The sequence below is a fragment of the Pseudarthrobacter sp. 902506025 genome (assembly GCF_040702325.1).
Classification (GTDB): Bacteria; Actinomycetota; Actinomycetes; order Actinomycetales; family Micrococcaceae; genus Arthrobacter.
On record NZ_JBFBKW010000002.1, the window covers coordinates 1 to 57,671 of the forward strand.

Consider the following 57,671-nt stretch of genomic DNA (forward strand, 5'->3'; position numbering starts at 1 on the left):
CAAAACGCTCGGCTGGAAGACTCCAGCCGAGCGCTTACGTGATTTACTACTAACCACCTAACCAACAGGTGTTGCGACGACCCCTAGAAACCGCCACTCAAGTGAGTGCCGACGTCGGCCCTTTCCGTTGTGGTGTTGCTAGCCCTCGGTTGCCATCGCCGCGTTGGCGGGCACCGCGTCCTCCGCGGGATCGAACCTGGGGTCGTTGGACGACGGATGGGCGGCGACTGCCGCGGCGTGCTCGGCCAGCACCCCGGTCTGATGGCGGATCTTCAGGCGGTAGAGCATGGCCCCGCCAATCACTACAGCGGCCACGAAGAACACGCCGCCCCACTGCAGGTACCACTCGAACGGCGGCACCGAGTTGTAGATTTCCGGGCGGGGCCAGACCAGGTTCACCGTCATCGCGGCGCCCCACAGGACGGCGAGGATGTTCACGGGAAGGCCCCACTTGCCCATGGTGAACCCGGGCTCGGATCCGTCTGCGACGAGCGGCCACTTCTTCTGTAACCGCTTGCGGAGCAGGGGGACCGTGACCAGGAGGTAGGACAGGTAGATCAACACGATGCTGATGCTGGACAGGATGGTGAAGATGGCCGGCTGCATCACGTTGACCAGCAGCGGGATGACGGCGATGACGCCGATGACGATGGCCGCCACCGTCGGGGTCCGGCGGACCGGATCCACCTTGCTGAGCTGCCGGCTGAAGGGCAGGTTGTTGTCGCGGGCCATGGCGAACATCATGCGGATGGCGGCGGCGTGGACGGCCAGGGTGCAGACCACCACAGCCACCACGATGCAGGCCAGGAAGGCCTTGCCGAACGGGCCGCCCAGGACGGAGAGGACGATGTGCTGCAGGCCGCCGTCGGGGGAGCCGATCTGCGGGTCACTGAGGTCCGGTGCGGCCAGGATGCCGAACAGCAGGATTCCCCCGCCCAGCAGGAAGGACGCTGTGACGGCGCGCAGGATGGCCTTGGGAGCGGTCTTCTTGGGGTCCTTGGTTTCCTCGCCCAGCGAGCTGGCGGTGTCGAAGCCGTACATGACGTACCCGGAGGCCATGGCACCGATCAGGAAGACGCCGAAGAAGCCCAGGTCCTTGCCTTCCCCGAAACCGGCCGTATCAAAGAAGACCTCCGGGCCGCGGACCACATGCCAGGCCAGTGCCAGGATCAGCAGGACGGCGGCGATGAGCTCCACGAAGACGCCGATGCTGTTAATCCGGGTCATCAGCTTCACGCCGAACGCGTTGATGAGCGTGGAGATGGTGATCATGATGGTGGCCAGCACCACGCCGTTCATGGCGAAGTCATAGGGGCCTGTGCCGTCACCAACGAACTGGAAGCCGGACCACAGTTGGGGGAGGGTGATCTGCAGGGCCAGTGCCACCGAGCCCAGCGCCATGATGGAGGACAGCAGCAGCAGCCAGCCGGCCAGCCAGGACGAGGTCCCGGAGGACAGCCGCTTGGCCCAGTTGTAGACCGAGCCCGCAACGGGGTAGCGGCCGGCCAGCTCGGCGAAACAGAGGGCCACCATCAGCTGGCCGACGAACACGATGGGCCACGACCAGGCGTACGCCGGGCCGGCCATGGAAAAGCCGAAGTAGAACAGTTGGAAGACACCGGTGAGGATGGAGATGTAGCTGACACCGGCGGCGAAGCTCGCGAACTTGCCGATGCTCCGGTCGAGGGTCTGGGTGTAGCCAAATTCATCCATGCCACTTGAATCAATACTCTTGCTGGGTTCCAATATGGACTCCTAGATCAGAAAAGCACGATGGGACCGGCCGCCCTGGGGTGCGGCGAGATAACGTTCTGCGGGGGCCGCCATTGTTGGGAATGCGGCGCCCTTGATGACCCGCCGCTCAGGCGAGGGACGTGGTGAGCTCCTTCTCTTCCGAGGCGCCGGTGCCGGCACGGTCCGCCTTGATGAGATCGGCACAGCGCTCGCCGATCATCATGACGGTGATGTTGGGGTTGACGGTGACGTGCTCGGGCATGACGGACGCATCGGCGACCCGGAGGCCGGTGACGCCCTTGACCCGCAGCTCGGGATCCAGCGGCGACATGTCGTCGTCGGCCGGGCCCAGGCGGACCGTGCCCACGGGGTGGTAGACGGTGTTGTGGGTCTTGCGGATGTAGTCCTGCAGTTCCTCATCGGTCTGCGCCCCGATGCCTGGCGAGAGCTCCCGGCCGGTCCATTCCGCCATTGCGGGCTGGGCGGCGATCTCGCGGGCCTTGCGGATGCCGGCCACCATGACGCGCATGTCGTGGCCGTCCGGGTCCGTGAAGTAGCGGGGGTCCACCATCGGCTTGTCGCGGAAATCGCGGCTGCGCAACTTCACCGTGCCACGGGACCGGGCATGCGTGACGTTGGGGGTGAGGCTGAAGCCGTTCTCCGTGGTGGGGTAGCCGTGGCGGAGGGTGTTCATGTCGAACGGCACCGACCCGTAGTGCATCATCAGGTCGGGGCGGTCCAGGCCGTCCTCGGTGGGGGTGAAAATGCCGATTTCCCACCACTGGGTGGAGGTCTGCACCATGGGCTGCTTGGCCTCGAACTGCACCACGCCTTCCGGGTGGTCCTGCAGGTTCTCACCGACGCCGGGGGAGTCCACCAGCACCTCGATGCCGTGCTGGGCCAGGTGTTCCGCCGGGCCGATGCCGGAGAGCATGAGCAGCTTGGGGGAGTCGATCGCCCCGGTGGACACAATGACTTCCCGGTGCGCGGTGAGTCGGTGGGTGCGGCCGAAGGCCCCGTCCACCACGTCCACGCCGGTGCAGCGCTTGTCCGCGTCAATCACCAGCTGGCGGGCGCGCAGGCCGGTCAGCAGGGTGAAGTTGGGGCGGTCCACAATGGGGTGGATGTAGGACACGGAGCTCGAGGAGCGGGTACCGTCCGCGCGGCGGTTGATCTGGAAGAAGTTGGCGCCGTTGACCACGGTGGTGCCGGTGTTGAACTTCGCGCGGGGGATGCCCGCCTGTTCACAGGCGTCCAGAAGGGCGACGCCGGCAGGATCCGCCGGGGGCACGTTCATCAGGTGCACGGGGCCGGAGTCCCCGTGGTGCGGTGCGTCAGGCCCGGCGTCCTGGTTGGTTTCCAGCCGCTTATACAGCGGCCAGGCGGCATCGGAGTTCCAGCCGGTGGCGCCGTACTTGGACTCCCATTCGTCCAGGTCCTCGCGCGGGGCCCAGAAGGCGATGCAGGAGTTGTGGCTGGAGCAGCCGCCCATCACCTTGGCGCGGGCGTGGCGCATGAAGGAGTTGCCGTTCTCCTGCGGCTCGATGGGGTAGTCCCAGTCGTAGCCGGATTCCAGCAGCTCCATCCAGCGGTCCAGCTGCAGGATCTCGGGGATATTGCGGTCGTCCGGGCCTGCCTCGACGAGGGCCACGGTCACGTCCGGATCCTCGCTGAGCCGTGCTGCCACGGCGGCCCCGGCAGACCCGCCGCCGATGACGACGTAGTCGAACCCGCGGTCGCTCACGTCCTCGATGTTGTCGTAGTGCATCTAGTTCTCCTTGCTGTGGTCAGCGAACCAGCCGGTGACCTGCGGGCTGGTGTTCTGGTAGATGTGCTTGGCTTCCTGGTACTCGGCCAGGCCGGTGGGGCCCAGCTCGCGGCCGACGCCGGACTGGCCGAAGCCGCCCCACTCGGCCTGGGGGAGGTAGGGGTGGTAGTCGTTTATCCAGATGGTGCCGTGCCGCAGCCGGGACGCCACGCGCTGCGCCTTGCCGGCGTCCTGGGTCCACACAGCGCCGGCCAGGCCGTAGATGGTGTCGTTCGCGGTGGCCACGGCCTCGTCCTCGGTGCGGAAGGTTTCCACCGTCACCACCGGGCCGAACGCCTCGTCGGTGACCACGGACATGCCGCGGGAGACGCGGTCCAGAATGGTGGGCTGGTAGTAGAACCCGGCGTCGTACTTCTCCCCGGAAGGTGCCGCGCCGCCGGTCCGGAGCCGCGCGCCCTCCTGAATGCCGCGCTGCACGTAGGCGTCCACCTTGTCCCGGTGGGCGGCGGAGATCAGCGGGCCGGTCTCGGCGTCCTCGTCGAAGGGGCCGCCGATCCGGACGTCCTTCGCGCGGCGGACCAGTTCATCCACGAAGCGTTCGGCGATGGATTCCTCCACCACCAGCCGGGCGCCGGCGGAGCAGACCTGCCCGGAGTGGACGAACGCGCCGTTGAGGGCGTTGTCGACGGCGGCGTCGAAGTCCGCGTCGGCGAACACCACGTTGGGGTTCTTCCCGCCGAGTTCCAGGGCTACCTTTTTGACGGTGGCGGCAGCGGAAGCGGCGATGCGCTTTCCGGTTTCCAGGCCGCCGGTGAAGGAGACAAGGTCGACGTCGGGGTGTTCCGAGAGCGGGGCGCCTGCCTGGGCGCCGGCACCGGTGACGAGGTTGGCCACGCCGTCCGGAAGGCCGAGGTCCTGCAGCAGCTGCATGGCCAGGATGCTGGTGGACGGGGTCAGCTCGGAGGGCTTGAGGACGAAGGTGCAGCCGGCGGCCAGCGCGGGGGCGATCTTCCACGCCGCCTGGAGCAGGGGATAGTTCCACGGCGTAATGAGTCCGCAGACGCCCACGGGTTCGTAGACGATCCTGCTGACGACGGCGGCGTCCCCGGCGTCCACCACCCGGCCCGCCTGCTGCCCGGCGAGCCTGCCGAAGTACTCGAAGCAGGCGGCGATGTCGTCCATGTCGATGCGGCTTTCCACCATCCGCTTGCCGGTGTCCAGCGATTCCGCGCGGGCAAACTTTTCCCGGCGCTCCCGCAGTCCGGCGGCGACCTTCAGGAGGAAGGCGCCACGCTCCGGTGCCGGGACGCTGGACCAGGCGCCGGAGTCGAAGGCGGCGCGGGCCGCCGCGATGGCACGTTCGGCATCTTCCCGGCCTGCCTCGGACACGGTGGCCACCAGCTCCCCGTCTGCGGGGTTGCGGATTTCACGCATCGCGCCGGACGCCGCCGGCTCCCACCTGCCGTTGATGAACAGGGAGGAGGCGGGCTTGGTTTCAGTGCTGGGGGCGGCTTCCTGGGCCGGTGTGGCGTAAGTCATAGGAAGGACAGTAATGCACGTTGAACGAGTGTTCAATACTTTTCTTGAACACTTGTTCAATGCTCATCGCGCGGCTACTGTTGCCCCTGGAGCGGGTGTTTCAGGGCTGTGAGGCGCCCTGGGCGTCGCCGTTGTCGTCCGGGACCGGGGCTAGCGCGATCTGCTCCGTGCGCGCAATGCTCCGCTGGATGGAGGCCTTGTCCACCCCGAGCAGCGCCGTCAGCCACACGCCGTTCTGGATGACCACGATGTCCGACGCCCGCTCCCTGCACGCTTCCCAGGACAGTCCGGGCCTGGCGCTGGACACCAGCGCCGCGAGCCCGTCGATGTACCGATCGAAGGCGGCGGCGTTGATCTGTGCGTAGTCCTCGTCCGCCTGGGCCAGGGCCCACAGGTGCAGGCGCAGGGACAGGTAGCGGGTGGTCAGCAGGTCAGCGCCGGCAACGCGCCGGAGCGCCCGGCGCAGCTGTTCATCGGGGGCCACCGAGGGGTCCGGGGCGACGAGTAAAAGGTCATGCTCGTCTACGCGGCGCAGGGCAGCGCGGATCAGGGTGGTCTTGTCGTCGTAGTAGTAGTTGACCAGGCCCAGCGCCACGCCGGCTTCCCGCGCCACGGCGCGCATGCTCACGCCCGAAATCCCGTGGCGGGACAGCAGGTCCATTGCCGCCTCGAGAATGCGGGTCTGCCTGTCCACTTGTTCGCCGGAAGTCACGGCACTGGTCCCCATCTGGCCAGACTATTGCCTAACACTGCACGTGCATAACGCGGTACCGCCACGCCCTCCCCGCAGTCCGATGGGGCCGCTGATGATGTTTGAAGCCTTCTTCCGCAGGGCACGGTGGTTGTACACCGGGATTGACCAGTACAGCTTGGAGAACGATGGAAAGCGCAAGCCTCATTGCCCTCTTATTTGCCGGCGCCGTCCGAGCGGGCGAAAGCGCGCGGCCCCACGCGCCGCAACTCAGCGCCACGCCGGGGTGGAAGCGGGGCGCGTGGCTGGCGTTCCGGAGCAGGACGGCGACTTTCCTGCACCGGCTGGCCTGGGCGCTGGAACCGGACCCGCGCTGACGCGGAAGAAGCCCTGCCGGGCGCCGTAACATGGCCGGTCCGGCTCAGGGCTGGGCGTGGTCCGCGCGCTCCAGCAGGCGGGACACCCCGTAGCCGATCACCAGGCCCCAGAACGCTGCGTGGATGTTGAAGAGGTTCATGCCGGAGATGGTCACCACGAACGTCACCAGCGAACCCAGGGTGAAGCTGGTGGCGAAGGCCGTGACGAAGGCCTGCTGAAGGGCCCGCAGCATCGCGATGCCGCCCAGTGCCAGGACGAATTCCTTGGGCGCGGCCAGCATCAGCCGGGTCAGGGTGGGGGCAAACGCTGCGAACACCACGGCCAGGAGACCGTACGCCACGGCAGCCGTGTATTGGCGCTCCCTCTTCCCGGACGAGGTCAGCAGGGCGTTGGTGGGGCCTGTGACGCAGGCTGAAACAGCGCCGAAACCGGCATTCAGCACTGAAAAGGCGCCGGAGGCAATGGCGAAGGCGTTCACGGGTGGACGGTGCCCGGCGGCGCGGAGGACGGCGATGCCCTGGCCGTTTTGGACAAACAGCACGGTGAGGGCCAGGGGAACCACCAGTTCCAGCTGGGCAGCCCACGTGAATTCAGGGGCGGTGAACACCGGGGTGGCCAGGAGCTGCCCGCCGGGGGACAGCCTGAACGGCCCGCTGGCCGCCACGGCGATGCAGCCTGCCACCAGGGTGCCCAGGACCGGCGGCAGGAACCTGCCAAGCCTGGGAACCGCGGTGAGGACCAGGAACGCAGCCACCATCGGAGCAGCCACGGCCGGGTTGTCCTGGGTGGAGGCAACGATGTCTGTGCCGAACTTCAGGAACACCGCGGCCACCATGGCCATCACCAGCGGCATGGGCACCAGTGCCATGGCTTTACGCACCACCCCGGTGGCGCCCAGGGCGAGGATCAGCATGCCCGAGGTGAAGAAGGCCCCGACGACTTCGGGGAAGGCCAGGTGCTGAAGGGACGGTCCCAGGAGCACCGTGCCGGGGATGGACCAGGCGAAGCCCAGGGGCTGCCGGTAAATGAGCGACATCAGCAGCGTGGCCGCTCCGCCGGAAAAGAGAATGCCAAAAACCCAGGACGACAGCTGGCCCTGGGTCAGGCCGCCGGCCGTCCCCACGGCCAGGGTGACGGCGATGGGTCCGGACGCCGCGAAGATGAGCCCGATGGCCCCGTTGGAGACATAGGACAGTCCCAGGTCGCGAAGAATCCGCCGGGGGCCCGCGGGCCGGATTCCCGGGCGTTCCAGCAGGGGTTCCGGCGCCGGCGCCGGCGGGGCTGACCCGACGGATGTGGCGGCCGGGTCGGGGCGGGGATGGCTCATCGGAACTCCTGGCTGGCGCGAAAAACCGGAAGCGCTCCGAAGCATCAGCTCCGGAGCGCCTCCGTGCGGGGGTGTCTCCCAGTTTGCGTGCTACTTCTTCTGGCCCTGCTTTGCCAGGACGTAGTCATAAACTACTTCCTCGCCCTTGCCGTCGGTACGGGGGCGGGGGTCCAGCATCAGTTCAGGCTTCACCGCCGAGGCGATGTCGTCCGCGTTGTGGGGGTCGCCGGGGAAGTACAGCTGCTGCGTGACCGGCTCGTAGCCCGGCGCGGACACCTTGATGTGGATGTGCGCGGGACGCCAGGCGTGCCAGCCCGCGGCGTTGATCAGCTGTCCGCAGGCGCCGTCCGTAGGGATCTGGTAGGGCGCCGGACGCATGGTGTTGATCTCGAACCGGCCGTCGTCGGAGGCCTTGACGGTGGCCCGGAAGAGCCACTCGGGCATGCCCGGGGCGTACTGGGAGTAGAAGCCGGCGGCGTCCGCGTGCCAGATCTCCACCTGCGCACCCTGGATGGGGTTGCCGTCGGTGTCGGTGAACTGGCCGGTGAACCGCAGCGGGGTGCCCTCTTCGTCGTCGCGCATTTCCACGGTGGCGGGCGTCTGGAGTTCCGGGGAGCCGGGAACGTAGTAGGGACCCTCGATGGTGCCGACGGTGCCGGGACGGTCCTGGGAGTTCACGTCCTCAATGGTGTGTTCCAGCCAGACGTCGAGGAACAGCGGCCATTCACCGTCCGTGCCCACCTTGATCAGCCAGGCTTTGAGGGCGTTGTATTCCTCGTAGGTGACCTGGTGCTCGACGACGATGTCGTTGGCGGCCTTGATCAGTGCGCCGGCCAGCAGGCTCACCCGTTCCTTGGATACATCCACCCGGGAGAGCTTGCCTGACGCGGCGAACCGTTCGGTTGCCTTGGAGCCTGCTTCGACGGCGGTGCCTTCGTTTTCCGTGCGGCTGTCCGTTGGGGTTTGGGTCATGACGATGTCCACCTTCTTCATTGAATGGGACAGGAAGGGCTCCTGCTCCCCACGCGGCCTGCGGGGCGGGCAGTTCCACCTGCCCTGCTCGGCACCGCGTGATCTTGGTCTCAAGCGTAGGCCCGGAGATAAGGACGCTACAAATATCAACTAGGCGTCTTTTGAGTCATTATCGGTACATAAAGACACCCTTGGTGGAACCTAGGTATTTGCCTGATGTGAGGCCAATCACGAGCGGCAAGAATTGCTGGACAACGTCCGCCGCCGAAGCCTCTTCCCGAGTGGACCTCCGCCCATCCGTCCAGCAATCTCCAATGAAGGAGCACGCCATGACCGAGAACCTGATCCATGCCCGCGAGGTCCTTGCCGACGCCGTGATCGACGACCGCGAGAACGGCGTCATCCGGGCCAAGCGCGAGATCTTCACCGACCAGGAGATCTTCGAACTCGAGATGAAGCACATCTTCGAAGGCAACTGGGTGTACCTCGCCCACGAGTCGCAGTTCCCCAACGTGGGGGACTACTTCACCACCTACATCGGCCGCACCCCCGTGATGATCACCCGGGACAAGGACGGGCAGCTGAACTGCCTGGTCAACGCCTGTTCGCACCGCGGCGCCATGCTGTGCCGCCGCAAGACGGACAACCGCACCACCTTCACCTGCCCGTTCCACGGCTGGACCTTCAAGAACTCCGGCGAGCTGCTGAAGGTCAAGGACTCCCGGAACGCCGGCTACCCCGAGACCTTCAACAAGGAAGGCTCGCACGACCTCACCAAGGTGGCCCGCTTCGAGTCCTACCGCGGCTTCCTGTTCGGCTCGCTGAAGGCCGAGGTGCTCCCGCTCGAGGAGCACCTCGGGGACGCCACCAAGGTCATCGACTCCATCGTTGACCAGTCACCCGAAGGCCTGGAAGTGCTGCGCGGTTCCTCCACCTACACCTATGACGGCAACTGGAAGGTCCAGGCCGAGAACGGCGCCGACGGCTACCACGTCACCGCCGTGCACTGGAACTACGCGGCTACCACGGCCCGCCGGAGCGCCGGAGACTCCGCCAACAAGACCAAGGCCATGGACGCCGGCAAATGGGGCAAGGTCAAGGGCGGCTTCTACTCCTACGACCACGGCCACCTGCTGCTGTGGCAGGAATGGACCAACCCCCAGGACCGTCCGCTCTGGGACCGCCGCGACGAGCTCGTGGCCAAGTACGGCGAGGAGATGGCCAACTTCATGATCAACATCTCCCGCAACCTCTGCCTGTACCCGAACGTCTACATCATGGACCAGTTCTCCTCGCAGATCCGCCACTTCCGGCCGATCTCCGCGGACCAGACCGAGGTGACCATCTACTGCATCGCCCCCAAGGGCGAGTCCCAGGAGAACCGTTCAAAGCGCATCCGCCAGTACGAGGACTTCTTCAACGCCACGGGCATGGCCACCCCGGACGACCTGGAGGAATTCCGCTCCTGCAACAAGACCTACTGGGCCACCAGCGCACCGTGGAACGACATGACCCGCGGCTCCACCCACGAGATCGCCGGACCGGATGAGCAGGCGCAGGCCCTGGGCATGAACCGGGTGATCGCCTCCGGCGTGCGCACCGAAGATGAGGGGCTCTACCCCATCCAGCACGGGTACTGGAAGGAAGTCATGGACCGGGCGCTGGAGGAGGAAGAGGAGCGTTCCGCCCTGGAATCCGTTCCCGTCACCGCCTGAGAGAGCCCGCCGGAACCACAGAGAGCGCAGAACCCATGACCAACCTGACCCACACCGCCCCGGTCCTGAAGACCGCGGAGGAAATCGCAACCCTCGAAACCGTCCGGGCGTTCCTCTACCGGGAAGCCCGCCTGCTGGATGACCGCCAGTTCGATGAATGGCTGGAGTGCTACCACCCGGACTCCGAATTCTGGATGCCGGCCTGGGACGTGGACGACCAGCTGACGCAGGACCCCCAGAACGAGATCTCCCTGATCTACTACGACAACCGCGGCGGCATCGAGGACCGGGTATTCCGGATCAAGACCGACAGGTCATCGGCCACCTCCCTCCCGGAGCCGCGCACCGGCCACAACATCACGGACGTGGAGGTTTTGGCGAACGACGGCGGCAAGGTGGACGTGCGCTTCAACTGGTTCACTCTGTACTTCCGCTACAACACGACGGACACGTACTTCGGCACCAGCTACTACACGGTGGACCTTTCCGGCCCGCAGCCGGTGATCCTGAAGAAGAAAGTGGTCCTGAAGAACGACTACATCCACCACGTGGTGGACGTCTACATGATCTGACCTGACCCAGCCGGCGCCCGGTACGTACGGGCGCCGCACGGCAGGTCCCATTCCGTGCCCGCCGGGCACGCCCCAACTTTTCCCCGGACGCGACGACGCGCCCGCCCAGTCAGGAGGACCCCATGGGCCACAAAGTAGCCCTCAGCTTCGAAGACGGCGTCACCAAAGTCATCAAGGTCGGCGACTATGAGACCGTCATGGACGCGGCCTACAAGGCGCGGATCAACATTCCGTCGGACTGCCGCGACGGCGCGTGCGGCACCTGCAAGGCGTTCTGCGATTCAGGCTCCTTCGACCCGGGCGACTTCATCGACGACGCCATGACCGAAGAGGAACTCGAAAAGGGCTACATGCTGACGTGCCAGGCCGTCCCGGATTCCGACCTGGCCATCCAGATCCCGGCTACGTCCGAGTCGGCCAAGACGGCGGCCGCCACCTTCAGCTCCACCATCAAGGAGCTCAACCGGCACACGGACACCACGGTCTCCTTCACCCTTGAGGTGGACAATCGCGACGCGCTCGCCTTCCTCCCCGGGCAGTACGTCAACCTCAAGGTTCCCGGCACCGACGCCGAGCGCTCCTACTCCTTCAGCAGCGGCCCCGAGGTCCAGGACGCGTCCTTCATGGTCCGCGTGACCCCGCAGGGCGCCATGTCCGAGTACCTGCGCGACCGCGCCGCGGTAGGCGACGCCATCGAATTCACCGGCCCCTACGGATCCTTCTTCCTGCGCGAACCGAAGCGGCCCCTGCTGCTCCTGGCCGGCGGCACCGGCCTGGCCCCGCTGCTGTCCATCCTGGAGAAGCTTTCCGAAAACCCGCCGTCCACCCCGGTCCACCTCATCTACGGGCTCACCCGCGAGGCGGACATCGTGGGCCTGGACTGGCTCCGCGCCTACGAGGCGAAACTGCCCGGCTTCACCTGGGACTACATCGCCTCCGAGCCCGGCACCTCCGCCCCGCACACCGGCTACGTCACCCAGATCATCGAACCGAAGCACCTCAACGACGGCGATGTGGACATATACCTCTGCGGCCCGCCGCCCATGGTCAACGCCGTCTCCAAGTGGCTGGACACCGAAGGCATCAAGCCCGCCAACTTCTACTTCGAACGTTTCGCGCCGAAGGAGACCACCGGGGGCGACGCCGAAACCGGCGCCCCGGCACCGGCCGGGAAGATCCAGGCCGAAGGCGACACCATGAGCCGCGGCGAGGCCGTCTCCTCACTGGAGACCGGCCGGCTGGATTTCCGCAAGGAGGACAGCTTCGCCCAGCTGGACGCCCGCATGGGCCTGGAGCTTGCGGTCAGCGAACTGCTGCTGGGAAGGCTCAGCGAACAGCAGCTGCGCCAGTTCCGCCGGCTCGCGGAAGCCACCACCGGCTCGGTGCAGGGCGGGAACATCACCGACCCCGAGGAGTTCGCGCGCACCAACGAGGAATTCCACGAGTACCTCTTCATGGTCTGCGACAACCCGATGCTCCTGGAGTCCTACCGGCGCCTGGACGTCCACGCCCAGATGGCCGCGGCCTTCGAGGCCGGCACGCCGATCTTCGAACGCGTCACCCAGGACCACCTTGAGATCGTGAATGCCTTCGAACGCGGCGACAAGGACCACCTGCGCGCCGTCATCACCGCCCATGCCCAGGACGCGAAGGACACCATGGCCGGGGCCATCGACGCCAAGGCCGCCCGCTGATGGCTGCGCCGTACGCCGGGCAATACGTGACCCCTGGCCGGTTCGGCGGCAAGGTCGCCGTCGTCACCGGTGCAGCCCAGGGGATCGGCCAGAAGGTGGCCGAACGCATCGGCGCCGAAGGCGGCGCCGTGGTACTGGTGGACCGCGCGGACCTGGTCCACGACGTTGCCCGCGGCATCGGCGAGGCCGCCAGGGCGTCGGGTTCCGGGGGCTCGGCCACGGCCGTCACCGCAGACCTGGAGACCTTCGCCGGCGCCACCCAGGCCATCAAGGCCGCGCTCGCGGCCCACGGGCGGGTGGACGTCCTGGTCAACAACGTGGGCGGGACCATCTGGGCCCGCCCCTACGAGGAGTACGACGAGGACAAGATCGAGAAGGAAATCCGCCGCTCGCTCTTCCCCACGCTCTGGACCTGCCGGGCAGTGCTGCCGGCCATGATCGAGCAGGGCTCCGGCACGATCGTGAACGTCTCCTCGGTAGCCACCCGCGGAATGCACCGGGTGCCCTATGCCGCGGCGAAAGGTGGCGTGAACGCCCTGACCCAGTCGCTTGCCATGGAGGTGGCCGGGCACGGCATCCGCGTGGTGGCCACCGCCCCGGGCGGCACGGAAGCCCCGCCGCGGAAGGTCAAGCGCGGGCCGGACGCCGAATCCGCCACCGAGAAGGACTGGTACCAGACCATCGTTGACCAGACCGTGGAGTCCTCGTTCATGAAGCGCTACGGCACCCTGGACGAGCAGGCGGCGCCCATCGTGTTCCTTGCCTCGGACGAGGCGTCCTACCTGACCGGCAGCATCCTCCCGGTGGCCGGCGGCGACCTGGGGTAGGGGCCCGTGTTGGACGCGCGGCACCAGGGGCGCCCGGGCCGCTCCGGTAGGATTGCGGCCATGACAGCGGGCTCCACCCAGGGCGAGATGGCGGAGGACTTCCCGCTGGCGGGTCGGGCCGCGGCGTTCGAGCAGCTGCTGGAAATCCTCCGCACCGTCCGCAAGGGCAAAGTGGGAACCGTGGTCCTCTCCGGCCCGTCCGGGTCTGGCAAAACCGCGCTCCTGGAACTCTTCCTTGACCACTGCCGCACGGCAGCCCGCGGCGTCCGCCTGCTGTCCGCCATGGGGGACGACTGGGAGGCCCAGTTCGCCCTGGCCGGCTACTCCCAGCTGATGCGGACCCTGCCGCTCCGGACGGCAAAGGATTACGACGGCGGCCCGGCCCTGGCGCCGGGGCCCGTCGCCTCCCTGACCCCCGACCAGGTGGTCAACTACGCCTCCACCCTCAGCACCCATCTCGAAGGCCTGCAGACGCACGGCAGCGTGGTGGTCGCCGTCGACGATGTCCACAAGCTCGACGAGGAGAGCCTGCGCATCCTCACCTTCGTCATGCGCAGGCTGCACGACAAGCGGGTCCTGTTCCTGCTGACCCTCAACCCTGTAGACGCGCCCCGCGTCCCCGCCGGCGTGCTCGACTTCCTCACCGGCCACCAGGTGGTCCGCATTCCGCTGGAGCCCCTCTCGCCGCAGCAGGTCCAGGACGTGGCCCGGAGCCTGTTCGGCCTGGACCTCAGTGCGACGGCGGCCCACGGCCTGGTGACGCACACCGGCGGGATAGCCCAGTCCATCGTGGAGCTGCTCCGTGAACTGCCCCCCGAGACCTGGCAGTCGTGGTTCCCTTCCCTGCCGCCTACTTCCCGGGTGCGTGCCAGGGTCCGCAGTGTCCTGGCCGCCGCGTCCCCCGCCCTGGTGGCCGCCGCGGAATCCGCTGCGGTGCTCGGCCCCGGCGCGGGACTGGCTGAGGTGGCCAGGGTGGGCGGCCTGGAATCCGTCATGCCGGCCCTCGATGAGGGGCACCGCGCGGGGCTGCTGGGACTGTCGTTGGACCAGTCCCGCTCCGCCGTCGCCTTCCTCGAACCCGGCACCGCGGAGGCCGTTTACGAACAGATCGTCCCGAGCCGGCGCATTGCCCTGCATTGGAAGGCCGCCGAGGTTGTCCAGTCCGAGGGCGAACAGCTGGGCCACCGCGTTGCGGCCACCCCGGCAGCCGACGAAACCCTGGCCGCCGAACTGGAAGAGTTCGCGCGGCGGCAGGCCACGGTTGGGGCGTGGCAGGATGCCTCCACCGCGCTGTTCTCCGCCTCGCGGCTGTCCCCCGATATCCGCGCCCGGAACCTCCGGCTCCTGAAAGCCGTCGACGCCCTGGTGGGCTCCGGCAACGTGGCCCAGGCGCAGGCCTGGGCCGGGGCAGTGGATGCCCTGCCGCCGTCGCCCCTGCGCTCCTCGGTTCTGGGGTACCTGTCCACGGTGTCCGGCCAGAATGACAGCGCCCAAAGCCAGCTGGAGATGGCCTGGCGCACCAGCAATCCGCAGCATGAACCCGCCGCGGCAGCACAGGTGGCCCAGCGGTTCGTCCTCCACGGGGTGGCTTCCTGGGACGGTCCGATGATTACCGGCTGGGCCGAACGCGCCACGGCGCTCACCGAGCCCGGCACTCCGGCGCACATCGAGTCGGAGGCCATCTATGGCCTGGGCCTGTATGCCCAGGGCCGGATAGCGGACGCCGAGGCCTCCTACCAGCGGGCCTCTGCCCAGGCGGCCGAGAATGCCCAGAAGCAGCGGGTGCAGATGGGCGCCGGCTGGCTGGCCCTGCGCCTGGACAACGCCGAGTCCGCGCTGGTGAATTTTGAGTCGGCCGCCCCCACCGAGTACCGCGGGGGGTCGCTGCGGATTTCCCTGTGGGCCGAGGCCTGGCTGGCCCGCACCCACCTTGTGCTGGGCAACTGGGATGCGGCGGCCGCCACCATCTCCCGGGCAAGCGTCCGGCTGGAGACATCGCGGATGCCGCTGATCCGGCCGCTGCTGTACTGGACGGCCGCCGAGCTGTGGTCCATGCGGGGCGACTGGGACCGGGCACGCTACTACGTTTCACAGGCCGCGGTGCAGCCGGGAACCTACCGGGCCATGCAGGTCCCGGCCAGCCTGGCGCGCGCCCGCTTCCACGAGGCACGGGCGGATTACGAAAGTGCCTTGGCCGCCCTGCAGCCGCTGGCGGAACTGGACCCCTGGACCGATCAGCGGGTGTCCTTCTGGCCGTGGCAGGACACCTACGTCAATGCGCTGGTCATGACCGACAAGCTCGATGCCGCAGAGACGTTCCTCACCGCATTCGAAGGAGTGCACCGCGAGCGGGAAGTCCCCTCCGACCTGGCCCGCGTGGCGTGGGCCAGGGGCCGGCTGCTGGCCGCGCAGGGGGACCCGGACACGGCAAGGGAGTACTTCGAGGCGGCGCTGGGACACCTCCGCGGGCTCAACCGCCCCTACCTGCGGGCACGGATCAGTTTCGCGTTCGGGCAAAGCATGCGCCGGGCCGGAAAGCGGCGCCTGGCCTCATCGGTGCTGCGGGCTGCCCGGGACCTGTATGACACCCTCGGTGCGGCAACGTACGTGGAGCGGTGCGACCGTGAGCTGAAGGCCACCGGCCTGGACGTGGGGAACCTGCCGGACCCGGCGGACCCGGTGCTTTCTTCGGTGGGCGGCCACCATCAACAGCTCACGGCCCAGGAACAGGCCGTGGCCGAGCTGGTGGCTGCGGGGGCAACCAACAAGGAGGCAGCCCGGGCCCTGTTCCTGGCTGAGAAGACGGTGCAGTACCACCTCACGCGGCTGTACCGGAAGATGGGAATCCGGTCACGCAGCGAACTCGCGGCCGCGTTCCGGGCCAAGGACTGACCCGGAACGCCCCGGTGCTAACCCGTGGTTACTTGACGTCCGACGGGTGCTTGGCCAGCGGAACCACCGTGATGTCCATGTACGGGAACAGGGGAAGGCCCTGCAGGATGCCGTGCAGTTCGTCGTTGGATTCGACGTCGAAGATGGAGTAGTTGGCGTATTCGCCCACCACGCGCCAGATCTCGGGCCATTTGCCGGAGCGCTGCAGTTCCTGGGAGTAGGCCTTCTCCGTGGCCTTGATTGCGGCGGCTTCTTCGGCAGGCATGCCGGCGGGCAGGTTGACGTCCATGTGGACCAGGTACTTCATGGTGACCTCTCGGTGGAAGGGATGGGTGTCAGTCGGTGCGGTAGTGGGCGAGCTTGTCGTCATCCACGTCAGTGCCCGCGCCGGCACCTTCAGGAACGCGGATCCGGCCGCCGGTGATCGCCAGCGGCCGGGCCAGCAGGTCATCGGTCATGTCGAGGTAGTTGGACAGCTCCGCCGCGCGCTTGGCCGTGTGGGCGAAGGCTGCGCCGAACACCACCGAGGCAACCGTGCCCACCTGGGTGTCGATCTGGTTGCCGATGTAGACGTCGATGCCCATGCCCTCGGCCATGCCAACGATCTTGGCGGCTTCGGTGAACCCGGACCGGGCGGTCTTGACGGACAGGAGGTTGGCCCCGCCGGTGAGGATTTCGCGGGCAGCCTCGCCGAGGTTGGCGGCAGATTCGTCGGCGGCAATGGGGATGGGTGAGTTGGTGACCAGGCGCCGGCGGCCCAGGACTTCGCGGGCGTCGTCCGGTTCCTCAAGGAACTGCAGACCGAGGTCGGCGGTGCGGCGCAGCACCTCGGCGGCCTCGTTGGCTGTCCAGCCGCGGTTGGCGTCCATGTACAGCTCGGCGTCTTCGCCCAGGCCGTCCCGCAGCACCCTGGCGGCCTCGATGTCCAGGTTCAGCGGACGGCGGCCGGTCTTCAGCTTGAAGGTGTTGATGCCGTAGGTTTCCCGGAACTCCAGTGCCAAGGCCAGGAGCTCCTGGGCGGGCTTGAAGCCGAGCATATGGGAGACGCGGAGCGAATCGGTGTAGCCGCCCAGCAGTTTGGTGACAGGCTGCCCCAGGGTCTTGCCGATGACGTCCCACACGGCAATGTCCACCGCGCCCTTGGCGGTCTGGTTGTGGATGGTGCGGGCCAGGACGGCCTGGATCTTTTCCCGGTCAAAGACGTCGATGCCCACCAGTTGCGGGGCGAAGACATCCTGCACCACCGCGACGATGGACTTCTGCGTCTCACCGTAGGTATACGGGCGGGGCGGAGTGTCTGCGGTCCCCACTACGCCGTCATCGGTGTGGACACGGACCAGGACATGGTCGGCCTCGTGCACGGAGCCGGAGGCGAAGTGGAGAGGGTGGCGGTACGGGATCGAGTAGGGGATCGCCTCGATGGCTGCGATCTTCATGATGGGAGGTGCCTTTCATCAGCGGGAGCGGGGGTGGCGGCGTCAGCGGTTGCCGTGGCCACGACGTCCAGGAAGTTTTGCAGCAGCGCGGAGCGGTGGCCGCGCAGCCAGGCGACGGCGAGTTCCACCGGGGGAGCATTGTCGATTTCCCGGTACGCCACGCCTTCAAGCTGGAAAGCACGCACACTGGACGGCATGACGGCGATGCCGCCGCCCGCGGCCACGAACGCCAGCATCGTGGAGGTCTCACCCACCACTTGCGTGATCCGCGGCTGGAAACCCGCCTGGCGGCAGAGGTCCGAGGTAATGCGGTTCAGCACGGACTCCGGTGCGTAGGCGATGAAGTCCTGGTCCTGCAGTTCGTGCATGGCCACGGGACGGTCCACCGCCAGGGCGCTGAAGGAGGGAAGCGCGACGACGAGTGGCTCCTGGGTGACCACGCGGTAGTCGATTTCCTCGGAGGCAACGGGGGGACGCAGCAGCGCCGCGTCCAGGGTCCCGTTCCGCAGTCCCGCTTCCATGGACGGCGTCAGCATCTCCCCGTTCAGCGCCAGCGACAGGCCGGGAATGACCTGCTTGGTGAGCCGCGCGATCCGGGGCATGACGCCGTAGGTTGCCGAGCCGGAGAACCCCACCCGGAGGACGCCGGTGGCGCCCTTGCCCACCTGGTAAACATCCGCGCGGAGCGTTTCGACGTCGTTGACGATCTGGCGGCCGCGGTCCAGCAGGAGCTGGCCCGCCGCCGTCAGGTCCACCCTGCGGGTGGTGCGGTTGAGGAGCTGGACACCCAGCTGGTCTTCCAGTTGGCGGATCTGCTGGGACAGCGGCGGCTGCGCCATGTGCAGGCGCTTGGCCGCCCTGCCGAAGTGCCGCTCCTCCGCGACCGCGATGAAGTAGTTCAGCTGGCGGATTTCCATCCGGTGCCACCTTTCCAACGGGCCGGGGGAGGCGCGGCGCAGCCTCATTGATTCATAGAATAACCATAAAAAGCCTTACTTAGATACTTTTTCAACGTAATCTCGCGGCTCTTCAACCGTGGGCAGTGCTTCCTCGAGCCGGTGCTGGCGCGGCACCAGGATGGTGACGGCGCCGCCGAGCAGGGCCACCGCGCCGTAGATGTAGAAGGCTGTTGCCCCGCCGATGCCCGCCGCTGCCAGCCAGCCGCCGATGATCGGCCCCAGGACCCCGCCCAGCCGGCCCACGCTGGCGCACCAGGCGACGCCGGCGGCCCGGGCGTTGGTGGTGAAGTAGTTGGACTGGAAACCGTAGACCAGCACCTGCGTGCCCAGGGTTCCCACCCCCGCGGTGGCGATGAAGGTGAAGAGCAGCGGCAGCGGGAAGCTGAACGTCATCAATCCCAGGGAAATGGTGGCGAGGGCAAACGTGGCAGCAATGACCCTCTGCGGTCCCTTCCGGTCGGCCATCCGGGAGGCCACAAGTCCGCCCACCACGGCGCCGAGGTTCAGGGCCAGCGGGAAGAACAGGGCGTAGGTGCGGCCGTAGCCGTAGCCCTCCATGATCTTGGGCAGCCAGGTGTTGAGCCCGTAGGTCAGGAGGAGGCCGCAGAAGGACATCAGGCCCAGCAGGATGGACGCCGCGGCGAACTGGCGGGAGAAGACGGCGGCAAACCCGGACTTCCGTGGTGCGGCGCCGGCCTCCCGGATCACCTGCTCTTCGGCGAGCGGCACCCCGGTGCGCCAGGCAGCGGCCAGGGCTTCCTCTTCCCGGCCCCGGGCCAGCAGCCACCGCGGGGATTCCGGAAGCTTCCGCCAGGCGATGGGCAGGATGACCAGGAGGGGCAGGGATCCAATGATGAAGAGGCCGCGCCAGCCGATGCTGTCCAGGAAGGCGATGCCCAGGATGGATGCCAGCACGCCGCCCGCGGGGACCCCGGAGTAGACGATCGCGTTGTAGAACTGCCGCCGTCCCGCGGGTGCGAACTCGGCCATCGTGGCGCCGGCGCTGGCGATAACGACGCCCAGGCCCAGCCCGGTGGCAAACCGGAGGGCGCCGAAGGCGGTGACGTCCGTGGCCAGGGCGGTGGCGAACATGCCCAGGGAGAACCAGGCGATGCCCGCGAGCATCAGCCGGCGGCGGCCGAAGAAGTCACCGATCGCCCCGCATGCCAGCGACCCCACCAGCACGCCGATCAGGGCCCAGGATCCCAGGAGCCCGGCGGTGGCCGCATCAAAATGCCCGATTTGGCCCACGTCTGCGAGCAGTCCCGGAAGGACGGTGCCGTAGACCACCAGGTCGTAGCCATCAAAAAGGAGGGCGGCGCAGATGACGAAAGCCACCCAGTTGGCTGTCCGGGTCTCCTTTCCCGGGTTTCCGGAGATCGTGGATTGGGGGTGCGGCAGCGTCATGGCGCATGTCCTTTCAGGGGGCGGGTGGGGAGGCGTCGCTGTATCCGGATGGATCTGTACCGGGGCCTTGGCAACCCAGCCTGACAGGCAATGTGACGCACGGCATATGAGGGAAATACCCGGTTTCCCGCCGGGGGTGCATTGCGCCGTTTCCGCATATCAAAGAGGCGGTTTTTGCGATGGATCCGGCAGGAACAGGCCAAACGCGCGCGGCAGCACGGGCATCACGGCGCCGATGGGAGGACAGGTCTTAGTCCATACGCGGCCGGTATGAACCAGGCGGCCCGTAACCATCGCCGGGGTCATGGCGCCGCGGTTAGGCTGGCGGAATGATCAATCCAGCACGGCTGCACTCAGACCTGTCCCGCCTGGGCCGGGAGACGGACATGTTCCTTGCCACGGTCTCCTCCTTGTCCGATGAAGAGCTGGCCGCTCCTTCGCTGTGCGAAGGGTGGACCCGCGCCCACGTCATCGCGCACGTCGCATCCAGCGGGCGCGCACTGGTTGGGCTGATCGACTGGGCGACGTCCGGGGAGGAACGCCAGCTGTACGCGTCCCCTGAAGCGCGCTCGCAGGCCATTGCCGCCCTTGCGGCCCTGCCGCGGGAGGAACTCCTGGCTGAAGTGCGGGACTCGGCCGCCGCTTTCGCCGATGAAGCCCAGCGGTTGACCGGGGAGCTTGTGGCGCCGGAAGTAAAGGTGGGTGGCTGGGAGCTGCCGGCAACCTCCATTGTGGCGCTGCGGATTGCCGAGGTGGCGGTGCATCACCATGACCTGGACACCGCCTGGACCATCGAGGAGGCCGACCCCGATTCGCTGCTGAACGCCATCGAGGCCGTGGTACGTGCCATGCGTGCCAAGGGTGCGCCCGGGCTGACGCTGGTGACCGAAGAACGCGACGAATGGGTCATTGGTGACGGCGGCCTGCGCGTTGAGTCGGACCGGGAGGGCCTCCTGAAATGGCTGGCACGCGGCGACGCCGAAGATGTTGAGGCGGCAGGCCCGGTGCCCGTTCTGCCGGCCTGGTAAAGCCAAAGAAGAATCCCCGCCGGGGACCAGCGAATCGCTGGCGTGCCCGGCGGGGATTCCTTCGTCGGCGGGACGCCTACTTCTTTGGCAGGCCCGCCGGGTTCAGTTCGGACTTCTGGATGGCCTCGGAGGAGAGGCCCCAGCGGTCCAGGATCCTGGCGTAGGTGCCGTCGTCAATCAGGTGGTTCAGCGCAGCCTGCGCGGCGGCCGCCAGTCCGTTGCCCTTCTTGGTGGTGAACGCGATCTCGGCCTTCAGCGGCCAGCCGCCCTCCAGCGTGCCCACCTGCTTCGTCTTTCCGTCCTGCGCCGCCTTGTACGCGGCGGCCGCGTTGGGCCCGAACGTCAGGTCCGCACGGCCTGACTGAAGTGCCAGGCTCGAGGCCGAGTCGTCGTCGTAATACTGGAACTGGACCGGCGCCAGGCCGTTCTTCCTGTTCTCCTCGTCCCAGCGCACCAGGATGGCTTCCTGGTTGGTGCCGGATCCCACGATGATCCTCTTGCCGGCCACGTCCTTGGCTTCCGCGATCTCGCCGGTGCCCGAATCACTCTTGGCGTAGAAGCCCAGGAGGTCGTTGCGGTAGGTGGCGAAGTCGAACTTTTCCTTGCGCGCCTCGGTGACGGTGACGTTGGAGAGCACGGCCTCGTACTTGGACGATTCGATGCCCAGCGGCCAGTCAGCCCACGCCACGGGCAAGACTTCCACCTGCAGGCCGAGCGACTCGCCCACGGCGTACGCGATGTCCACTTCGCTGCCGATCAGGGTCTTGTTGTCCGTGGCGAACAGGCTGAGCGGCGCCGCCCCGCCCGTTGTCACCACGGTCAGCTTGCCGTCGGCCTTGATGGCCTCCGGCACCAGTGCAGCCGCGGCGGGGTAGGCCGCGACGTTGAAGCGGTCCTGTTCCGGGGACAGGTTGAAGGTCTTGCCGGCGGAGTTGGTGGCGGACGACGACGGTGCCGTCGCCGCCGAAGCGCCGGGATCGGAGCAGGCAGCCAGTCCCAGCAGCGCTGAGACGGTAAGGGCCACGACGGCGGCCGGCTTGGTGGTGATGGCCATGGTTCCTCCTGGGAAAGGGGGCGGAAGATGCAACGGAGTGTGCGCGTTGCAGCCACTATCCGGCAGCCCCGGAGGCGGAATCAAAGGCCTGCGACACCCTGGGATACAGGGAGTAACCGCAGTTAACCGGAGGACCGCGGCGGTCATATTCCCCGGCCATAACTCCGCCGGCCACGTACCTGCCACGCATCCAGCAGAAAGCGAGTACCCGGGCACAAAAGACAAGTGGTGATTACGCGTGTTCTCCGCCCGTACCGGAATCTACGGTTGGGCCATGAGGCGGCCAGGGTGGGCCGCCGTAAAGGTCTCACCAGGAGCTCGCATGCACACATCCCCGTCCACGTCCCGCCTTTCACGCCGCCTTGCTGCCGCCGTTGTCCTGCCCGGGCTGCTCACCACCAGCATGGTGCTGGTCCAGCCGGCCGTTGCCGCTACAACCTCCACCACCGGCATGTGCAACGGAGTGGTCAACCAGCTGGCGCAACGTGGCGCCATGCAGGAAAACCTTTTGAAGGCCGCCGCCAAGAAGAACGCCGACGCGATCGCTGCCTTGCAGGCCGACAAGGCCAAACTGCAGGCCCAGGCGGATGCCTTGGCGGCGCAAAAGGCTGACGCGGAGAAGGCGCTGGCTGATCTTGCTGCCCAGGAGACGCAGCTGGACAGCCAGGAAACGGCAGCGCAGGCAGAACTGGACAGGGTGACCGCTCAGCAGGAAAGCCTCACCTTGCAGGTAGCGGCAGCGACAACGGCCATCACCGACCTTCAGGGCAAGAAGGCAGATGTGGAGAGCCGGCTGGCGCCGCTGCAGGAGGAACTGGCAACTGCAGAGGCCGCCTCTGCGGACCTCCAGGCACAGGCCGACCAGCTGGGCGCAGATCTTGTGGCCAACAGCGCGGCTATTGCGGCCGCGAATGCGGAGCTTTCCCGGCTTCAGCAGGCCGCGGACCAGGCAGCATCAGACCTCGCTGCCAAGGAGGCCCAGATCCAGCATGCCCAGGATCAGCTGACAGGCCTGGCCGCGCAGGCACAGGAGGCCGCCGCGGCCGTGGGCGCTGCGCAGCAGGCCGTCACCGACGCCGAAACCCTGCTGAACGCGCTGGTGGCAGCCGGAAACACCGCGGCAGCAGAGCTGCAGGCCCAGCAGGACAAGGTGGATACTGCGAAGGCGGCACTGGCCGCGCTGCAGGAAACCGCTGCAGCCGCCAACGCTGCCGTCACCGGCAAGAAGGATCAGATCGCAACGGCACAGGCCGAGCTCGGTACCCTCCAGTCCACGGCTACCGCTGCCAAGGCGGCCCTCGATGCCAAGAACGCCGAGATCGCCAAAGCCCAGACGGACCTGCAAACCCTCCAGGCCAACGCGGCGGCCGCAGCAAAGGCTGTCAGCGATAACACCGCCAAGATTGCCGCGGTCAATGCCGACATCACCAGCCTCCAGGGCCAGATCCCCACGGTGAACAGCCAAATCGCCTCGAAGCAGGCCGCGCTGACCCAGGCCCAGAGCGACCTTGCAGCACTGAACGCCCAGAAGGACGCGTTGACTGCGCAGATCGCGGACCTGACCAAACAAATCGATGCAATCAACGGCAACTCGAAAGCGAAGCGCGACCTGATCGCCCAGCGCGACGGCCTCCAAACCCAGTTGAATGGCGTGAACAGCCAGATCGCCGATAAGAGCGCCACCATCTCCGGCCTTCAGGGCGATCTGGCTACCCTCCAGAAGCAGGTGGACGGCCTGAACTCCCAGCTGCTGGCCAAGCAGCAGGAAAGCAGCACCCTGCAGCAGAACGCTGCGCCGCTGCAGGCAACACTGGACGCAGCCAATGCAGCGGTGGCCGCAAAACAGAACGACATTGCCACCCTTAAGGCCCAGGTGCCTGCACTCCAGGCTGCCGTGAAACAGGCCACTGCGGCTGTCACCACCAAACAGGGGGAGCTCACCACCCTGCAGGGCCAACTTCCGGCCCTGGAGCAGGCAGCGAGGGATGCTGCTGACGCGGTGACGGCCCAGCAGCAGGTGGTGGCGGGCCTCGAAGCGGCCCTGCCCACACTCACCGAAAACGTTGCGCAGGCCCAGCAGGCCATTACCGACCAGCGGGCAGTTCTCGACGGTTTAAATGGCGCCCTGGCCCAAGCAAAGGATGCGCTGGCGGCGGCCAACAGCGCGGTGGACGGCAAGAACGCCGAGATTTCAGCGCTGCAGGCCCAGCTTCCGGCTCTGCAGGCCACCCTGGATGCGGCCAACACTGCCGTCATATCGAAGACGGCGGAGATCGATTCGCTCAACAAGCTGGGCGACGACCTCGTCGCCCGGATTTCGTTGCTCAATGCCCAGATCGCCATCGCCGAAGCCAACGTCCTTGACCTGCAGGGACGGGTAACGCCGCTGCTGGCTCAGCTCAACCAACTCACCGACGACATCAGCGCCACGGAAGCAAAATTGGCGGATCTGCAGTTGCAGCTGAACGCTGTCGACTCGCAGGTGACGGCTGCGCAGCAGAAGCTGGCAGGGCTTCAGGCGCAAAAGAAGCCCAACACCGACGCAATCAAGACGCAGAAGCTGCTGCTGGCCAGCCTGCAAACCCAGCTGGCGGACATCCAGAAGCAGATCGCGGCAATCGATCCCAGCATCGCGAATGGAGGCTGCGCCGCCTGATGCACGGGGAATGAAGGCCGGCGCCCAGCGACGTGCGCCGCAAAGAGGGGACCAGTTCAGTGCGAACTGGTCCCCTCCTCTGATTCGAAGCGGTCAGTGCCGGCTGATTACGACAGTGCCGCGAGGACTTCCTTGGCCACGTCCTCGCTGGACTGTGGGTTCTGTCCGGTGATGAGGTTGCCGTCGCGCACCACGTTGGAGGACCAGGCCGCACCGTTTTCGACGACGGCACCCTTCTCCTTGAGCGCGTCCTCCACCAGCCAGGGGGTGTTCTCCCCGGTTCCGCCGCCGAGTTCTTCCTCGTTGGTGAAGACCGTCAGGCGGCGGCCCTTGAAAGTGAACCCGCCGTCGTCGTCCGTTGCGCTCAGCAGCCCCGCGGGACCGTGGCAGAACGGTGCAATGATCTTGCCGTCCTTGTTCGCTGCGACCAGCAGCCGGCCCAGGTCGGCGTCCTTGTACAGGTCTGCCATGGGACCGTGGCCGCCGGGCATCACCACGGCGTCGTAGCCGGCAATGTCGACGTCGGCGAGGACCAGCGGGTGCGCCAGCTCGCCGTCGATCTTCGCGATGTAGTCCCGGAAGCCCTGGGCGCGTTCCTCGCCGCCGGCCGACTCGGGAGCCAGGCTTACCTGGTCCACGGTGGGCTTCCTGCCGCCGGGGGTGGCGATGTGGACCGTGTTGCCGGCGTCGGTCAGGGTCTGGTGTGACACCACCAGTTCCTCTGCCCAGTAGCCGGTGGGGTGTTCGCTGCCGTCCTTCATGGTGAGGGAATCTGCGGCCGATACAACCATCAAAATGTTTGCCATGGTGTTTCTCCTGTCTTAGCTGACGTGAGTGGCTGGAAGCCGCTTGCTACTTGCCTGCTGCTTCCAGCTCAGCGTACGTGGCGTCGTCGAGCGTTATGCCGGCGGCGGCCATGTTCTCTTCGAGGTGCTGCACCGAGCCCGTGCCGGGGATCGGCATCATCACGGGGGAGCGGCGCAGCAGCCAGGCCAGGGCCACCTGGGAAGTCGTGGCGCCCAGGCGCTTGGCCGCCTCATCCAGCGGGCCGCCCGGCTGGGCGAGTTCGCCGGCGGAAATCGGAGCCCAGGGGATGAAGCCGATGCCGTTCTCCTCGGAGTAGCGGAGCACGTCCTCGGAGCTGCGGTCGGTCAGGTTGTAGCGGTTCTGGACCGTGGACACCGTGAAGTGCTTCCCGGCCGCCTCCAGCTCCTCGACGCTGACCTGGGACAGGCCCAGGGCGCGGACCTTTCCTTCGTCCTGGAGCTCGCGTAGCACGCCGAACTGCTCCTCGGCGTCCACCTTGGGATCGATCCGGTGCAGCTGCAGCAGGTCCAGGGTGTCCACCTTCAGCTTGCGCAGGCTCAGCTCGGTCTGCTGGCGCAGGTATTCGGGACGCCCAACGGGAATCCACTTATTGGGCCCGGTGCGGGTGAAGCCCACCTTGGTGGCGATCTTCAGCCCCTCCTTGTACGGGTGCAGGGCCTCGGCGATGATTTCTTCGCTGATGTTGGGTCCGTAGGAATCGGCGGTATCGATGAAGTCGACGCCGAGTTCGACGGCGCGGCGCACCACGGCCACGGCCGCCTGGCGGTCTGCGGGCTCGCCCCAGACACCGTCGCCCACGATGCGCATGGCACCGAAACCGAGGCGGTGCACGGTTCCCAGGTTCTTGAGGTCGATCGTTGCGGACAGTTCAAGCTGGTTCGTTGAATCATGGCTCATAGGGGCGGCAACATCATCAGTGTGCTGAGTATTCCGGGAAAGACGAAATAACCCGGGCCCCGCCGTGGTTATGCCTAAAGTGCCCGCCGCGATCCGGCCGGCGACTCTTACGAAACGTTCCTGAAAGGCCGCACCTGACGTGACTCTTCCCCTCTCCATCCTTGACCTGGCAACCATCGGCAAAGGCCAGACGGCGGCGGAGAGCCTGGCGGGCAGCGTGGCCATGGCGCAAAGCGCCGAGAAGCTGGGCTACCGGCGCGTCTGGTACGCCGAGCACCACAACATGTCCTCTATTGCCTCCTCCGCCACCAGCGTGCTGATCGCCCATGTGGCTGCGCACACCGAAAGCATCCGGTTGGGCGCCGGCGGCATCATGCTGCCCAACCACTCACCGCTGACCATCGCCGAACAGTTCGGCACCCTGGAAACCCTCCACCCGGGCCGGATCGACCTGGGCCTGGGCCGTGCCCCGGGCAGCGACCAGAACACCATGCGCGCCCTGCGCCGCGACCCCATGTCCGCGGACAGCTTCCCGCAGGACGTCCTGGAACTGCAGGGCTACCTCACCGGACCGACCCGCATCCAGGGCGTGGAGGCCACCCCCGGCAAGGGCACCAACGTTCCGCTGTACATCCTGGGCTCGTCCCTGTTCGGCGCGCGCCTGGCCGCCCAGCTTGGCCTGCCGTATGCCTTCGCCTCGCACTTCGCCCCGGCTGCTTTGCAGGAGGCTGTGGCCATTTACCGGAGCGAGTTCAAGCCGTCCGCCCAGCTGGATGCGCCGCACGTGATTGCCGGCGTCAACGTGATCGCCGCTGACTCCGCGTCCGAAGCGCAGGCCATGTTCCAGGCCACCAAGCGGGCCCGCGTCTCACTGTTCTTCGGCGGCGGCACCCGCGAATTCACCGACGACGAGGCGGACATGATCCTGGACTCGCCGCAGGGACGGCACATGGCACAGATGATGACGTACTCCGCCGTGGGGACACCCGACGTCGTCATCGACTACCTGGACAGCTTCGGCAAGCACGCCGATGCCGACGAACTCATCGTGGCCCACCAAAGCCCCGGCACCCGGGACCGGCTGCGGTCCATCGAACTGCTGGCGGAGGCCGCCGGGCTGGTGCGGGTCTAGCCTTCGGAAAGCCCGGACCGCGTCCCCGGCAGCGGACTTTTACACATACGCAATGCAGGGGACTTTCGCGGGAAACCGGTGAGGCTGAACATGGGAACTGCCCCCTCGGGAAACGCTGGGATTCACGAGCGGGGCACCAACCGGTAGCCCGCAGGCAATCCAGCGGCTGCAGTCCCGGACTGGTCCAGCCTCAAAGGGGTTATCTGGATGCCGACGCCGCTGAACCAAAGCGTGGCGGATTCCGCTCTGCTCACCCGGTCCCTTCCGCTGGACATGCTGCGCGCCTTCATCCAGTCGGACGCCGCGGACAGCGGGCTGACCCCAGCGCTGCTGGCCGAGCTCAAAGTGTTGGCGCGTGTCCCGGGGTTGCTGGTTGCCTGCAACTACGGGGGTACGCTGTGCGACGCCGAGGGCATCTCCACCGAGACTCTCCCGCTGGGCAATGCAGCCATAGCCCTACGTGCTTTGGCGGCCCTGCCCAATACGCACGCCGCCATCATTTCGGGACGCTCGCTCCGTGACCTGGCGGCGGTTTCGCGGCTGCCGGCCGAGGTGCACCTGATCGGGTCCCACGGGGCCGAAGCGGACATGGGCTTTGCCCACGGCCAGACCCTGGCCACCGAATCGGTCCTGCAAAAGGTGAACGCCGAGCTCAACGAGTCCGTGGGCTTCCAGGAAGGCATCTGGATCGAACGCAAACCAGTCGCCGTTTCCGTGCATACCCGGCACGCGCCGGCGCACGTCGTGGATGCGGTGACCGAAACTGCGCGGGAGATCGCAAGGATCCACGGGCTGTTCTTCATCGTGGACGGTTCCGTGCTTGACCTTTCCGTCCTGGAGCCGGCCAAAGCCGAGGCGCTGGAAATCCTCCGGTCCCGGCTCGGCGCCAGCGCAGCCCTGTTCGCAGGGGACGCTTACAGCGACGAACTGGCCATCGCCACCCTGCGCGGACCTGACCTGGGGCTCCGGGTAGGGCCAGGGGAGACCTCGGCCGCGCATCGACTCCGCGACCCGGAAGCCTTCGCCAGGGTACTTGCCCTCCTCTTCGAACTGCGGCGCGCCTGGCTGTTCGGTGAGGATGCTGTGGGGCTCGAACGGCACACCATGATTGGCAACGGCTCGTCCACCGCCCTGCTGACCCCGGACGCGAAGATCTGCTGGATGAGCCACCCACTCCCGGACTCGGGTTCACTGTTCGCACATATCCTGGGCGGGGATGCCGCCGGCCACTTCTCCGTGGAGCCGGTCAAGGTCTCCCAGGTGCTGGGCCAGCGGTACGTGGACAGCACCATGATTGTTGAAACCCGCTGGGCTAACGTCACGGTCACCGACTACCTGGAACCCGCGCCGGACGGAATTACCAGCCTGGTCCGGGTGCTGACAGGCCACGGCGCTGCCAGGATCACTTTCGCTCCGCGGCCCGATTACGCCAATGCCCCGTTCAGCATGGAGGCCCGCGGCGGCGAACTGCATGTGGTGGGCACGTCCGAACCCATCATCCTGTTCGCGCCGGGCGTCGCGTTCAGCATCACGTCCGACGGACGCCACGCGACGGCCACGGCGTCGGTCAACCTGCAGGACGGCCCGGTGGTGCTCAACCTCCGCTGCGGCGACACGGAACCCCAGCCTGCGGATCCTGGAGGGGAGAGGGACCGGCGGGCCGAAGTGGCCCTGCACGCCCGCCAGTGGGTCCAGCAACTCGTCCTGCCCTCCGTGAAACCTTCCCTGGTGAGGCGCTCGGCCCTGGTGCTCCGCGCCCTCGTGCATGAACCAACCGGCGCCGTCCTCGCCGCCCCCACCACCTCCCTGCCCGAGGGAATCGGCGGCACCAGGAACTGGGACTACCGGTACTGCTGGCTTCGCGACGGCTCCATGACGGTCAACGCACTGGTGGACCTTGGCTCCACCTCGGAGGCGGCTGGCTTCCTTGCCTGGTTGGGCCGGATCCTCGAACACGCTCCCGGTCCCGAATGGCTGCACCCCCTGTATTCGGTGACTGGCGCCCCGCTCTCTACGGAAGCCGTCGTCGACAGCCTTCCCGGATATGCGGGTTCCCGTCCCGTGAGGATCGGGAACGCAGCCGACCACCAGGTCCAGCTTGACGTTTTTGGGCCCGTTGCCGAACTGATCCATAACCTGAGCGAACGTGAAGGCGCCCTCGCCGATGACAGCTGGGAGTTGATGGTCCAGATGGCCTCCGCAGTCCTGGCCCGCTGGCACGAACCGGACCACGGCATTTGGGAGGCCCGGCGGGCGGCGCGCCATCACGTCTATTCGAAGGTGATGTGCTGGGTGACCCTTGACCGGGCACTGCGCACCGCGGCACGGCATGGCCGCGAACCTGATCCTTCCTGGGCGCCGACGGCGGAAACCATTCGGGAGGAGGTGCTGCGCGAGGGCTGGGACGACACCGCAAAGTCCTACACCGTGGCCTACGACAGCCCGGACCTGGATGCCGCCGTCCTGCACATCGGGCTCTCGGGCCTGCTGGATGTCTCGGACCGGCGCTTCCTGGACACCGTCACCGCCGTTGAACGCGAGCTGCGGGTAGGTCCCACCGTCTTCCGGTACCGGTACGACGACGGCCTGCCGGGCCTGGAGGGCGGGTTCCATATCTGCACCACGTGGCTGATCGAGGCCTACGTGGCCGTGGGCCGCATTGATGAAGCCTGGGACCTGTTCGACCAGCTGGTGAACCTTTTCGGCCCCACGGGGCTGCTCCCGGAGGAATACGACCCCGGCACGGAGACCCATTTGGGAAACCACCCGCAGGCCTACTCACACTTGGGATTCATCCGCTGCGCGCGGCTCCTGGACCGGCACCAGGACAGGCGGTAGGCGGTGTCCGTCGTGGGTACCTAGAGTGGAGGTAACAGGGACCCGAAAAAGACTGAAACGAGACTGATGATGACCGCGCGCGCCCAGGGAGTGGGATTCCGTTCCGAGCGGGGCCCAATTCTCATCGCTTTAATGCTTTCCACTGGACTTGTGGCCATCGATTCCACCATCGTGGCCACCGCGGTTCCGTCGATCGTCCGCGACGTGGGCGGCTTCGCTTCCTTCCCCTGGCTCTTCTCCGCGTACCTGCTGGCGCAGGCGGTGTCTGTTCCCATCTACGGCAAGCTCTCCGACATGGCAGGGCGCAAGCCGATCATCCTCGCCGGCATCGGCCTGTTCCTGCTGGGCTCGGTCCTCTGCGGGGTGGCATGGAGCATGCCCTCGCTGATCGCGTTCCGGGCCCTGCAAGGACTCGGCGCCGGCGCGGTGCTGCCGGTGTCCGTCACCATTGCCGGGGACATCTATACCCTGCAGGAGCGCGCCAAGGTCCAGGGCTACCTGGCCAGCGTCTGGGCCGTCTCCTCCGTGGTGGGTCCCAGCCTGGGCGGAATCTTCTCCGCCCTGGGCATCTGGCGCGGCATCTTCCTTGTCAACGTGCCGCTCTGCCTGCTGGCCGGCTGGATGCTGATCCGCACTCTTCACGAAAACGTGGAACGGGCCACCCACAAGGTGGACTACGCCGGCGCCGTCCTCCTGGCCGGATCCCTGGGCCTGCTCATCCTCGGAGCCCTGCAGGGCGGCCAGGCGTGGGCCTGGAATTCGCCCATCGGTATCGGCGTCTTCGTTGTCGGGGCGGTGCTGCTGGTGGCCTTCCTGCTGGTGGAGCGGCGGGCGGCGGAGCCCATCCTCCCGGCGTGGGTGGTGTCCCGGCGCCTGTTGGCCACCACGGCGCTGGTGTCCTTCGGCGTGGGCGCCATGATGATCGGACTGACCTCCTACGTGCCCACCTTCCTGGAGGGTGCCTTGTCCTCCTCGCCGCTGGTGGCCGGCCTGGCCCTTGCGGCGCTGACCCTCGGCTGGCCGCTCAGCGCCTCGCAGGCCGGGAAGTTCTACCTGCGGATCGGGTTCAAGTCCACCGCCCTGATCGGCATTGCCATCGCCGTGGCGGGGCTGCTGATCCTGTCGCTGACGGCCTCCACGCCCAACGTGGCGCTGATCGCGGTCAGCTGCTTCGTCGTCGGCCTCGGCCTGGGCCTGCTGGCCACCCCCACGCTGATCTCCGCCCAGTCCAGCGTTCCCTGGCATGAGCGCGGCGTGGTGACCAGCACCAACATGTTCGCCCGGTCCATCGGCAGTGCCCTGGGCGTGGCCGTGTTTGGTGCCGTGGCCAACTCCATCTACGGCGGCAGCAGCGGCGGTGACGCCGATCCCGCCACGGTCATCAGCGCGTCCGGTGCCGTGTTCCTGGCCGCGCTCGTGGCCGGCCTGCTCACGGTGGCCGCGGTGCTGTCCATGCCTGCGGTCAAGGCCGAAGACAGCGGCAATTCCGATGCGGAGCCCGTACCCACCCAGGCGGAAGGCAGCTCCAGCCAGGCTGCCGCCGGCGGAGATGTTCCTACAGGCAAGTCCTGAGGGCGAATGTGTTTTCTTCCTTAGTGCTATTTGTTTTTTCCGCGTGCGGCTACGCGCCAGTGGTCCACGATTTTGCCGCCGCTGACGACAGCGATGTCGTCAACGAGATTCACCGCCACGCATACGTGGTTCGGTATGACCCGTAACCGCTCTCCGAGAGGCGGGAGCTCTGCATCTGCTGGCCAGACCACGGTCGCGTGATGTTCCGAGAGCGCGGTGATGCGTGCTTCGGGATAGTCGAGCAGCCGTCCAAAGCCGGTTGCCCACGCAGGCCGGTCGCCGCCCAGGATTTTGCTGCCGGAGTCCAGGACGATCCTTCGCGGTATGACGTCGTCGCCCTCATGCCGGCTTACCACTGTTGCGGCGACGGTCAGTGCGATGTCTTCAGGGGCGCATCGTTCCAGTTCCAGTTGCTGGGCGTCATTGAAGACATAAACTCCAGGCCGGACCTCGGTGGCTGCGGAATCACCGGTGAGAGTGGCGGTGGGAGTTGAACCGCCGCTGCGATGCAGGATTTCAAAGCCTGCTTGTGTGAGCAGGTCCGAGGCCTGTGTGAGGGCCGACCGTTCTTCTTCGGTTGCTTTTAGGGGCATCCCGGGGGCGTAGCTGTGGCCCGGGAAGGTGAAGACGCCGCTGACCCTTAGGCCGGCGCGTGCCGCGGCGTGGGCCACGTCAACGACCGCACCCGGGGCGATTCCGCTGCGGTGATGGCCGCTGTCGATTTCCAGCAGCACGTCAAAGTCGCTGGCTGCGTCACCCAAGGACGCTCCCATGGCTTGGGCTGCCTCCCGTGAATCCAGTCCCACTGAGATCTTTGTGGCGGCGGCAAGCCGGCGCAGGCGTTCGGCTTGACGGGGACCGACCCAGAGGGGGTAAGCGATGAAGATGTCGGTCGCTCCGTGTCCTGCAAAGACTTCAGCCTCGCCGAGGGTCGCTACGGTGATGCCGACTGCACCGGCTGCCAGCTGCAATTGCGCGATTTCGGGCACCTTGTGGGTTTTCACGTGGGGTCGGAGGCTCAAGCCTTTCGCATGGACGGCAGCGGCCATGCGGTCGATGTTCCGCTGGAGCACATCCCGGTCGACCAGGATCTCTGGAGTGTCGACTTCTTCTGGGATTGTCATCACTGGTTCTCTTTCTCTAGGTCAGGTAGCTAGCGGGACGCCCGGAAGATCGACGGCGCGGGCCGGTTTCCGGTGGCAAGGTCGGCAAGGATGCGCCCGATCACCGGCGTGAACTTGAAGCCGTGGCCGGAGAAGCCCGCGCCGATCACCACCGGCCCTATCCGGTCCAGGACGAAGTCCTCGTCCGGGGTGGTGGTGTACGTGCAGCTGATGGCCTCGAACGAATCAGGGTCCACGCCGGGCAGCCACTGCCGTGCGTAGTCCTGCAGGGCGGCGAGCTGTTTCGGCTCCGGCAGGAAATCCCGCTGGTCCGGGTCCACCACCGGGCCCACCCCGTGCCAGCCGGCCTTGATGCCCTCGCCGGGGGTCTGCATCCCGTACACGGGGGAGTACCAGCCCTGGTAGTCCGTGCCCGGGTAGTGGTTGAAGCCGGGCCACACCGCGCCGGGGTCCGCCACGCGGAAATGCGCCGGCTGCTCCTGGGTCACCCTGAGCTTCGGGATCCGCAACGCTGCGCCAGCCGTGCCCGCCACCTTGGCCAGCAGCTTCTCCGTCCAGCCGCCCGCCGTCACCACGGCCTGGGCTGCGGTGACCACCTCCGTGCCCGCAGCCGATTCCAGCACCAGCCGCACGCCGTCGTCGAACACCTCGAAGTCCACCACCTTGGTGTGGTGCCTGATCTCGGCGCCGCGGGCGGAGGCCAGCCGCTGGAAGGCGGGCAGCGCCGCCTCCGGGTTGAGCTGGCCGCCGTCGGGCATGTGCAGGACCTGCTGGTCGAACCGGATGCCGCGCCAGCGTTCGCCGGCCTCGCCGGGGGACAGGAATTCGGCGCTGATGCCGGCCTCGGTGAGGGCTGCGGCAACTTTCGGGAGGTCGCCGCCAGGACCGTGGGTTACGACGCCGGTGCGCGCCAGCAGCTGCACGCCGCTGTCCTGCTCCAGCTCGTCCCACAGGGCCAGCCCCTCTGCCAGCATGGCCACGTAGTCGGGCTGGTGGTAGCCCGGGTTGAGGTTCCGGGTGGCGCCGTGGGACGCGCCGATCCTGTGCCCGGGGCCGAACTGCTCCACCAGCGTCACCTGCCGGCCGCGGCGGGACAGTGCCCACGCGGCGGCCGAGCCCATGGCGCCACCGCCGATCACGACGGTATCCAGCACAGTATTCATCAGCCCTCCAAGCTGCAGTTACGACTCGTGGCCAGTGCTCACGCCAGGAGCAGTGCCACACCGATCATGGCGGGCACTGCCACCACGGTGGTGATCAGCACGGTGTCCTTGGCGACGGTCAGCCCCGTCTGGTAGCGGCTGGCAGCCACAAACACATTCTGCGCGGTGGGCAGCGAGGACGTCACCACCACCGCGAACAGGGCATGCCCCTCCATCCCGAGCGCGAAGCGGGCAAAAACATAAGCCAGGGCCGGCTGGACAACGAGCTTGAAGCCACTTGCCAACAGGGTGTCCACCCGGCGGCCGGACGAGGCCTGCAGGGGCCGGGTGCCGTTCAGGCTCATCCCGAACGCGATCAGCATGGCCGGGATCGCGGCCCCGCCAATCAGGTGGATCGGCTCCATGACCAGCGCCGGAACCTGGAAGCCGGTGCCGGCCACCAGCAGCCCCAGGCCGGAGCCCACGATCATGGGGTTGCGCAGGATCATCAGGAAAAAGCCCAGGGGCGTGGTGCGGTGCGTGCTGGTGCTCGAGTCCAAAATCATCAAGAACATCGGGGTGAAGAAGGCCAGCTGGAAAATCAGCAGCGGCGCCACATAGCTGGCATCACCCAGGACATATACGGCGATGGGAATACCCAGGTTCGCCGAGTTGGCAAGGGACGCGGACATCGCGGACATCAGCGATTCCGGGAGGGCCCGCTTGAGCCAGAACCTGGCCAGGGCGAAGAAGATGGCGGCGGTGGTGATCGCAGCCACCGCCGTGACCAGCAGCGGTTCGGCGAAGACTTCCTGCAGCCGGGCCTTGCTGAGGGTTTCAAAGAGGAGTGCCGGGCTGGCGACGAAGAACGTCAGGCCGCTCAGTACGGGGCGGGCGTTATCGCCGAGGATCCGCTGCCGGCCCACGAACCACCCCACCAGGATGATGCACCAGACCACGAAGAACCCTGCCAGCACCCCTAGCAAGGATCAGCCGTTCGGGCACGGCGGAGGCAGGGACCGGGACGCACGCTCCGGTTACAGGGTGGCGTTGTTAAGCGCGAAAGGGGGGCGCATCATGCCGGGGGTGAGGCCCTCGGCGGGGTCGTTGCCCAGCTGGATAATCCGGTTGTCCCGGTCCACGTGGACCACCTTGGGCTCGTAGGCCCTGGCCTCTTCCGTGGTCATTTCCGCGTAGGTAATGAGGATGACGATATCGTTCTCGTGCATCAGGTGCGCCGCTGCACCGTTGATGCCGATAACGCCGGAACCGCGCTCGCCGGCGATCGTATAGGTTTCAAGCCGCGCGCCGTTGGTGACGTCCACAATGGACACCAGCTCGCCCGGCAGGATGTCGGCGGCCTCGAGCAGGTCGAGGTCAACGGTGACCGAGCCGACGTAGTGCAGGTCGGCGTGCGTGACGGTGGCCCGGTGGATTTTGGACTTGAACATTGTTCGATTCATAACGGCTCCAGTCTAGACCTGCGGCCCTTTACCCGCAGTGACGCACGAAACATACGGACCTGCACGGACCTGCGCGGTGACGCGGGTGCTCAATGCGCAGGGGACGCAACTGCGCAGCGACGGACGGCCTGGCTGCGCACGGAAGGACACGGACGACGGCGGCCGGTCACCCGGCGTCGTCCGTTGCCACCGCCGCGGCAGCCGCAGCCAGGGTCTCCCTCGCTGCCAGGATGGCCGGGCGCTGCGTGCTGGAGCGGCGCACCGAGGTGAAGATGGTGCGGTGCGGCTTGCCCGGCAGCTCCAGCAGCTGGGCGGTGGTGCCGCGGCCGGTCCACACCAGGTCCGGCATCAGGGCCACGGCGTTGCCGGACTCGATCAGGCGGGCCTGCGCCTGCAGGTCGGCGGTTTCAAACCGGACATCGGGCTCGAAGCCTGCGCTGCGGCATGCCTGTTCTGCCCAGTGCCGCGATGCGGCCCCGCGCGGTTCCATGACCCAGGCCAGGTCCGCCGTGTCCTCCAGGGTGCGGATCGCGGGTCCGCCGCCGGACGCGGGGGGAACGGCCAGCCGGATGGCGTCGGTGGTCAGCTTCACCTTGTCCAGTTCGGGGTAGCGCGGGGCCGCGTGTCCCGGATACTGCTCGGCGATCACCAGGTCGAAGTCCCGGGCCCAGGTTTCGTGCAGCGCCGTCTCCGGCTCCCGCTGGATCATCTCGATCCGGACCTCGGGGTACTTTGCGGCCATGCGCGTCAGGGTGTCAGGCATCAGGGCGAGCGCCGCTGACTGGAACACCGCGATCCTCACGGTGCCGGTCACGGTAGTCAGGGATGCAGCCAGGTCCGCCTCAGCCTGCTCCATGGTTTCCAGCAGCTGCGCGGTGTGCGCCACCAGCACTTCCGCCTGGGGCGTCAGCTGTACGCGCCGGCCCGTTTTTCGGAGCAGCTCGACGCCCACTTCCTTCTCCAGGAGGGCCAGCTGCTGCGATACCGACGACGGGCTGTACTGAAGCGCCTCGGCCACCTCCGCCAGCGTCCCACGGATGCTTAATTCGCGGAGCAGCCGCAGCCTGCGCACGTCAAGCATGATGGATTCCTAACTGAAACTAACGAATATAGGTTAGAAGTAGCCACTTTATCTAACGCAATTGCGCACGCATACTGTTGAAACCGAGTTACCCCCGTCACAGCCAGGTTTCTTGGCGTGCCGCGGCGGGGTCGCACCCCAACCAGGAGTTCCTGATGAGCAGCAAAGATTTGAGCCAATCGATCATGCGGCGAAAGCCCATCGATGACATCGAAGAAGAGAGCAAGCACAGCGGACTGTTCAAGTCCCTCGGGCTGTGGCAGCTCACCGCCATTGGCGTTGGCGGAATTATCGGCGTCGGCATCTTCTCCCTCGCGGGACTGGTAGCCGCCGGCAGTGAAGGCAACCCGGGAGTGGGGCCCGCGGTGCTGATCTCCTTCCTGATTGCAGGCCTCGCCTCCGCGGCCGCCGCCCTCTCCTACGCGGAGTTCGCCGGCATGATCCCGCGGGCAGGCTCCGCCTACACCTACGGCTACGTGGCCCTTGGCGAGGTGATCGGCTGGTTCATCGGCTGGGACCTGCTGCTGGAATACATCGCCATCGTGGCAGTGGTGGCCATCGGCATCTCCGGCTACCTGGACGCCTTCCTGGCCGGCATCGGCATCCATCTGCCGGCCTGGATGACCTCCACCTTTGACGAAGGCAAGGGTGGCATCATCAATGTCCCCGCCATCCTGGTCTGCCTCCTGGTGACCTGGATCCTGTCCCGCGGCACCAAGGCCTTCGGCAGGTTCGAACTCGTCGCTGTGGCCATCAAGGTGGTCCTGATCCTGTTCATCATCGGGCTGGGCGTCTTCTACATCGACACCAACAACTACAACCCGTTCATGCCCAGCGGCTTCGGACCCGTTGTGGCCGGCTCCGCCACCGTGTTCTTCGCAGTGTTCGGCTACGACGCCATGAGTACCGCGGCCGAGGAAGCCAAGGACGGCAAGAAGCACATGCCCAAGGCCATCGTCCTCTCGCTCATCATCGCCATGCTCCTCTATGTTGCCGCCACCCTGGTCCTCACCGGCATGCAGAACTACAAGGACATCGACCCCAAGGCCGGGTTCGCCTCCGCCTTCACTTCGGTGGGCCTGCCCGTCATCGCCACCATCATTTCGGTGTTCGCGGTCCTCTCCATCCTTACCGTGATGCTCACCTTCCTGCTCGGCGTCACCCGCGTCTGGTTCTCCATGAGCCGTGACGGCCTGCTCCCGGGCTGGTTCGCCAAGACCGACCGGCACGGTACCCCGCAGCGCGTCACCTGGATCGGCGGCATCGCCTCCGCCTTCCTGGCCGGCGTCTTCCCCATCAAGGCAGTCGCGGACCTCACCAACATCGGCATCCTGGCCGCGTTCGTCGTCGTCTGTCTGTCCGTGATCATCTTCCGTTACAAGCGCCCTGATGCTCCCCGTACGTTCCGCCTCCCCCTGATGCCCGTAATCCCGGCGTTCGGTGTCCTGGCCTCCGCCTTCCTGATGCTGCAGCTGCACTGGGAAACCTGGCTGCGGTTCGTGGTGTGGCTGATCATCGGTCTGGTCATCTACTTCGGCTACGGCCGCAAGCACTCGCTGATGAACCCCAACAGCCCCCGCCACGAGGAACTCGCAGAGCTGCACCGCCCGCTCACCTGACCTCTCCCCGGACGCGCCATCACGTTCTGACCGCTTTCCCCCAACGCCCCATCAGATAATGCGGCGTCCAGCCGAACCCTCCCCCACATTCTGTGGGGGAGGGTTCATTGGTTTCGGCGGAAGGTGATGGGGCGTTGGTCATTTCGGGGCGGAAGGTGATGGGGCGTTGGTGGTTTGGGGGCGGAAGGTGATGGGCCGTTGGTGGTTTGGGGGCGGAAGGTGATGGGGCGTTGGTGGTTTGGGGGCGGGAGGTGATGGGGCGTTGGGAGGGGGATAAAACATTGGTTTTCCTAACCTGTACTGGTTGGAAAAGATCGCTTTATCTTATGTGAGTTGAAGCTCATACTGGTGGAAAGACCTCCCAGAACACCAGAAAGATCGGGAAAAACAATGACCCACGTTGCAATGGAACCGGCAGTCGCCAAGGCGGCCACCCCGCAGACCGTCGACGTCGACGTCCCCCAGGCCAAGGCCATCGCCAATGAAGCCGTCGCCCTGGTCCGGCGCTGGCTCACCGAGGCCGCCAAGGTTCCGGTGGACGCCTCCGCCGAGCAGTTGGCCGGCGTCCTCAAGGACCCCAACGGCCTGGACTTCACGGTGGGCTTCGTGGACGGCGTGGTCCGTCCCGAGGACCTCAACGTCGCCGCCCGCAACCTCGCGAAACTGGCCCCCAAGGTTCCTGCCTTCCTGCCCTGGTACATGCGCAGTGCCGTGGCACTGGGCGGCACCGTGGCCCCCGTCCTGCCGCAGGTGGTCATCCCCGTGGCCCGCAAGGTCCTGCGCGAAATGGTGGGCCACCTGATCGTTGATGCCACCGACGCCAAGCTGGGCCCGGCCATCGCCAAGATCAAGAAGGACGGCATCAAGCTCAACGTCAACCTCCTGGGCGAGGCAGTCCTCGGCGAGCACGAGGCCTCCCGCCGCCTCGAAGGCACGCACACGCTGCTGGCCCGCCCCGACGTCGACTACGTCTCCATCAAGGTCTCCTCCACCGTGGCCCCCCACTCCGCCTGGGCCTTCGATGAAGCCGTGGAACACGTCGTCGAAAAGCTCACGCCGCTCTTCCAGCGCGCCGCTTCCTATTCCGCCAGCGGGCAGAAGAACAAGTTCATCAACCTGGACATGGAGGAATACAAGGACCTGGACATGACCATCGCGGTCTTCACCCGGATCCTGGACAAGCCTGAGTTCCAGGACCTCGAGGCCGGCATCGTGCTCCAGGCCTACCTTCCGGATGCGCTGTCTGCCATGATCCGGCTGCAGGACTGGGCCGCAGAGCGCCGCGCCAACGGCGGCGCCGGCATCAAGGTCCGCGTGGTCAAGGGGGCCAACCTGCCCATGGAGCAGGTGGAAGCCTCGCTGCACGACTGGCCGCTGGCCACCTGGGGTTCCAAGCAGGACTCGGACACCAGCTACAAGAGCGTCATTAACTACGCGCTGCACCCCGAACGCATCAAGAACATCCGCATCGGCGTCGCAGGGCACAACCTGTTCGACATTGCCTTCGCCTGGCTCCTGGCCAAGCAGCGCGGTGTGGAGTCCGGCATCGAATTCGAGATGTTGCTGGGCATGGCGCAGGGCCAGGCCGAGGCCGTCAAGAAGGACGTCGGCTCGCTGCTGCTCTACACGCCGGTGGTGCACCCGTCCGAGTTCGACGTCGCCATCGCCTACCTGATCCGCCGCCTGGAAGAGGGCGCCAGCCAGGAAAACTTCATGTCGGCGGTCTTCGAGCTCAGCGAAAACGAAGGACTGTTCGAGCGCGAGAAGCAGCGTTTCCTCTCCTCGCTGGAGGCCCTGGACAACACCGTCCCGCTGCCCAACCGCCGGCAGGACCGGAACCTTCCCCCGGAGGCCATGCCGCACACCGGGTTCCGCAACACCCCGGACACCGATCCCGCGCTGCCGGCCAACCGTACCTGGGGCCGGGCCATCCTTGACCGCGTCCCCTCCTCCACGCTGGGTGACGCTGCGGTGAAGGCCGCCTTCATCAACGACGAGGACACCCTCAACTCGGCCATTGCCAACGCCGTGGACAAGGGCAAGGCCTGGGGCCAGCTGTCCGGCAACGAGCGTGCGGAGATCCTGCACCGCGCCGGTGAGATCCTGGAAGCCCGCCGCGCCGACCTCCTCGAGGTCATGGCCAGCGAGACCGGCAAGACCATCGACCAGGGCGACCCCGAGGTCAGCGAGGCCGTGGACTTCGCCCACTACTACGCCGAGTCCGCCCGCAAGCTGGACACGGTCGACGGCGCCACATTCGTCCCAGCCAAGCTCACCGTTGTCACCCCGCCCTGGAACTTCCCGGTCGCCATCCCGGCAGGGTCCACGCTTGCGGCACTCGCCGCCGGCTCCGCCGTCGTCATCAAGCCCGCCAAGCAGGCCGCCCGCAGCGGCGCCGTCATGGTCGAGGCGCTGTGGGAGGCCGGCGTGCCAAAGGGCGTGCTGACCATGATGCAGCTGGGGGAGCGGGAACTCGGCACCCAGCTCATCAGCCACCCGGCCGTGGACCGCGTGATCCTTACCGGCGGCTACGAAACCGCCGAGCTGTTCCGGTCCTTCCGCAAGGACCTGCCGCTGCTGGCCGAAACCAGCGGCAAGAACGCCATCATCGTCACCCCCAGCGCCGACCTGGACCTCGCTGCCAAGGACGTGGCCTACTCCGCGTTCGGCCACGCCGGCCAGAAGTGCTCCGCTGCCTCGCTGGTGATCCTGGTGGGCTCCGTGGCCACGTCCAAGCGGTTCCACAACCAGCTGATTGACGCCGTCACCTCCCTGAAGGTGGGCTACCCGCAGGATCCCACCAGCCAGATGGGTCCCATCATCGAACCCGCCAACGGCAAGCTCCTCAACGCCCTCACCACGCTGGGGGAGGGCGAGAGCTGGGCCGTTGAACCCGCGAAGCTGGACGAGACCGGCCGGCTGTGGAGCCCGGGCGTGCGCTACGGGGTCAAGCGCGGCTCCTACTTCCACCTGACCGAGTTCTTCGGCCCGGTCCTGGGCGTGATGACCGCTGACACCCTGGAAGAAGCCATCGCCATCCAGAACCAGATTGAATACGGACTCACGGCAGGCCTGCACTCCCTCAACTCCGAGGAACTGGGCATCTGGCTGGACACCATCCAGGCCGGCAACCTCTACATCAACCGCGGCATCACCGGCGCCATCGTCCAGCGCCAGCCCTTTGGCGGCTGGAAGAAGTCGGCGGTCGGCGCCGGCACCAAGGCCGGTGGACCCAACTACCTGGCCGGCCTCGGCGACTGGCTCCCCGCGGAGGCATCCGCCACGGCTCCGGTAGCCAACGCGGCCGTCCGCCGCATCCTCAACGCAGCAGGCCCCGCCCTTGCGCCGGCGGAACTCGAGTCCGTCCAGCGGGCCCTGGCATCCGACGCCGAAGCATGGGCTGAAGAGTTCGGCACCGCCAAGGACGTCTCCGGGCTGGGCGCCGAGCGGAACATCTTCCGCTACCGCAGCCTGCCGGTCACCATCCGCCTTTCCGAAGGTGCGCCGCTGGCGCACCTGGTCCGGACTGTGGCGGCCGGTGTGCTGGCGGGTTCGGCCGTCACGCTGTCCACCGCCGTCGAACTTCCCGCCCAGCTGCGCTCCGTGCTCACCGCACAGGACGTCGACGTGACGGTGGAGTCCGACGCCGGCTGGCTGGTTTCCGCCGGACACCTCGCCGCCGCGGGCAAGCTGTCCGGCGCCCGCATCCGCCTGATCGGGGGCGACGCCTCGGCGCTGGCCGAAGCCACCGGCGGCAGGCCCGACCTGGCCATCTACGCCCACCCCGTCACGGAGGCCGGCCGCGTGGAGCTGCTGCCCTTCCTGCACGAGCAGGCCGTCAGCATCACCGCCCACCGGTTCGGCACCCCGAACCATCTGTCGGATGCCCTGATCTAGCGCCTGCGGGCACAAAATAGTCCGGCGGTTGGGTTTGTTCTCACAAGCCCAACCGCCGGACCTTTTTGTATGTCCGCTAGCCCAGGTACCAGCCCGGCGGCGTCCAGGTGGCCGGGACGCTGTGGGCGGAGAAATCTTCGCAGCGGGTGCAGGTGTAGGCCACCTCGCCAAGGGTGGCCACCGTTCCGTCACGCCGGTAGGTGGGCGGAATGTACGACTCGAGATAGACGAACTCGTCCGTACGGCATTTGTCGCAGGTGGGTTTCCCCACGTATCCGGAGTCAACGGAGGCGTGTCCGGTTCCGAGGGTGTTCTGGCGGGTGGACGGCCGTGCGTTGGAGTACGGGCGTGCATGCGCAGAACCTGGGTGGATGTTCCTGGCTGTCGTCATTGGCTGCCTGTCCCAAGCGGTGGTTTCCGGCATGCGGATACGCGCTTGTTTCGGTGAACTGGCCTGCTGCTTGACCTTGGAAAACCAGCATAGGGGAAGCCACTTCCCCTATCAATGGACACGGCCCCCCTAACTCGCCGAAATGCTGGAAATTGGGCCGCAGGAGAGTTAAGTTTGGCGGTTAATGGTCCTGCCGACAATCGACTGGGTGAGGGCGTCGATCACCTCAGCATTGGCCAGCGGATTGCGGATCAGGGTGAAGTCCACGTCCCCCACGGCGGGAAGGTCGAAGCGCCGGGTGATGATTTTCAGGTCTTCGGGCACCAGCGACGTGGGCATGACGGCCACCCCGATGCCCGCCCTGACCGCGGCCAGGACACCGCTGATCTGCCGGGTGGTGCAGGTGATCCGCCACGTCCTGCCGTTGGCCTCCAGCGCATCGATGGCCAACTTTCGGCTGAGGCTGGGGGCCGGATAGGCGATCAGGGGCACGGGGGTTCCCGGTTCCATCACCGTCTGTTCCAGGCCCACCCAGGAAAACGAGTCGTGCTGGACCACGGTGCCGTCTTTGGCCCCGGCCACCCATTTCACGAAGACCAGGTCCAGTTGGCCGGCGTTGAGCTTTCGATACAGCTGGTCGCTTTGGCCCACCGTGAGTTCGAGGTTGATCTGCGGATAGATCTGCCGGAACTCGCGCAGGATCCGGGGGAGCCCGGTGATGGCGAGGTCGTCAGCGGTGCCGAACCGCAGCCGTCCGCGCATGGCCGACCCCGAGAAATAGCGGGCAGCGGCGTCGTGCGCGGACAGGATGCTCCGTGCGAAACCGGCCATCGCATCGCCGTTGTCCGTGAGCCTGACGTCGCGGGTGTCCCTGGTGATCAGGGTGCGCTTGGCGGCTGCCTCCAGTTTGCGGATGTGCTGGCTGATGGTGGGCTGGGCCAGCCCCAGGCGTTCAGCGGCCTTGGTGAAGCTCAGGGTGTCCGCCACCGCCAGGAAGGAGCGCAACTGTGCTGGTTCGAACATGAGGGACTCCGGTGTCCTTCCGGCTGGGTTGCTTATTGCGTTTTGCAATACGAGTTATAGGGACCATACCCCTCCATAATCTGCTCGGCCAGCCTAGCGTTAAGGACATCCCAGACCGCCCGCAATTTTGAGGACACTCCTGTGGCACCGCCTCCGCCTTCGTCGGCTTCCGTCTCCCAACCAGTCATCGACGCGGCGGGTTCAGCGCCGCCGGACAACCAGACCCAGCCGCTGCCCGTCGTGGCGGAGCGGCTCCCTTGGAAGCACACCTTCATCTCGCTGAAGGTGCCCAACTTCCGGATCTTCGCCGCCGGCCACTTCATCGCGGTCATTGCCATCTGGATGCAGCGGATTGCGCAGGACTGGCTGGTGCTCCAGCTCTCCGGCTCCGTGACGGCCGTCGGCGTGACCGTGGCCCTGCAGTTCCTGCCGTCCCTGCTGCTGGGTCCCTGGGGCGGCATGATCGCCGACAGGTTCGCAAAGCGGAAGATCCTCATCCTGTGCCAAAGCATGGCTGCGGTCCTGGCTGCAACGCTGGCCACGCTTGCCCTCACCGGCGTCATCATGGTGTGGCACGTCTACGCCATCGCCCTGGTCCTGGGCCTGGTGACGGTCCTTGACCAGCCCGCACGCCAGGTGTTCGTCAATGAGCTGGTTGGTCCCCGGTACCTGCGGAACGCCATCAGCGTGAACTCCACGACGTTCCAGCTGGGCGGCCTGATCGGTCCCGCCATTGCCGGCCTGCTCCTGACGGCGGTCGGTGCCGGCTGGGCTTTCGCGGCCAACGCCGTTGCCTGCTGCTCCACGGTGGTGATGCTGCTGATCCTCCGGAAAGACCAGCTGTACGTCAACGCTCCCACCCCCAAGACCAAGGGAATGCTCCGGGAGGGGCTCCGCTATGCCTTGAGCAAGCCCACCATCTATTGGCCATGGCTGATGGCCGGCTTCATCTCAGTTTTTGCCATGAGCCTGCCGGTGCTCCTGGCCGCCTTCGCGGACCACGTATTCAAGGTAGGCGCCGGCGGCTACGGGCTCCTGAACGCGCTGGTGGCACTGGGCGCGTTGTCCGGCGCCGTGGCGTCCACCCGCCGCCGGCAACTGCGGCTGCGGTCAGTGGTGTTCTGCGCCGGAATGTATGGCCTGATGCTCTGCCTGGCCGTCCTCGCCCCCTCCATGGTCTGGTTTGGGGTGGTCATGGTGCTGTCCGGCTTCTGGTGCCTCATGTTCCTCACCGGGTCCAACCAGCTGGTGCAGGTCAGCTCCAACATGGGGATCCGCGGGCGGGTGATGAGCCTGTACATCATGGTGCTCATCGGCGGCCAGGCACTGGGCGGGCCCATGCTGGGGTGGATCGCCGAACACGCCGATCCGCATGTGGCCCTGCTGGTATCCGGGGGAGTCCCGGCACTGGCGGCACTGACCGTGGCCGCCATCCTGGCACGGAAAGGTGGCCTGACGGTCAGGATGGACATGAAGGACCGCCTGCCGTTGAGAATCGTCAGCAGGCAGGCAAGAGCCTAGGAGGCGTGCCCGCTGGGATCCTCCCGGGAGCAAAACAAGACCCCGCCATCTGTGTCGATGACGGGGTCTTGTGCTTTGGCCCAGCAGGTTGGTGCTGGTTTACTTCTTCTTCGCCGCTTTGGTGGGTGTGACGTCCAGGGAACCGGCAGGGGCGGATGCGGCCCTCTTGTCTGCGCGCTTTTCCTTGATGGACTTTCCGGACTTCTTTGATGCCGTTTGACGCGGGGACTTATCAGCCATGATTGCTCCTGTAGCGGAACCGCAAAAGGTTCCTTACTGCAGACCATACACCTTGGGGGGATGCTTCGGAGCGCGCGTAGCCGGCGGGGACATTGGAGCGGCTGACGGGAATCGAACCCGCGTATCAAGCTTGGGAAGCTAGCGCTCTACCATTGAGCTACAGCCGCAGTGCCGCCGCTCGCGCGGGGCAGAACTTAGCTTAGCGCAGATCGGCGGGCTCCCCGCCCACCCGGGCCGGCGGCCGCTGCGTGTCCTGCAACCGTGGACGTCATCCAGTAACTCTTCAATAACGTCGGCGGTGCCGGCTAGGTCCGGGTGCCGGGCGGTGGCTAACCTGATCCGGGTAGCGGCCGCTTTGGGGGAGGCAGCTATTGCGGCAGCCGACGTCAACCACAGGAATTTCTTCATGGCAATCGCAGAGCACGAGGTCCTCATAGAACGCGACGCCATGGCCGTGTACCAGTACCTCCTTGATGCCACCAATCTTCCCGCCTGGCGCAGCGACGTCCGCAGCGTGAAGCTCGTGCAAGGGCCGGCCGAAGCCAAGGGCGCCGTGTACCGGAAGATGGTCGCCGGACGCTCCGGACTGAGCATCCCCGCGGAGCTGGAGATCACCAATGTGCGGCCCGGAGCCGAAATCCAGTTCCATGTGGTGTCCGGCCCTGCCACCCGCTGGGGCGGCTATTACCTCAGCAGCGAAGACGCCGGCACCAGGGTCCGGTTTGCCGTGGAAGCCAAACGCGAGGGACGGTTCGGGTTCCTCAGCAGGTGGACCTTCTTTAACGGGATGCTCCAGCGCCGGGTCAGTTCCGACGTGGCCCAGCTGGACCGGCTGAAAAACGTGCTGGAGCTCCAGCCGGCCCTCTGAATCAGTTCCGGATCACTGCGCCAGCCGCTGCCCGGTCCATGGTCCGGCAATGGTCGACGGCGACGCGAGGCTTCCGGAGCCCAGGGCCCAGTACTGCACGGTGTCGTTGGCCCGGCGGATCGCAACACCCCTGGAGTTCAGTCCGGTGACGTTCAGCAGCGCCCGGATTCCCGTGACGTCCGTCCAGCCGGTGGCGACGGTGGCCCGCGTTTCTGCGCGGAGCGCGGTGCTGCCCAGTCCGCGGTAGAGCTGCACGGTGCCGTCGGCCCTCAGCCCCAGGATGTCCTGGAAGCCGTCACCGTCGTAGTCCACCATGGACAGCCTGGATGCGTAGACACCCGTGGCAACCGTGACGCGCTCAGCAATATCCCCGGTGCCCTTGTTGCCGTATAGGTACAGGTTTCCGGCACCGTCCAAGGCCAGGATCTGCGGCATCCGGTTGTGGACGCACCAGCCTCCCACCGCCAGGGTCAAGGTGTCCCAACCGCCCACGCCAAGGGTGATGGGCGCCTGGAACCCACCACTCGCGATGCCCCGGTGCAGGGTCAGGTTGCCACTGGCCCACTGGGTCAGGACGTCGAAAGTGCCATCGCGGTCCCAGTCGGTGACGAAGACTTCCTTGGCTCCGCTAAAGCCTGCGCCGATTACCCTGGCCGCGGCGTAGGTGCGGGGCCCGGTGGAGGCGCGGTCCAGCAGCTGTCCCGCGGAGTCGACAGACACGAGGTCGGCCGGACCGGTGATTGCCGCAGCGGCGAGGTTGAGGGTGGGCGGCATGTGCTTGACGGGTGCGTCGCACAGGCTTGGCGGCGGTGCCGGGAGCGATCCTCCCGATGAAGCACCGCCGGGTGAATCGAGGGTGCCCGCCGGCAGTGTGGTGTAGCCGAAGAAGTTCACCACACCCCAGATCTGGTAGGTGGAGTTGGTGTAGGAGACCCCTGCGCCCATCACGTTGAAGCGCGGGTCCAAGAGCATGGCGTTGTGCCCGGGTGATCCCTTCCACCATTCCACGAGCTGGGCTGCGTCCCGGTCGGTGCGGATGGCGATGATCTCACCGGCGCCGTTGTTGGGGCTCATCGCGCGGGGGTCGGTCCAGAAACTGGCCCGGTGCTCGATCACCTCACGGGTGGCAATGTTGTCCGACCACTCCTGCGACAACCCGGCCACGGTGGGGTGGTACTTCACCTTGTTCAGGCCGTTGGCCACGCGGTACTCGTTGATTTTGGTGAAGAGGGTAAGGACGGCGGAGGAGTTGCTGTCCGGGACCAGGGCTTGCGTGGACGTACGTGTGGCGGCAGGGTCGGCAGCCGCGGATGGGGCGGACGGCGATGCCAGTTCCTGGTCCGGTGCCCAGAGCGGCGGGATGGAAACGGTCTGGGGTGCGGCTTCGGTGGATGGTAAAGCCGGGGCCGGTGGTAGTGCCGTTTCCGTTGCGGGTTGGACCGCCACTGTGGAAGGAGCTGCCGCGGGCGTGGACGTGGGGGCGGGTGCAGGGGTGGCCTCCGGCGCGGGCGACGCCGCCCGGATATCCGGGTCGACGGCAGGGGTGAGGCTGCCGGCGGAGCCGTCGTCCTTACTGGTCATGCCAGCGCCGCGCACCAGGGGCGCTGCCAGTGAGATGCTCGCTGCTCCCGCGTGGTTGAGGGGCGCGGGCACAGGAGGTGCGGACGCGGACGACGAGACCAGCGCCAACGCACAGAGCACGCCAAGAAAAGACGGTGCCACTAATTTATTCACAACATCCCCAGCTCTGTTATGCCATCCGGGAGACCATTCCGGCGGCTTTCATTCGCAACATTAGCCCCACGAGGCCACAGCAACAACGGGAAAGTGCTCTTGTGGATAACCGATACGGTAATTTGGGACGGTGCTGATCTCTGACCGCGACATTCGTGCCGAAATTGATTCCCAGCGGATCGTGCTGGAACCGTTCGATCCGGCGATGGTCCAGCCGTCGTCCGTAGATGTCCGGATCGACAAATTCTTCCGGTTGTTCGACAACCACAAGTACGCGCACATCGATCCCGCGCAGGAGCAGCCCGAGCTGACCCGGCTGGTGGAAGTGGAGCAGGACGAGGCCTTTATCCTGCACCCGGGCGAGTTCGTCCTGGGGTCGACCTACGAGACCGTGACGCTGCCCGATGACATTGCGGCCCGGCTGGAAGGCAAGTCATCCCTGGGCCGGCTTGGCCTGCTGACGCACTCCACCGCAGGCTTCATCGACCCCGGTTTTTCCGGCCACGTCACCCTCGAACTGTCCAACATGGCCACCCTGCCCATCAAGCTGTGGCCCGGTATGAAGATCGGCCAGCTCTGCTTCTTCCGGCTAAGCTCGGCCGCGGAGTTCCCGTACGGCCAGGGGGAGTACGGCAACCGGTACCAGGGCCAGCGCGGTCCCACCGCCAGCCGCAGCCACCTGAATTTCCACCGCACCAGTATCTAGCAGCACCTGTGGCCGGCCGCCGGCCACCAGTCGGGCCGGGAACGCTAGAGCTGGGGTGCGACCGCCGGCCTCCGGATGAACGGCTTGGCCAGCGGTTCCACGTAGCGTGCGGCCAGCGGCCCCATCACCGCCATCAGCAGCACGTAGGCGGTGGCGAGGGCAGCGAGCTGATGCGGGACCGCTCCCGAGGCGACAGCCAGCCCCGCAATCACGATGGAGAATTCGCCGCGGGCCACCAGGGCAGCGCCGGCGCGGAAGCGCCCGGGCCGGGCAATCCCGGCCTGCTTGGCCGCCCAGATCCCGGTCAGCATCTTGGTTGCCGCGGTGGCGACAGCCAGGACCAGGGCCCACCCCAGGACCGGCGGGATGGATGAGGGGTCCGTGTTGAGCCCGAACGCCACAAAGAAGATGGCGGCGAACAGGTCCCGGAGCGGTTCGAGGATGCGGGTGGCGTTGTGGGCGGTGGAACCCGAGATGGCGATCCCCAGCATGAAGGCACCCACCGCGGCGGAAACCTGCATGGCGGACGCTGCGCCCGCCACCAGCAGGGCTGCCCCGAGGACATTCAGCAGGAAGACCTCGGAGTTCTCGCTGTGCACTGCCTTGGAGACATGGTGCCCGTGCCGCAGGGCCACCATGAGGACCACGCTGACCACGGCCAGGGCGATCCCCACCGTGGTGAGGCCGCCGAGGAAACTCACGCCCGCCAGCGTGGCCGTGAGGATGGGCAGGTACACGGCCATGGCCAGGTCCTCGAAGACCAGGATGGACAGCACCACGGGGGTTTCCCGGTTGCCCAGCCGGCCGAGGTCCGTGATGACCTTGGCGGCGATGCCTGACGAGGAAATGTAGGTGACGCCGCCCATGACCATGGCTCCTACACCACCCCACCCCAGGAGCAGGGCAAGCGCGGCGCCGGGCAGGAAGTTCAGGACGAGGTCGAGGACACCGGCCTGCCAGGAGCGGCGCAGGCCGGTGAAGAGCTCTGCGGCCGTATATTCCAGCCCGAGCATAAGCAGCAGGAGGATGACGCCGATCTCTCCGGAGAGATGTGCGAACTCGTGCATGCCTTCAAGCTTGATGATGCCGCCCGCACCAAACGCCAGGCCGCCCAGCAGGTAGAAGGGGATGGGGGACATGCCGATCCGTCCGGCCAGCCTGGCCAGGAGGCCGAGGCAGAACACAACGGCCCCCAGTTCAACGAGGGTCTGGGCCAACGGGTCCATGGGAACTAGCCGTGGCGCAGGATGTCGGCCGCTGAGTCGAGGCCTTCCTGGGTGCCCACTGCCACCAGCAGGTCGCCGGGGTGGAGGACGACGTCGGGTCCGGGCGAAGGCAGCACCTCACCCTCGCGCATGATGGCCACGATCGACACCCCGCACCGGGTGCGGATGGACGCCTTGCCCATGGGCTGGTTCTGGAACGGGGAGTCCGCTGCAATGGAGAACTGCCGGGTGACGATCCCCGGGACGTCCTTGTGCTCCTCCGCGAGCTTCATGGCCAGGTGCATGCCGCCCAGGAGGTTGCCCAGGGTGGCTGCTTCATCGCTGGTAAGCGGAATCGAGGCCTGGCAGGTATCGGGGTCGTCCCAGGTGGAAACGATGAGTTCCGTCTGGCCTTCCCGGAGTTCCACCACGCCGATGCGGCGTCCGGAGGCGGTCATGAAATCCTTCCGGCGGCCCAGTCCGGGGAGGTTCGTTTCATCCACGTTCATGACTCCAGCCTAGTCTGCCTGGCAACATCCCGCCGGGGTCCGGAACAGGGCCGGACGGTGGTTTCAGCTGGCGGGGACCACGGCGATGGGTGCCCGTTCCGGCGCCTTTACCGGCAGCAGGACCAGCAGTCCGGCGAGCAGGACCACCATGATGCCCAGGATGCCCCACCGCTGCGCCTGCCCCGCGGGCACCAGCGGGGTGGCAACGGTGATGCAGAGCGTGAAGAGAGCGGGCGCCATGAAGCTGACGGCCCGTCCGGTGGTGGCGTAGAGGCCGAACAGTTCACCGGATTCGCCATGCGGTGCCAGCCGTGCCAGGTAGGCGCGGGAGGAGGACTGGGCGGGACCGACGAACAGGCAGAGGAAGAGCCCGAAGACCCAGAACGTGGTGCTGCCCGCCCACTCCATGCCGAAGACGGAATAGTTGCCGTTTCCCAGGACCAGGATTGCGCTCCCGGCAACCAGGAGGCCCACCAGGGAGCCGGTGATGACGGCCTTGGGTCCCACCTTGTCGTCCAGGAATCCGCCGATCACCGCGCCGATGGCTGCCACGACGTTCCCGAAGATGGCGAAGAAGATGACCTGGGAGAGGGCAAAGCCGAAGGTGCCGGCAGCGATGATGCCGCCGAAAGTGAAGACGGCGGCGAGGCCGTCCCGGAACACGGCGCTGGCCATGAGGAAGTAGATGGTATGCGGGCTGGTGGCGTAGATGGCCTTGATCCGCCGGAACAGCAGCCCATAGCTGGCGAGGAACCCCAGGCGCGCTGCCTGCCCGGAGCGGGGCAGTTCAGGGACGGCAAACAGGACGGGGAGCGCGAAGACGAAGAACCACAGGGCGGAGAAAACCGCCACCAGCCTGATGTTGAGGCTGTCCTGCGTGGAGGCGCCGAACCATGCGAAAGCAGGCTGGACGAACAGCTGCAGGACGATCAGGAGTGCCACGATGCCGCCCAGGTAGCCGGCGCCCCAGCCGAAACCGCTGACCTTTCCGATGTTCCGCGGGGTGGACACCTGCGTGAGCATGGCGTTGTAGTTGACGCCGGCGAATTCGAAGAAGACATTGCCCAGCGCGATCAGGGATACGCCGAGGAGCAGGAATTCCGGGTGCGGGAACACGAAGAAGCACAGGGCGGTGAGGATGGCGACGACGGCCGAGTTGACTCCCAGCCACAGCTTGCGCAGGCCCCCTGCGTCCGAGCGCTGGCCGGTGACCGGTGCCAGCAGCGCGATGGCGAACCCGGCAACCGCCAAGGCGCCGCCCAGGACTGCGGAGGCACTGTCCTCGCCGCCGAAGGCGTTGGACGTCAGGTAGACGGTGAAGACGAAGGTGGTCATGACGGCGTTGAAGGCCGCCGAGCCCCAGTCCCAGGAGGCCCAGGCCAGGACCTGCCCTTTGGTGGAGGACCCGGTTCCGGCAACAAGATCCGAGGCGGGCTGCATCGCCCCTGGAGCGCTGGCGCTGTTCATAGGATGCATCGTATCCGCCCGTGGCGAACACCCCCGGGAGCGCGGGCCCTTGTCGCCGGGGATTCCGGCTTTGGGTGCAGGTAAAACCGCCAAGGTTACCGGACCGGCCTTGGTAAACTGAACCCTCCCGAACCTTACTTTTTGCCGCCTGCTCCAACTTTTGACAATCGAATCCCTGACGTTGCGGAGAATACAGTGATCACAGTCCTTGCCGTGCACTTTTCGGTGGCTGTCCTCGCGCCCTTCCTCTTCAGGGTCTGGGGCCGCAACGCCTTCTACGCGTTGGCTGCCGTCCCGGCGGTTTCCTTTGGCTGGCTGATGTTCCAGCACAACCCCATCTACTCCGGACCCGGTGCCGTCACTGAGGTCCTCGAATGGATCCCCAGCCTCCACCTTTCGCTGTCGTTCCGCATGGACGCGCTGGCCTGGGTGATGTCCCTGCTGGTGCTCGGCGTAGGGTCCCTGGTGCTGGTCTACTGCGCGCGCTACTTCAAGCGGAAGGACCAGGACCTGGGCGCCTTTGGTGCCCAGCTGCTGGCGTTCGCCGGTGCCATGTTCGGCCTGGTCACCGCGGACGACCTCCTGCTGCTGTTCATCTTCTGGGAACTGACCACCATCCTGTCCTACCTGCTGATCGGCTTTGCCCGGACCCGGCTTGCGGCCCGCCGCTCCGCCCTCCAGGCGCTGATCGTCACCACCGCCGGCGGCCTTGCCATGCTGGTGGGCCTGATCATGCTGGGCAATGCCGCCGGAACCTACAGCATCTCCGCCATCCTGGAGCAGGCCCCGGCGCTGGGCGGCGGGACGGCCGGCACCATGGTGAGCGCCGCCGTCGTCCTCATCCTGGTGGGTGCCATCACTAAATCCGCGCTGGTCCCGTTCCACTTCTGGCTTCCGGGCGCCATGGCGGCCCCCACCCCCGTGAGCGCCTACCTGCACGCGGCGGCGATGGTGAAGGCAGGAATCTACCTGGTGGCGCGGCTTGCCCCGGGATTCTCGGAGACGGCGTTCTGGCAGCCCGTGGTCCTGGGGCTGGGCCTGGCCACGATGCTGGTGGGCGGCTACCGGGCGCTGCGGCAGACCGACATTAAGCTGATCCTGGCCTACGGCACCGTCAGCCAGCTGGGCTTCCTCACCATGGTGGTGGGCCTGGGAACGCCCGACGCCGCCCTGGCGGGCCTGGCCATGCTGCTGGCGCACGGCCTGTTCAAGGCCACACTGTTCCTGGTGGTGGGCATCATCGACCACCAGTCCGGGACCCGCGACGTCCGTAAACTGTCCGGCGTCTTCCGCTCCTCCCGGGCCCTCGGCATCGTGGCCGGCATCGGGGCTGCGTCCATGGCGGGCGTTCCGCTGCTGGCCGGCTTTGTGGCCAAGGAATCGGTGCTGGAAGCATTCGTGCACCACGCCACGGACCCGCACGCCGGGCCGTGGGGCATGGTGGTGCTGGTGGGAATAGTGGTGGGCTCGATCCTCACTTTCGCCTACAGCGCCCGCTTCATGTGGGGCGCGTTCGCCGTCAAGCCCGGCGTGGACCCCACTCCGTTCAAGGCCATCAGGCCCTCCTTCCTGGCCGCCCCCGCGGTCCTCAGCCTCCTGACGATCGCCTACGGACTTTGGCCGGTGCCGGTGGACGCCTGGATCCACCCGTACGCCGCGCTGTTCGCTTCCACAGCGCCCGACGCCGGCACCGCGGCAGCGCAGGCGGGCCACCTTGCGCTGTGGCACGGCGTCACACCCGCACTGGGGCTGACGGCCGTCACCTTCGCACTCGGCCTGGCCATGTACTTTGGCCGCGGCGCAGTGGCCCGGGCCCAGTCCCTGGTCCCGGCCTGGGTGGACGCCGACCGCGCCTACCAACTGACCATCGGCGCGCTGGACGACGCGGCCGTCTGGATCACCGGCCGGACCCAGCGCGGTTCACTGTACTTCTACCTCGCGGTCATCCTGAGCGTGGCGTTCGTCCTACCGCTGGCCGCGATCCTGCTTGGCGGCAACGCCCTGCCGCAGGACATCTACCTTGTGGACCCCAACTCGCCGCTGCAGCTGGTGGCCGGGGTGGGCATCGTCATCGGCGCACTGGCTGCCGTCAAAGCCAACAAACGTTTCCTTGCCGTGCTCATGGTGTCCGTCACCGGGTACGGCATCGCGCTGGTGTTCGCACTGCAGGGTGCCCCGGATCTGGCCCTGACCCAGATGCTGGTGGAAACCATCATCCTGGTGGCCTTTGTCCTGGCCATGCGCAGGCTGCCGCCCGAACTGCGGGACCGCACCGGCGGGAAATACCGGGTCCTGCGGGTGATCATCGGGCTGGGCTTCGGCGTGACCATGGTGTTCGCCGCGATTTTCGCCATGGGCGCCCGGACCGCCATCCCCGTGTCCCTGCAGTTTCCGCAGCTCGCCTATGAAGGCGGCGGGGGCCTGAACGTGGTCAACGTGACCCTGGTGGACATCCGCGCCTGGGACACCTTCGGGGAGATCAGCGTCCTGGCGCTGGCCGCCACCGGCGTGGCAAGCCTGATCTTCGTCCGCGGCCGGGGCGACAGGCTGCAGGCATCCGCCACCGTTGCAGCGGGCACGGTGGGACGCCACCCCGGCGTCGACCCCGGCTCCCGCGACGCTGCGGCGCTGGCCATCAGCCGGAAGTTCGCGGCCTCCACCCGGGACGTTTGGATTGTGGCAGGGCGGACCCTGGCTCCGGAACGCCGCTCCATCATCTTCGAGGTGGTCACCCGGCTGATCTTCCACTCCATGATCATCTTCTCGCTGTACCTGTTGCTGGCCGGCCACAACCTGCCCGGCGGAGGATTCGCCGGCGGCCTCACCGCGGGACTGGCCCTGACCATCCGCTACCTGGCGGGTGGCCGGTTCGAGCTGCGGGAGGCGGCGCCCCTGAGTGCCGGCGCGCTGCTGGGCATTGGCCTGGCCCTGGCGGCCGCCTCCGGAGTGATGCCCCTGCTGCTGGGCGGCCAAGTCTTCCAGTCCGCCATCATCCAGGTGTGGCTGCCCGTCTTCGGGGACATCAAGTTCGTCACCTCCACCATCTTTGATATCGGCGTCTACATCGTGGTGGTGGGCCTGGTGCTTGACGTGCTGCGCAGCCTCGGAGCCGAGATCGATGAACACCTGGAGGACCAGTCCGCGCCCGGGAGCGAGGACCAGGAACAGGAGCAGGAGCAGGAGCCGCACCAGGAACCGGACCACGGCCAGGGCCGGGAGCCGGACCGGGCCGGGGAAGAGCAAGGATCCGGCCGCCTGGACCAGGAACCGGACGGGGTTCCTGCCGAAACCACCGCAAAGGGCCACGCATGAGCGTCAACCTGACCCTGCTGATTGTCATGGGAGCGCTGTACGCCTGCGGCATCTACCTGATCCTGGAACGCAGCCTGACGCGGGTGCTGCTGGGGCTGATGCTGCTGGCCAACGCCACCAACCTCCTGATCCTCGCCACCGGGGGATACGCAGGCCTGGCGCCGCTGTTCTCCAAGGACACACCTGCCCAGGACTACAACGATCCACTGCCGCAGGCCCTGATCCTGACGTCGATCGTGATTTCCTTCGCCGTCACGGCATTCATGCTGGGCATCATCTACCGCACGTGGGTGCTGGCCCGCCAGGACGACATCCAGGATGACGTGGAGGACCTCAGGGTGGCGGAGACCCCCAGCTTCGATGCGGAGGACGACGCCGAGGTGCCCGCGGAAACGTCCGAATTCCCGCTCACCATGCTCGGTTCCGACGGCCGGAATGTGTCAGACCACGGACCGTCCGGAGCGGATGCCGGCCAGGAAACGGACCAGCCGGTGGCCACGCTGGTGGCCGGCGGCCGGGAGATGCCCGCAGAACACGCTGCCGCGGAGGAAAAGCCCGGCTCACTCAACGTTGACCCCAGCCCGGAAGGAGGCGGAAAGTGAACATCGCAAGCTTTGCCCCGCTCGCCGTCGTACTTCCCATCCTGGGCGCCGCCCTGACCTTCCTGCTGATCCGGCACTCCAGGGCCCAGCGCGCGGTGAGCATCGCCCTGCTGTCGCTGACCCTGGCGCTCGAATGCCTCCTGCTGGCCTCCGCGTGGAATGACGGCACCGCCGCGGTGACCATCGGAGGCTGGATCCCTCCGTTTGGCATCGTCATGGTGGTGGACCAGTTCTCCTCCCTGATGCTGGTGGTGTCCTCCGCCGTGAGCCTGGCCGTGCTGGTCTACGCCACAGGGCAGGGCATGGCCGACGGCGACCACGACGCACCGGTCTCGATCTTCCACCCCACGTACCTGATCCTGGTGGCAGGGGTGTCCAACGCGTTCCTGTCCGGTGACCTGTTCAACCTCTACGTGGGCTTCGAGATCCTGCTGACTGCAAGCTACGTGCTGATGACCCTGGGCGGCACCGGGCCGCGCATCCGCGCCGGCGTCACCTACGTGGTGGTGTCCGTGGTGTCCTCGGTGCTGTTCCTGATTGCCATCGCCATGGTCTACGGAGCCACCGGAACGGTGAACATGGCGGACCTGGCCATCAAGCTGGGCGAACTGGACCAGGGCACCAAAACCCTGCTGCATGTGATGCTCCTGGTGGCCTTCGGCGTCAAGGCCGCCGTTTTCCCCCTCTCCTTCTGGCTCCCCGACTCCTACCCGACGGCGCCCGCGCCGGTCACCGCCGTGTTCGCCGGCCTGCTGACCAAGGTGGGCGTCTACGCGATGGTCCGGACCGAGACGCTGCTGTTCCCCGGCGACACGTTGAACACGCCCCTGATGGTGGTGGCGCTGCTGACGATGGTGGTGGGCATCCTGGGTGCGCTGGCCCAAAGCGACATCAAGAGGCTCCTCTCGTTCACCCTGGTCAGCCACATCGGCTACATGGTGTTCGGGCTGGCCATGTCCTCCGCAGTGGGACTGGCAGCGGCGGTCTTCTACGTGGCGCACCACATCACCATCCAAACCAGCCTTTTCATGGTGACCGGCCTGATCGAGCGCCGCGGCGGCAGCTCGTCCGTGGACCGGCTGGGCGGCCTCGCAAAGCTCTCGCCCATGCTGGCCCTGCTGTTCTTCATTCCCGGAATGAACCTGGCCGGCATCCCGCCGTTCTCCGGGTTCCTGGGCAAGGTGGGGCTGCTGCAGGCCGGTGTCCAGCTGGGCACACCACTGGCCTATGCGCTGGTGATCGGCGGTGTGGTGACCAGCCTCCTGACGCTGCTGGCCATCGCCAGGGTTTGGAACCGCGCGTTCTGGCGCCGCCCCACCGATGCCGAACATCCGGACCCGGTGCTCCTGGCCCCTCCCGTGGCGAGGCTCTCCGGTCCAGGCGCCAAGGTCAACAACACCGTGACGCTCCTGCCGCGCACCATGGTGGGTTCGACAGCGGGCCTGGTGGGGCTCGGCATTGCCCTGACCGTCTTTGCCGGACCGCTGTTCGCTCTCTCGGACCGGGCCGCCCGGGACATGCTTGACCGGACGCCGTACATCGAGGCGGTGCTGGGCGACGGTACTTCCGTCCCGGGCACAACCGCCGGGGGAGGAGGGCGATGAGCCGCAAACGCATTTCGCTGCGCCAGGAACTGCCCCTGCTGGTCTGGCTGGTGATCGTCTGGGGCGCCCTGTGGCAGGATTTCAGCCCCGGAAACCTGTTGTTCGGTGCCCTCCTGGCCGTGGGCGTGGCCCGGCTCTTCTACCTTCCGCCGGTGGAGCTCAGCGGCCGCTTCAATATCCTCTACGCCGTGCCCTTTGCGCTGGCCTTCGTGGGCAAGGTGGTGGTGGCCAGCGCCCAGGTGCTGTA

44 protein-coding genes and 1 tRNA gene (1 of these 45 running past the window's edge) are annotated in these 57,671 nt (G+C 66.9%); 19 read left to right on the top strand and 26 right to left on the bottom strand.

Features of this window, described 5'->3' with window-relative positions:
* Positions 1–138 precede the first annotated feature (138 nt).
* The 6 genes from AB0280_RS03835 to catA all read right to left on the bottom strand — a co-directional run bounded on the left by AB0280_RS03835 (position 139) and on the right by catA (position 8,409).
* Positions 139–1,713, bottom strand: coding sequence for an APC family permease (locus AB0280_RS03835; protein WP_224023559.1), 1,575 nt, complete (start codon positions 1,711–1,713; stop codon positions 139–141).
* A gap of 148 nt (positions 1,714–1,861) precedes the next feature.
* Positions 1,862–3,502 (bottom strand): GMC family oxidoreductase, encoded by a 1,641-nt coding sequence (locus AB0280_RS03840; protein WP_307491986.1) that lies wholly within the window; start codon positions 3,500–3,502, stop codon positions 1,862–1,864.
* The gene (locus AB0280_RS03845) at positions 3,503–5,041 is read right to left on the bottom strand and encodes an aldehyde dehydrogenase family protein (protein WP_307491984.1); all 1,539 of its coding nucleotides are present in this window, start codon (positions 5,039–5,041) and stop codon (positions 3,503–3,505) included. It abuts the gene before it with no gap.
* Between the two features lie 100 nt (positions 5,042–5,141).
* Positions 5,142–5,768: a TetR/AcrR family transcriptional regulator gene (locus AB0280_RS03850; protein WP_307491982.1), complete on the bottom strand. Its 627-nt coding sequence runs from the start codon at positions 5,766–5,768 to the stop codon at positions 5,142–5,144.
* Between the two features lie 385 nt (positions 5,769–6,153).
* Positions 6,154–7,437, bottom strand: coding sequence for a benzoate/H(+) symporter BenE family transporter (locus AB0280_RS03855; protein ID WP_307491980.1), 1,284 nt, complete (start codon positions 7,435–7,437; stop codon positions 6,154–6,156).
* Positions 7,438–7,527: 90 nt separating this feature from the next.
* Positions 7,528–8,409, bottom strand: coding sequence for a catechol 1,2-dioxygenase (gene catA, locus AB0280_RS03860; RefSeq protein WP_307491979.1), 882 nt, complete (start codon positions 8,407–8,409; stop codon positions 7,528–7,530).
* A gap of 329 nt (positions 8,410–8,738) precedes the next feature.
* Between catA and benA the strand changes: the two genes are divergently transcribed.
* From benA to AB0280_RS03885, 5 genes are all read left to right on the top strand, one after another.
* A complete protein-coding gene (benA, locus tag AB0280_RS03865; RefSeq protein ID WP_307491978.1) occupies positions 8,739–10,124 on the top strand; it encodes a benzoate 1,2-dioxygenase large subunit in 1,386 nt (461 codons plus the stop codon).
* Positions 10,125–10,159: 35 nt separating this feature from the next.
* Entirely contained in the window at positions 10,160–10,696 is a 537-nt protein-coding gene (gene benB, locus AB0280_RS03870) for a benzoate 1,2-dioxygenase small subunit (protein WP_307491977.1), read from the top strand.
* A gap of 122 nt (positions 10,697–10,818) precedes the next feature.
* Entirely contained in the window at positions 10,819–12,390 is a 1,572-nt protein-coding gene (gene benC, locus AB0280_RS03875) for a benzoate 1,2-dioxygenase electron transfer component BenC (RefSeq protein WP_307491975.1), read from the top strand.
* Positions 12,390–13,217 carry a 1,6-dihydroxycyclohexa-2,4-diene-1-carboxylate dehydrogenase gene (locus AB0280_RS03880; protein ID WP_307491973.1) on the top strand — a complete coding sequence of 276 codons (828 nt, stop codon included), beginning with the start codon at positions 12,390–12,392 and terminating at the stop codon, positions 13,215–13,217. Before benC ends, AB0280_RS03880 begins: the two co-directional genes overlap by 1 nt.
* 60 nt (positions 13,218–13,277) lie before the next feature.
* Positions 13,278–16,109 carry an AAA family ATPase gene (locus AB0280_RS03885; RefSeq protein ID WP_366366262.1) on the top strand — a complete coding sequence of 944 codons (2,832 nt, stop codon included), beginning with the start codon at positions 13,278–13,280 and terminating at the stop codon, positions 16,107–16,109.
* Between the two features lie 28 nt (positions 16,110–16,137).
* Here AB0280_RS03885 and catC read toward each other — a convergent pair whose 3' ends face one another.
* From catC to AB0280_RS03905, 4 genes are all read right to left on the bottom strand, one after another.
* Entirely contained in the window at positions 16,138–16,416 is a 279-nt protein-coding gene (gene catC / locus AB0280_RS03890; RefSeq protein WP_275180556.1) for a muconolactone Delta-isomerase, read from the bottom strand.
* A gap of 28 nt (positions 16,417–16,444) precedes the next feature.
* On the bottom strand, positions 16,445–17,545 hold the full coding sequence (locus tag AB0280_RS03895; protein ID WP_307491968.1) for a mandelate racemase/muconate lactonizing enzyme family protein: 1,101 nt from the start codon (positions 17,543–17,545) through the stop codon (positions 16,445–16,447).
* Positions 17,542–18,462, bottom strand: coding sequence for a LysR substrate-binding domain-containing protein (locus AB0280_RS03900; protein ID WP_307491966.1), 921 nt, complete (start codon positions 18,460–18,462; stop codon positions 17,542–17,544). The genes AB0280_RS03895 and AB0280_RS03900 overlap by 4 nt, the downstream gene beginning before the upstream one ends.
* 75 nt (positions 18,463–18,537) lie before the next feature.
* Positions 18,538–19,911 (bottom strand): MFS transporter, encoded by a 1,374-nt coding sequence (locus AB0280_RS03905; protein ID WP_307491964.1) that lies wholly within the window; start codon positions 19,909–19,911, stop codon positions 18,538–18,540.
* A 329-nt stretch (positions 19,912–20,240) separates the two neighbouring features.
* Here AB0280_RS03905 and AB0280_RS03910 point away from each other — a divergent pair, with 329 nt between their 5' ends.
* Positions 20,241–20,939 (top strand): maleylpyruvate isomerase family mycothiol-dependent enzyme, encoded by a 699-nt coding sequence (locus AB0280_RS03910; protein ID WP_307491962.1) that lies wholly within the window; start codon positions 20,241–20,243, stop codon positions 20,937–20,939.
* A gap of 76 nt (positions 20,940–21,015) precedes the next feature.
* Here the strand turns inward: AB0280_RS03910 and AB0280_RS03915 are convergent, their stop codons facing one another.
* Complete coding sequence (locus AB0280_RS03915; protein ID WP_307491960.1) at positions 21,016–21,993, bottom strand: ABC transporter substrate-binding protein; 978 nt, start codon at positions 21,991–21,993, stop codon at positions 21,016–21,018.
* 322 nt (positions 21,994–22,315) lie between these two features.
* Between AB0280_RS03915 and AB0280_RS03920 the strand changes: the two genes are divergently transcribed.
* Entirely contained in the window at positions 22,316–24,649 is a 2,334-nt protein-coding gene (locus AB0280_RS03920; protein ID WP_307491957.1) for a chromosome segregation ATPase, read from the top strand.
* A gap of 107 nt (positions 24,650–24,756) precedes the next feature.
* Here AB0280_RS03920 and AB0280_RS03925 read toward each other — a convergent pair whose 3' ends face one another.
* Both AB0280_RS03925 and AB0280_RS03930 read right to left on the bottom strand, forming a co-directional pair.
* A complete protein-coding gene (locus tag AB0280_RS03925; RefSeq protein ID WP_307491955.1) occupies positions 24,757–25,455 on the bottom strand; it encodes a type 1 glutamine amidotransferase domain-containing protein in 699 nt (232 codons plus the stop codon).
* A 46-nt stretch (positions 25,456–25,501) separates the two neighbouring features.
* Positions 25,502–26,374 (bottom strand): aldo/keto reductase, encoded by an 873-nt coding sequence (locus AB0280_RS03930; RefSeq protein WP_307491953.1) that lies wholly within the window; start codon positions 26,372–26,374, stop codon positions 25,502–25,504.
* Between the two features lie 139 nt (positions 26,375–26,513).
* On the opposite strand from AB0280_RS03930, the gene AB0280_RS03935 reads away from it, so the two are divergent.
* The 3 genes from AB0280_RS03935 to AB0280_RS03945 all read left to right on the top strand — a co-directional run bounded on the left by AB0280_RS03935 (position 26,514) and on the right by AB0280_RS03945 (position 31,916).
* On the top strand, positions 26,514–27,506 hold the full coding sequence (locus AB0280_RS03935; RefSeq protein ID WP_307491951.1) for an LLM class flavin-dependent oxidoreductase: 993 nt from the start codon (positions 26,514–26,516) through the stop codon (positions 27,504–27,506).
* Positions 27,507–27,713: 207 nt separating this feature from the next.
* Positions 27,714–30,344 carry a trehalase-like domain-containing protein gene (locus AB0280_RS03940; protein WP_307491948.1) on the top strand — a complete coding sequence of 877 codons (2,631 nt, stop codon included), beginning with the start codon at positions 27,714–27,716 and terminating at the stop codon, positions 30,342–30,344.
* A gap of 66 nt (positions 30,345–30,410) precedes the next feature.
* Positions 30,411–31,916, top strand: coding sequence for an MFS transporter (locus AB0280_RS03945; protein ID WP_307491946.1), 1,506 nt, complete (start codon positions 30,411–30,413; stop codon positions 31,914–31,916).
* A gap of 26 nt (positions 31,917–31,942) precedes the next feature.
* On the opposite strand, the gene AB0280_RS03950 is transcribed toward AB0280_RS03945, so the two are convergent.
* From AB0280_RS03950 to AB0280_RS03970, 5 genes are all read right to left on the bottom strand, one after another.
* A complete protein-coding gene (locus AB0280_RS03950) occupies positions 31,943–33,043 on the bottom strand; it encodes a D-TA family PLP-dependent enzyme (RefSeq protein ID WP_307491944.1) in 1,101 nt (366 codons plus the stop codon).
* 26 nt (positions 33,044–33,069) lie between these two features.
* On the bottom strand, positions 33,070–34,203 hold the full coding sequence (locus tag AB0280_RS03955) for an FAD-dependent oxidoreductase (RefSeq protein WP_307491942.1): 1,134 nt from the start codon (positions 34,201–34,203) through the stop codon (positions 33,070–33,072).
* Between the two features lie 38 nt (positions 34,204–34,241).
* A complete protein-coding gene (locus tag AB0280_RS03960) occupies positions 34,242–35,168 on the bottom strand; it encodes an AEC family transporter (RefSeq protein WP_307491940.1) in 927 nt (308 codons plus the stop codon).
* Positions 35,169–35,219: 51 nt separating this feature from the next.
* Complete coding sequence (gene panD / locus AB0280_RS03965) at positions 35,220–35,645, bottom strand: aspartate 1-decarboxylase (RefSeq protein ID WP_201302375.1); 426 nt, start codon at positions 35,643–35,645, stop codon at positions 35,220–35,222.
* Positions 35,646–35,811: 166 nt separating this feature from the next.
* Positions 35,812–36,726, bottom strand: coding sequence for a LysR substrate-binding domain-containing protein (locus AB0280_RS03970; protein ID WP_159630129.1), 915 nt, complete (start codon positions 36,724–36,726; stop codon positions 35,812–35,814).
* Between the two features lie 155 nt (positions 36,727–36,881).
* Between AB0280_RS03970 and AB0280_RS03975 the strand changes: the two genes are divergently transcribed.
* On the top strand, positions 36,882–38,345 hold the full coding sequence (locus AB0280_RS03975; RefSeq protein WP_159630131.1) for an amino acid permease: 1,464 nt from the start codon (positions 36,882–36,884) through the stop codon (positions 38,343–38,345).
* Between the two features lie 390 nt (positions 38,346–38,735).
* Positions 38,736–42,242 (top strand): bifunctional proline dehydrogenase/L-glutamate gamma-semialdehyde dehydrogenase, encoded by a 3,507-nt coding sequence (locus AB0280_RS03980; protein ID WP_366366265.1) that lies wholly within the window; start codon positions 38,736–38,738, stop codon positions 42,240–42,242.
* Between the two features lie 76 nt (positions 42,243–42,318).
* Here AB0280_RS03980 and AB0280_RS03985 read toward each other — a convergent pair whose 3' ends face one another.
* On the bottom strand, positions 42,319–42,633 hold the full coding sequence (locus AB0280_RS03985) for a hypothetical protein (RefSeq protein WP_159630136.1): 315 nt from the start codon (positions 42,631–42,633) through the stop codon (positions 42,319–42,321).
* 168 nt (positions 42,634–42,801) lie between these two features.
* A complete protein-coding gene (locus tag AB0280_RS03990; RefSeq protein ID WP_224023508.1) occupies positions 42,802–43,656 on the bottom strand; it encodes a LysR substrate-binding domain-containing protein in 855 nt (284 codons plus the stop codon).
* 141 nt (positions 43,657–43,797) lie between these two features.
* Here AB0280_RS03990 and AB0280_RS03995 point away from each other — a divergent pair, with 141 nt between their 5' ends.
* Complete coding sequence (locus AB0280_RS03995; protein ID WP_366366267.1) at positions 43,798–45,177, top strand: MFS transporter; 1,380 nt, start codon at positions 43,798–43,800, stop codon at positions 45,175–45,177.
* 99 nt (positions 45,178–45,276) lie between these two features.
* Here the strand turns inward: AB0280_RS03995 and AB0280_RS04000 are convergent, their stop codons facing one another.
* Together AB0280_RS04000 and AB0280_RS04005 are read right to left on the bottom strand one after the other, a co-directional pair.
* Positions 45,277–45,417: a hypothetical protein gene (locus tag AB0280_RS04000; RefSeq protein WP_201302376.1), complete on the bottom strand. Its 141-nt coding sequence runs from the start codon at positions 45,415–45,417 to the stop codon at positions 45,277–45,279.
* Between the two features lie 93 nt (positions 45,418–45,510).
* A tRNA-Gly gene (locus tag AB0280_RS04005) sits at positions 45,511–45,584 on the bottom strand.
* A gap of 239 nt (positions 45,585–45,823) precedes the next feature.
* On the opposite strand from AB0280_RS04005, the gene AB0280_RS04010 reads away from it, so the two are divergent.
* Positions 45,824–46,285, top strand: a complete 462-nt coding sequence (locus AB0280_RS04010; protein ID WP_159635075.1) for an SRPBCC family protein — start codon at positions 45,824–45,826, stop codon at positions 46,283–46,285.
* Positions 46,286–46,297: 12 nt separating this feature from the next.
* On the opposite strand, the gene AB0280_RS04015 is transcribed toward AB0280_RS04010, so the two are convergent.
* Positions 46,298–48,007 (bottom strand): CAP domain-containing protein, encoded by a 1,710-nt coding sequence (locus tag AB0280_RS04015; RefSeq protein ID WP_366366268.1) that lies wholly within the window; start codon positions 48,005–48,007, stop codon positions 46,298–46,300.
* A 142-nt stretch (positions 48,008–48,149) separates the two neighbouring features.
* Between AB0280_RS04015 and dcd the strand changes: the two genes are divergently transcribed.
* Complete coding sequence (dcd, locus tag AB0280_RS04020) at positions 48,150–48,725, top strand: dCTP deaminase (RefSeq protein ID WP_159630142.1); 576 nt, start codon at positions 48,150–48,152, stop codon at positions 48,723–48,725.
* A 44-nt stretch (positions 48,726–48,769) separates the two neighbouring features.
* Here the strand turns inward: dcd and AB0280_RS04025 are convergent, their stop codons facing one another.
* The 3 genes from AB0280_RS04025 to AB0280_RS04035 all read right to left on the bottom strand — a co-directional run bounded on the left by AB0280_RS04025 (position 48,770) and on the right by AB0280_RS04035 (position 51,906).
* Positions 48,770–49,951 (bottom strand): cation:proton antiporter, encoded by a 1,182-nt coding sequence (locus AB0280_RS04025; protein WP_275180593.1) that lies wholly within the window; start codon positions 49,949–49,951, stop codon positions 48,770–48,772.
* 5 nt (positions 49,952–49,956) lie between these two features.
* Positions 49,957–50,439, bottom strand: a complete 483-nt coding sequence (locus tag AB0280_RS04030) for a cation:proton antiporter regulatory subunit (RefSeq protein ID WP_159630146.1) — start codon at positions 50,437–50,439, stop codon at positions 49,957–49,959.
* 63 nt (positions 50,440–50,502) lie between these two features.
* On the bottom strand, positions 50,503–51,906 hold the full coding sequence (locus AB0280_RS04035) for an MFS transporter (protein ID WP_366366270.1): 1,404 nt from the start codon (positions 51,904–51,906) through the stop codon (positions 50,503–50,505).
* Between the two features lie 195 nt (positions 51,907–52,101).
* On the opposite strand from AB0280_RS04035, the gene AB0280_RS04040 reads away from it, so the two are divergent.
* The 4 genes in view from AB0280_RS04040 to AB0280_RS04055 are tightly spaced (each overlapping or abutting the next) and all read left to right on the top strand, a layout consistent with a single transcriptional unit that may run on beyond the window.
* Positions 52,102–55,218 carry a Na+/H+ antiporter subunit A gene (locus tag AB0280_RS04040; RefSeq protein ID WP_366366271.1) on the top strand — a complete coding sequence of 1,039 codons (3,117 nt, stop codon included), beginning with the start codon at positions 52,102–52,104 and terminating at the stop codon, positions 55,216–55,218.
* Positions 55,215–55,820, top strand: coding sequence for a Na(+)/H(+) antiporter subunit C (locus tag AB0280_RS04045; protein ID WP_224023497.1), 606 nt, complete (start codon positions 55,215–55,217; stop codon positions 55,818–55,820). The genes AB0280_RS04040 and AB0280_RS04045 overlap by 4 nt, the downstream gene beginning before the upstream one ends.
* Positions 55,817–57,424, top strand: a complete 1,608-nt coding sequence (locus AB0280_RS04050) for a Na+/H+ antiporter subunit D (protein WP_307491919.1) — start codon at positions 55,817–55,819, stop codon at positions 57,422–57,424. Before AB0280_RS04045 ends, AB0280_RS04050 begins: the two co-directional genes overlap by 4 nt.
* Positions 57,421–57,671, top strand: the start of a protein-coding gene (locus AB0280_RS04055) for a Na+/H+ antiporter subunit E (RefSeq protein ID WP_307491916.1). 295 nt of this gene lie beyond the right edge of the window; the window shows 251 of its 546 coding nt (coding positions 1–251); its start codon is at positions 57,421–57,423; its stop codon lies beyond the right edge, outside the window. The genes AB0280_RS04050 and AB0280_RS04055 overlap by 4 nt, the downstream gene beginning before the upstream one ends.

Bases quoted from the DNA above. Each gene is read 5' to 3' on its own strand.
- panD (WP_201302375.1), bottom strand. From the start codon at position 35,645: ATGAATCGAACAATGTTCAAGTCCAAAATCCACCGGGCCACCGTCACG.
- AB0280_RS03880 (WP_307491973.1), top strand. From the start codon at position 12,390: ATGGCTGCGCCGTACGCCGGGCAATACGTGACCCCTGGCCGGTTCGGC.
- AB0280_RS03885 (WP_366366262.1), top strand. From the start codon at position 13,278: ATGACAGCGGGCTCCACCCAGGGCGAGATGGCGGAGGACTTCCCGCTG.
- AB0280_RS03850 (WP_307491982.1), bottom strand. From the start codon at position 5,768: ATGGGGACCAGTGCCGTGACTTCCGGCGAACAAGTGGACAGGCAGACC.
- AB0280_RS03980 (WP_366366265.1), top strand. From the start codon at position 38,736: ATGACCCACGTTGCAATGGAACCGGCAGTCGCCAAGGCGGCCACCCCG.
- AB0280_RS03990 (WP_224023508.1), bottom strand. From the start codon at position 43,656: ATGTTCGAACCAGCACAGTTGCGCTCCTTCCTGGCGGTGGCGGACACC.
- AB0280_RS03920 (WP_307491957.1), top strand. From the start codon at position 22,316: ATGCACACATCCCCGTCCACGTCCCGCCTTTCACGCCGCCTTGCTGCC.
- benA (WP_307491978.1), top strand. From the start codon at position 8,739: ATGACCGAGAACCTGATCCATGCCCGCGAGGTCCTTGCCGACGCCGTG.
- AB0280_RS03925 (WP_307491955.1), bottom strand. From the start codon at position 25,455: ATGGCAAACATTTTGATGGTTGTATCGGCCGCAGATTCCCTCACCATG.
- AB0280_RS04045 (WP_224023497.1), top strand. From the start codon at position 55,215: ATGAGCGTCAACCTGACCCTGCTGATTGTCATGGGAGCGCTGTACGCC.
- AB0280_RS03905 (WP_307491964.1), bottom strand. From the start codon at position 19,911: ATGACGCTGCCGCACCCCCAATCCACGATCTCCGGAAACCCGGGAAAG.
- benC (WP_307491975.1), top strand. From the start codon at position 10,819: ATGGGCCACAAAGTAGCCCTCAGCTTCGAAGACGGCGTCACCAAAGTC.
- AB0280_RS04010 (WP_159635075.1), top strand. From the start codon at position 45,824: ATGGCAATCGCAGAGCACGAGGTCCTCATAGAACGCGACGCCATGGCC.
- AB0280_RS03985 (WP_159630136.1), bottom strand. From the start codon at position 42,633: ATGACGACAGCCAGGAACATCCACCCAGGTTCTGCGCATGCACGCCCG.
- AB0280_RS03840 (WP_307491986.1), bottom strand. From the start codon at position 3,502: ATGCACTACGACAACATCGAGGACGTGAGCGACCGCGGGTTCGACTAC.
- catC (WP_275180556.1), bottom strand. From the start codon at position 16,416: ATGAAGTACCTGGTCCACATGGACGTCAACCTGCCCGCCGGCATGCCT.
- AB0280_RS03845 (WP_307491984.1), bottom strand. From the start codon at position 5,041: ATGACTTACGCCACACCGGCCCAGGAAGCCGCCCCCAGCACTGAAACC.
- AB0280_RS03975 (WP_159630131.1), top strand. From the start codon at position 36,882: ATGAGCAGCAAAGATTTGAGCCAATCGATCATGCGGCGAAAGCCCATC.
- AB0280_RS03855 (WP_307491980.1), bottom strand. From the start codon at position 7,437: ATGAGCCATCCCCGCCCCGACCCGGCCGCCACATCCGTCGGGTCAGCC.
- AB0280_RS03900 (WP_307491966.1), bottom strand. From the start codon at position 18,462: ATGGAAATCCGCCAGCTGAACTACTTCATCGCGGTCGCGGAGGAGCGG.
- AB0280_RS03970 (WP_159630129.1), bottom strand. From the start codon at position 36,726: ATGCTTGACGTGCGCAGGCTGCGGCTGCTCCGCGAATTAAGCATCCGT.
- AB0280_RS04030 (WP_159630146.1), bottom strand. From the start codon at position 50,439: ATGAACGTGGATGAAACGAACCTCCCCGGACTGGGCCGCCGGAAGGAT.
- catA (WP_307491979.1), bottom strand. From the start codon at position 8,409: ATGACCCAAACCCCAACGGACAGCCGCACGGAAAACGAAGGCACCGCC.
- AB0280_RS03835 (WP_224023559.1), bottom strand. From the start codon at position 1,713: ATGGATGAATTTGGCTACACCCAGACCCTCGACCGGAGCATCGGCAAG.
- AB0280_RS03895 (WP_307491968.1), bottom strand. From the start codon at position 17,545: ATGAAGATCGCAGCCATCGAGGCGATCCCCTACTCGATCCCGTACCGC.
- AB0280_RS03955 (WP_307491942.1), bottom strand. From the start codon at position 34,203: ATGAATACTGTGCTGGATACCGTCGTGATCGGCGGTGGCGCCATGGGC.
- AB0280_RS03945 (WP_307491946.1), top strand. From the start codon at position 30,411: ATGATGACCGCGCGCGCCCAGGGAGTGGGATTCCGTTCCGAGCGGGGC.
- AB0280_RS04025 (WP_275180593.1), bottom strand. From the start codon at position 49,951: ATGGACCCGTTGGCCCAGACCCTCGTTGAACTGGGGGCCGTTGTGTTC.
- AB0280_RS03910 (WP_307491962.1), top strand. From the start codon at position 20,241: ATGATCAATCCAGCACGGCTGCACTCAGACCTGTCCCGCCTGGGCCGG.
- AB0280_RS04035 (WP_366366270.1), bottom strand. From the start codon at position 51,906: ATGAACAGCGCCAGCGCTCCAGGGGCGATGCAGCCCGCCTCGGATCTT.
- benB (WP_307491977.1), top strand. From the start codon at position 10,160: ATGACCAACCTGACCCACACCGCCCCGGTCCTGAAGACCGCGGAGGAA.
- AB0280_RS03915 (WP_307491960.1), bottom strand. From the start codon at position 21,993: ATGGCCATCACCACCAAGCCGGCCGCCGTCGTGGCCCTTACCGTCTCA.
- AB0280_RS04000 (WP_201302376.1), bottom strand. From the start codon at position 45,417: ATGGCTGATAAGTCCCCGCGTCAAACGGCATCAAAGAAGTCCGGAAAG.
- AB0280_RS03940 (WP_307491948.1), top strand. From the start codon at position 27,714: ATGCCGACGCCGCTGAACCAAAGCGTGGCGGATTCCGCTCTGCTCACC.
- AB0280_RS03930 (WP_307491953.1), bottom strand. From the start codon at position 26,374: ATGAGCCATGATTCAACGAACCAGCTTGAACTGTCCGCAACGATCGAC.